54 protein-coding genes (1 of these 54 only partly in view) are annotated in these 57140 nt (G+C 60.8%); 29 read left to right on the plus strand and 25 right to left on the minus strand.

Translation table 11 applies throughout. The features are described 5' to 3' along the window. Window positions 1–83: 83 nt before the first annotated feature. The 3 genes from BT199_RS21160 to BT199_RS21170 all read right to left on the minus strand — a co-directional run bounded on the left by BT199_RS21160 (window position 84) and on the right by BT199_RS21170 (window position 2183). Window positions 84–617, minus strand: coding sequence for an REP-associated tyrosine transposase (locus tag BT199_RS21160; protein ID WP_072435407.1), 534 nt, complete (start codon window positions 615–617; stop codon window positions 84–86). Window positions 618–748: 131 nt separating this feature from the next. After that, entirely contained in the window at window positions 749–949 is a 201-nt protein-coding gene (locus BT199_RS21165; RefSeq protein ID WP_014720236.1) for a hypothetical protein, read from the minus strand. 193 nt (window positions 950–1142) lie between these two features. Next, window positions 1143–2183 (minus strand): threonine aldolase family protein, encoded by a 1041-nt coding sequence (locus BT199_RS21170; RefSeq protein WP_072435408.1) that lies wholly within the window; start codon window positions 2181–2183, stop codon window positions 1143–1145. Between the two features lie 90 nt (window positions 2184–2273). On the opposite strand from BT199_RS21170, the gene BT199_RS21175 reads away from it, so the two are divergent. From BT199_RS21175 to fdhA, 8 genes are all read left to right on the plus strand, one after another. After that, window positions 2274–3002, plus strand: a complete 729-nt coding sequence (locus BT199_RS21175; protein WP_014720234.1) for a TraX family protein — start codon at window positions 2274–2276, stop codon at window positions 3000–3002. Window positions 3003–3238: 236 nt separating this feature from the next. Next, window positions 3239–4492: a serine hydroxymethyltransferase gene (gene glyA / locus BT199_RS21180; RefSeq protein ID WP_003194857.1), complete on the plus strand. Its 1254-nt coding sequence runs from the start codon at window positions 3239–3241 to the stop codon at window positions 4490–4492. Between the two features lie 22 nt (window positions 4493–4514). Next, window positions 4515–5765 carry a sarcosine oxidase subunit beta gene (locus BT199_RS21185; RefSeq protein ID WP_003176546.1) on the plus strand — a complete coding sequence of 417 codons (1251 nt, stop codon included), beginning with the start codon at window positions 4515–4517 and terminating at the stop codon, window positions 5763–5765. Between the two features lie 15 nt (window positions 5766–5780). After that, a complete protein-coding gene (locus BT199_RS21190; protein WP_072435409.1) occupies window positions 5781–6083 on the plus strand; it encodes a sarcosine oxidase subunit delta in 303 nt (100 codons plus the stop codon). After that, a complete protein-coding gene (locus BT199_RS21195) occupies window positions 6080–9097 on the plus strand; it encodes a sarcosine oxidase subunit alpha (RefSeq protein WP_072435410.1) in 3018 nt (1005 codons plus the stop codon). The genes BT199_RS21190 and BT199_RS21195 overlap by 4 nt, the downstream gene beginning before the upstream one ends. 136 nt (window positions 9098–9233) lie before the next feature. After that, a complete protein-coding gene (locus BT199_RS21200) occupies window positions 9234–9866 on the plus strand; it encodes a sarcosine oxidase subunit gamma (protein ID WP_003194852.1) in 633 nt (210 codons plus the stop codon). Window positions 9867–9876: 10 nt separating this feature from the next. Further along, the gene (gene purU / locus BT199_RS21205) at window positions 9877–10734 is read left to right on the plus strand and encodes a formyltetrahydrofolate deformylase (RefSeq protein ID WP_014720231.1); all 858 of its coding nucleotides are present in this window, start codon (window positions 9877–9879) and stop codon (window positions 10732–10734) included. Window positions 10735–10917: 183 nt separating this feature from the next. Then, entirely contained in the window at window positions 10918–12117 is a 1200-nt protein-coding gene (gene fdhA, locus BT199_RS21210; RefSeq protein ID WP_014720230.1) for a formaldehyde dehydrogenase, glutathione-independent, read from the plus strand. A 44-nt stretch (window positions 12118–12161) separates the two neighbouring features. On the opposite strand, the gene BT199_RS21215 is transcribed toward fdhA, so the two are convergent. Both BT199_RS21215 and BT199_RS21220 read right to left on the minus strand, forming a co-directional pair. Continuing rightward, window positions 12162–12527: a hypothetical protein gene (locus BT199_RS21215; RefSeq protein WP_072435411.1), complete on the minus strand. Its 366-nt coding sequence runs from the start codon at window positions 12525–12527 to the stop codon at window positions 12162–12164. A 196-nt stretch (window positions 12528–12723) separates the two neighbouring features. Beyond that, window positions 12724–13182, minus strand: a complete 459-nt coding sequence (locus BT199_RS21220; protein ID WP_032894959.1) for an anti-sigma factor domain-containing protein — start codon at window positions 13180–13182, stop codon at window positions 12724–12726. Window positions 13183–13318: 136 nt separating this feature from the next. Here BT199_RS21220 and BT199_RS21225 point away from each other — a divergent pair, with 136 nt between their 5' ends. After that, complete coding sequence (locus BT199_RS21225) at window positions 13319–13891, plus strand: DUF2780 domain-containing protein (protein WP_020302147.1); 573 nt, start codon at window positions 13319–13321, stop codon at window positions 13889–13891. 485 nt (window positions 13892–14376) lie between these two features. On the opposite strand, the gene BT199_RS21230 is transcribed toward BT199_RS21225, so the two are convergent. Continuing rightward, window positions 14377–15273 (minus strand): acyltransferase, encoded by an 897-nt coding sequence (locus BT199_RS21230; RefSeq protein ID WP_072435412.1) that lies wholly within the window; start codon window positions 15271–15273, stop codon window positions 14377–14379. 171 nt (window positions 15274–15444) lie between these two features. Between BT199_RS21230 and BT199_RS21235 the strand changes: the two genes are divergently transcribed. The 4 genes from BT199_RS21235 to creD are packed head-to-tail and all read left to right on the plus strand — an operon-like array spanning window position 15445 to window position 19462. Next, window positions 15445–15945, plus strand: coding sequence for a retropepsin-like aspartic peptidase RloA2 (locus tag BT199_RS21235; protein ID WP_072435413.1), 501 nt, complete (start codon window positions 15445–15447; stop codon window positions 15943–15945). Between the two features lie 8 nt (window positions 15946–15953). Next, window positions 15954–16622: a two-component system response regulator CreB gene (creB, locus tag BT199_RS21240; protein WP_072435414.1), complete on the plus strand. Its 669-nt coding sequence runs from the start codon at window positions 15954–15956 to the stop codon at window positions 16620–16622. Continuing rightward, on the plus strand, window positions 16622–18061 hold the full coding sequence (gene creC, locus BT199_RS21245; RefSeq protein WP_072435415.1) for a two-component system sensor histidine kinase CreC: 1440 nt from the start codon (window positions 16622–16624) through the stop codon (window positions 18059–18061). Before creB ends, creC begins: the two co-directional genes overlap by 1 nt. A 51-nt stretch (window positions 18062–18112) precedes the next feature. After that, complete coding sequence (gene creD, locus BT199_RS21250) at window positions 18113–19462, plus strand: cell envelope integrity protein CreD (protein WP_072435416.1); 1350 nt, start codon at window positions 18113–18115, stop codon at window positions 19460–19462. Window positions 19463–19669: 207 nt separating this feature from the next. Here creD and BT199_RS21255 read toward each other — a convergent pair whose 3' ends face one another. From BT199_RS21255 to BT199_RS21290, 8 genes are all read right to left on the minus strand, one after another. Next, the gene (locus tag BT199_RS21255; protein ID WP_069868812.1) at window positions 19670–20299 is read right to left on the minus strand and encodes a glutathione S-transferase; all 630 of its coding nucleotides are present in this window, start codon (window positions 20297–20299) and stop codon (window positions 19670–19672) included. 161 nt (window positions 20300–20460) lie between these two features. After that, entirely contained in the window at window positions 20461–20643 is a 183-nt protein-coding gene (locus tag BT199_RS21260; protein ID WP_014720221.1) for a hypothetical protein, read from the minus strand. After that, window positions 20640–21743, minus strand: a complete 1104-nt coding sequence (locus BT199_RS21265; protein ID WP_072435417.1) for a PepSY-associated TM helix domain-containing protein — start codon at window positions 21741–21743, stop codon at window positions 20640–20642. Before BT199_RS21265 ends, BT199_RS21260 begins: the two co-directional genes overlap by 4 nt. A 62-nt stretch (window positions 21744–21805) precedes the next feature. Further along, complete coding sequence (locus BT199_RS21270) at window positions 21806–24235, minus strand: TonB-dependent siderophore receptor (RefSeq protein ID WP_072435418.1); 2430 nt, start codon at window positions 24233–24235, stop codon at window positions 21806–21808. A gap of 211 nt (window positions 24236–24446) precedes the next feature. Further along, entirely contained in the window at window positions 24447–25415 is a 969-nt protein-coding gene (locus tag BT199_RS21275) for a FecR domain-containing protein (protein WP_072435419.1), read from the minus strand. Further along, on the minus strand, window positions 25412–25930 hold the full coding sequence (locus BT199_RS21280) for an RNA polymerase sigma factor (RefSeq protein ID WP_020302155.1): 519 nt from the start codon (window positions 25928–25930) through the stop codon (window positions 25412–25414). The genes BT199_RS21275 and BT199_RS21280 overlap by 4 nt, the downstream gene beginning before the upstream one ends. A 154-nt stretch (window positions 25931–26084) precedes the next feature. Continuing rightward, on the minus strand, window positions 26085–26792 hold the full coding sequence (locus BT199_RS21285; protein WP_072435420.1) for a 3'-5' exonuclease: 708 nt from the start codon (window positions 26790–26792) through the stop codon (window positions 26085–26087). Further along, window positions 26789–28711: a putative nucleotidyltransferase substrate binding domain-containing protein gene (locus tag BT199_RS21290; RefSeq protein ID WP_072435443.1), complete on the minus strand. Its 1923-nt coding sequence runs from the start codon at window positions 28709–28711 to the stop codon at window positions 26789–26791. The genes BT199_RS21285 and BT199_RS21290 overlap by 4 nt, the downstream gene beginning before the upstream one ends. A gap of 246 nt (window positions 28712–28957) precedes the next feature. On the opposite strand from BT199_RS21290, the gene BT199_RS21295 reads away from it, so the two are divergent. Further along, window positions 28958–29404: a response regulator gene (locus BT199_RS21295; RefSeq protein WP_019817416.1), complete on the plus strand. Its 447-nt coding sequence runs from the start codon at window positions 28958–28960 to the stop codon at window positions 29402–29404. Window positions 29405–29563: 159 nt separating this feature from the next. Here BT199_RS21295 and BT199_RS21300 read toward each other — a convergent pair whose 3' ends face one another. Beyond that, complete coding sequence (locus BT199_RS21300) at window positions 29564–31741, minus strand: malate synthase G (protein ID WP_019817415.1); 2178 nt, start codon at window positions 31739–31741, stop codon at window positions 29564–29566. Between the two features lie 320 nt (window positions 31742–32061). Between BT199_RS21300 and BT199_RS21305 the strand changes: the two genes are divergently transcribed. Further along, window positions 32062–32574, plus strand: coding sequence for a glycine cleavage system transcriptional repressor (locus tag BT199_RS21305; RefSeq protein WP_003194815.1), 513 nt, complete (start codon window positions 32062–32064; stop codon window positions 32572–32574). 222 nt (window positions 32575–32796) lie between these two features. On the opposite strand, the gene rarD is transcribed toward BT199_RS21305, so the two are convergent. From rarD to BT199_RS21330, 5 genes are all read right to left on the minus strand, one after another. Then, window positions 32797–33681, minus strand: a complete 885-nt coding sequence (gene rarD, locus BT199_RS21310; RefSeq protein WP_020302157.1) for an EamA family transporter RarD — start codon at window positions 33679–33681, stop codon at window positions 32797–32799. Between the two features lie 207 nt (window positions 33682–33888). Beyond that, window positions 33889–34863 carry a serine/threonine protein kinase gene (locus BT199_RS21315; RefSeq protein ID WP_003194811.1) on the minus strand — a complete coding sequence of 325 codons (975 nt, stop codon included), beginning with the start codon at window positions 34861–34863 and terminating at the stop codon, window positions 33889–33891. Between the two features lie 161 nt (window positions 34864–35024). Then, window positions 35025–36923, minus strand: coding sequence for a PhoX family protein (locus tag BT199_RS21320; RefSeq protein ID WP_072435421.1), 1899 nt, complete (start codon window positions 36921–36923; stop codon window positions 35025–35027). A gap of 79 nt (window positions 36924–37002) precedes the next feature. Continuing rightward, window positions 37003–37767, minus strand: coding sequence for a TOBE domain-containing protein (locus tag BT199_RS21325; protein ID WP_072435422.1), 765 nt, complete (start codon window positions 37765–37767; stop codon window positions 37003–37005). Between the two features lie 58 nt (window positions 37768–37825). Continuing rightward, entirely contained in the window at window positions 37826–38563 is a 738-nt protein-coding gene (locus tag BT199_RS21330; protein ID WP_072435423.1) for a ComF family protein, read from the minus strand. A 92-nt stretch (window positions 38564–38655) separates the two neighbouring features. Between BT199_RS21330 and bioB the strand changes: the two genes are divergently transcribed. The 10 genes from bioB (at window position 38656) to BT199_RS21380 (ending at window position 51021) form a co-directional block, all read left to right on the plus strand. Then, window positions 38656–39711 (plus strand): biotin synthase BioB, encoded by a 1056-nt coding sequence (gene bioB, locus BT199_RS21335; RefSeq protein WP_003194802.1) that lies wholly within the window; start codon window positions 38656–38658, stop codon window positions 39709–39711. A 65-nt stretch (window positions 39712–39776) separates the two neighbouring features. After that, window positions 39777–40958 (plus strand): 8-amino-7-oxononanoate synthase, encoded by a 1182-nt coding sequence (gene bioF / locus BT199_RS21340; protein ID WP_072435424.1) that lies wholly within the window; start codon window positions 39777–39779, stop codon window positions 40956–40958. Beyond that, window positions 40951–41682: an alpha/beta fold hydrolase gene (locus BT199_RS21345; RefSeq protein ID WP_054896778.1), complete on the plus strand. Its 732-nt coding sequence runs from the start codon at window positions 40951–40953 to the stop codon at window positions 41680–41682. The genes bioF and BT199_RS21345 overlap by 8 nt, the downstream gene beginning before the upstream one ends. Beyond that, on the plus strand, window positions 41675–42487 hold the full coding sequence (bioC, locus tag BT199_RS21350) for a malonyl-ACP O-methyltransferase BioC (RefSeq protein ID WP_072435425.1): 813 nt from the start codon (window positions 41675–41677) through the stop codon (window positions 42485–42487). The genes BT199_RS21345 and bioC overlap by 8 nt, the downstream gene beginning before the upstream one ends. Then, complete coding sequence (gene bioD / locus BT199_RS21355) at window positions 42484–43164, plus strand: dethiobiotin synthase (protein ID WP_014720205.1); 681 nt, start codon at window positions 42484–42486, stop codon at window positions 43162–43164. Before bioC ends, bioD begins: the two co-directional genes overlap by 4 nt. A gap of 106 nt (window positions 43165–43270) precedes the next feature. Beyond that, on the plus strand, window positions 43271–43552 hold the full coding sequence (locus BT199_RS21360; RefSeq protein WP_003194792.1) for a hypothetical protein: 282 nt from the start codon (window positions 43271–43273) through the stop codon (window positions 43550–43552). A 326-nt stretch (window positions 43553–43878) separates the two neighbouring features. Beyond that, window positions 43879–45684, plus strand: a complete 1806-nt coding sequence (locus tag BT199_RS21365) for a phenylacyl-CoA dehydrogenase (protein ID WP_014720204.1) — start codon at window positions 43879–43881, stop codon at window positions 45682–45684. A gap of 220 nt (window positions 45685–45904) precedes the next feature. Beyond that, window positions 45905–47194: a GGDEF domain-containing protein gene (locus BT199_RS21370; RefSeq protein WP_014720203.1), complete on the plus strand. Its 1290-nt coding sequence runs from the start codon at window positions 45905–45907 to the stop codon at window positions 47192–47194. A 90-nt stretch (window positions 47195–47284) separates the two neighbouring features. Then, the gene (locus BT199_RS21375; RefSeq protein WP_072435426.1) at window positions 47285–49054 is read left to right on the plus strand and encodes an acyl-CoA dehydrogenase C-terminal domain-containing protein; all 1770 of its coding nucleotides are present in this window, start codon (window positions 47285–47287) and stop codon (window positions 49052–49054) included. A 188-nt stretch (window positions 49055–49242) separates the two neighbouring features. Continuing rightward, on the plus strand, window positions 49243–51021 hold the full coding sequence (locus BT199_RS21380; RefSeq protein WP_072435427.1) for an acyl-CoA dehydrogenase C-terminal domain-containing protein: 1779 nt from the start codon (window positions 49243–49245) through the stop codon (window positions 51019–51021). A gap of 226 nt (window positions 51022–51247) precedes the next feature. On the opposite strand, the gene BT199_RS21385 is transcribed toward BT199_RS21380, so the two are convergent. Beyond that, a complete protein-coding gene (locus BT199_RS21385; protein ID WP_019817406.1) occupies window positions 51248–52147 on the minus strand; it encodes a LysR family transcriptional regulator in 900 nt (299 codons plus the stop codon). A 209-nt stretch (window positions 52148–52356) separates the two neighbouring features. Between BT199_RS21385 and BT199_RS21390 the strand changes: the two genes are divergently transcribed. The 4 genes from BT199_RS21390 to BT199_RS21405 all read left to right on the plus strand — a co-directional run bounded on the left by BT199_RS21390 (window position 52357) and on the right by BT199_RS21405 (window position 54763). After that, the gene (locus BT199_RS21390; RefSeq protein WP_072435428.1) at window positions 52357–53619 is read left to right on the plus strand and encodes an aspartate aminotransferase family protein; all 1263 of its coding nucleotides are present in this window, start codon (window positions 52357–52359) and stop codon (window positions 53617–53619) included. Window positions 53620–53844: 225 nt separating this feature from the next. Next, a complete protein-coding gene (locus BT199_RS21395) occupies window positions 53845–54210 on the plus strand; it encodes a type II toxin-antitoxin system RelE/ParE family toxin (protein ID WP_014720198.1) in 366 nt (121 codons plus the stop codon). Then, window positions 54194–54511: a helix-turn-helix domain-containing protein gene (locus tag BT199_RS21400; protein WP_014720197.1), complete on the plus strand. Its 318-nt coding sequence runs from the start codon at window positions 54194–54196 to the stop codon at window positions 54509–54511. The genes BT199_RS21395 and BT199_RS21400 overlap by 17 nt, the downstream gene beginning before the upstream one ends. Before the next feature lie 93 nt (window positions 54512–54604). Continuing rightward, window positions 54605–54763, plus strand: a complete 159-nt coding sequence (locus tag BT199_RS21405; RefSeq protein WP_003194776.1) for a YqaE/Pmp3 family membrane protein — start codon at window positions 54605–54607, stop codon at window positions 54761–54763. A 5-nt stretch (window positions 54764–54768) separates the two neighbouring features. On the opposite strand, the gene pqqE is transcribed toward BT199_RS21405, so the two are convergent. The 4 genes in view from pqqE to pqqB are tightly spaced (at most 11 nt apart) and all read right to left on the minus strand, a layout consistent with a single transcriptional unit that may run on beyond the window. After that, the gene (gene pqqE, locus BT199_RS21410; protein WP_175556220.1) at window positions 54769–55899 is read right to left on the minus strand and encodes a pyrroloquinoline quinone biosynthesis protein PqqE; all 1131 of its coding nucleotides are present in this window, start codon (window positions 55897–55899) and stop codon (window positions 54769–54771) included. Beyond that, window positions 55892–56167: a pyrroloquinoline quinone biosynthesis peptide chaperone PqqD gene (pqqD, locus tag BT199_RS21415; RefSeq protein ID WP_003194772.1), complete on the minus strand. Its 276-nt coding sequence runs from the start codon at window positions 56165–56167 to the stop codon at window positions 55892–55894. Before pqqD ends, pqqE begins: the two co-directional genes overlap by 8 nt. Then, window positions 56164–56916 carry a pyrroloquinoline-quinone synthase PqqC gene (gene pqqC, locus BT199_RS21420; protein ID WP_003194770.1) on the minus strand — a complete coding sequence of 251 codons (753 nt, stop codon included), beginning with the start codon at window positions 56914–56916 and terminating at the stop codon, window positions 56164–56166. The genes pqqD and pqqC overlap by 4 nt, the downstream gene beginning before the upstream one ends. A gap of 11 nt (window positions 56917–56927) precedes the next feature. Further along, window positions 56928–57140, minus strand: partial view of a pyrroloquinoline quinone biosynthesis protein PqqB gene (pqqB, locus tag BT199_RS21425; protein ID WP_014720194.1) — the final stretch only. Its footprint extends 699 nt past the window's final position; only the last 213 of its 912 coding nucleotides appear in the window; the start codon falls outside the window, past its right edge — the gene reads right to left on this strand; the stop codon is at window positions 56928–56930.

The following is a 57140-nucleotide window of genomic DNA, read 5'->3' on the forward strand; positions in this document are numbered from 1 at the left end:
CACATGCTCGTTCCCACGCTCTGCGTGGTAACGCCTCCCAGGACGCTCCGCGTCCCGTCGCAAATGAAGGGGCACGCGGATCTTCAGAGCCAAGGTTGGATGTCGATCAGGCCTGGCATACCTGCATAGTTGCGCGCGCTGGAGTAACGCCAGTGTTCAGCCAGGTCCACATAGCCTCGCTTTATGGGGTTGTGATGGATGTAATCAAGCTTCTGGCGCATGACTGCCTCGCTGTAAACCAATTGCGCATGTGAGCCTTCCTGCCACAGTTGATAAACACGATCTGTCTTGTGTGCACGCTTGCAGAAACGCAGGCGCTGCAATACCCGCTCCGCGCCTTTGCTTTGCAGGTCGTCAATGATGGTTCGGGCGGTGAAGGATTTGAATTGGCTGACGCACTTTCCCAGATCTGGCGCTTGAGCAATAAAGTGCAAGTGATTTTCCAGGATGACGTAACCAAACAAGTTTAAAGCGTGGTTGCTTTGTTGATATCGCCAGCAATCCAGAAGATGGTCCACCAGGTAGTTGCAGGTGAAGAGGGGGAGCCATTCCATGACAGTGCAGGTGAGGAAGTGGGGTTTTTCGGGTTCGGTGATGACATAGCGGCTTCTGCCCACGTGTTCATCCTTGATTTCGGGTGGACGCGGAGCGTCCGAGGAGGCATTCCCACGCGGAGCGCGGGAACGATCATGATTCAGCGTCGCGTCGCAGGCCATGAATCTGCGACGCGGCGCTTAGGCGTTAACAGTTATTGGGCATAGATATGAACAACGAAGTGCTGGCCTGAGTTTGTCAATTCGTAGGCTTTGTCGTAGATGGTCAACGTCCTTGAGGGCTCCTGAATGGTGTCCCCGATCTTGGCGTGTTTCCTGAACTCGTCCCAGTCTATGACCGTGGTGCTAGTGCCGCCGCCGCTTTGCAGTGTGTTGCCATTACTTTGATATTCCATGATAAAACTCTCCATTGATGGGCCTTTGCGGCCGATTATTCGGCTGGCGATGAAACCCGAAAGGCGGCAGTTATCGCTGCGTTTTCCTTGCGGGTAACAAGAGGCTAGACAATGAAAGCGAGCTACGTAGCGGTCGGAAATATCAAAAAACAGTCTCGGCAATCGGCCAGTACCAACTGGCCGAATTCGTACGTTAAGCGTTCATTACTTCCCGAATATCGGCAGCCAATTCCCTCACACGCTCTTCCTCGGTATCCCACGCACACATGAAGCGCGCACCGCCTTTGCCGATGAAGGTGTAGAAGCGCCAACCCTTGGCGGTCAGCGCTGCAATCGCGGGTTCCGAGAGTTGCAGGAACACGCCGTTGGCCTGTACCGGGAACATCAATTCCACGCCGGGAATATCCGACACCAGGCTGCTCAGCAATTGCGCGCAATGGTTGGCGTGGCGTGCATGCTTGAACCAGGCGTCATTTTCCAGCAGGCCCACCCATGGCGCAGAAAGAAAGCGCATTTTCGACGCCAGCTGACCGGCCTGTTTGCAGCGGTAGTCAAAGTCTTCAGCCAGTTTGTGATTGAAGAACAGGATGGCTTCACCTACCGCCATGCCGTTTTTGGTACCACCAAAGCAAAGCACGTCGACGCCGGCTTTCCAGGTCAGGTCGGCCGGTGAGCAGCCCAGGAATGCACAGGCATTGGCGAAGCGTGCGCCGTCCATGTGCAGGTTCAGTCCCAGTTCCTTGCAGGTGGCGCTGATGGCGCGGATTTCTTCCGGGGTGTACACGCTGCCGACTTCGGTGGCCTGGGTCAGGGTCACGACGCGCGGCTTGGGATAATGGATATCCTGGCGCTTGAGGGCGATTTCGCGGATCGACTCCGGGGTCAGCTTGCCGTTCTCGGTACGGGCAACCAGCAGTTTGGAGCCGTTGGAGAAAAACTCCGGCGCGCCGCATTCGTCGGTTTCGACGTGGGCGGTTTCCGAGCAAATCACGCTATGGTAGCTCTGGCACAACGAGGACAGCGCCAGGGAGTTGGCAGCCGTACCGTTGAAGGCGAAGAACACCTCGCAGTCGGTCTCGAACAGATTGCGGAAACCGTCGGCGGCGCGGTGGGTCCATTCATCATCGCCGTAGGCGCGTTGATGGCCCTGGTTGGCTTGTTCCATGGCGGCCCAGGCTTCCGGGCAGATGCCGGAATAGTTGTCGCTGGCAAATTGTTGGCTCTTGTCGGTCATGGCCCGTTCCTGTGGTCGATGTTGGTGCGCACTTTACCCAAGATTGCCGGGGGCACGCACGCACTGTAAATGCAAAGTCGTTGGGGAATTATGCACGGTACTCACACCTTGCCTGTCGGACCTGTCCGAGATGGCGCTTTGGATCTGCTCAAGTGGCTGGCGCTGTTGAGTATGGTGCTCGATCATCTGCGCTATGTGGGGCTGAGCCTGGATGGGCTATACGTGCCGGGGCGTCTGGCGTTTCCATGGTTTTGCCTGGCGATTGCGGCCAATGTGCATCGTGTCCGTTACGTCCCAGTGACCGGCCATTGGCGCTACCTGGGTTGGTTGCTGTTGTTCAGCGTGATCAGCGAAGTGCCATATCGGCTATTTATCGAGGACGCCGATACGTTGAATGTGCTGCCGACTTTGGTGTTAGGTTTGCTGGTTGCCCGAGGTTGGCAGCAAAAGGCGCTTTTTGATCGAGGATTAGCGCTGTTAGCGCTCAGTATCGCGGGGGCGTTTGCGACACATTTGATGTTCGGTTTTTTCGGTGTGTTGCTGCCTGTGGCGATGTTGCTGGTGTTCAGTCGCCCTTGGTATTTCAGTGTGCTTCCAGGCTTGGTTTGTGTTGCCGCCAACCAATGGCAGATTTTGCTGAATAGCGGCACACCGGTGGCGCTGTTGGGGTTGGCAACATGCCTGATTGCGCCATGGGTGGGTTTGGTCTTGTTGCGACATGCCAAAAATGTCTCGCCACCAGCGATGCGGCGTTGGGCCTATGCCTTATATCCACTGCATTTCTTGCTGCTGCTACTCATCCGCCAGATCATCGCCTAACCCCTGTGGGAGCTGGCTTGCCTGCGATGCACACACCTTGGTCTGCCAGTTGCACCGCAGCGATGCCATCGCAGGCAAGCCAGCTCCCACACAAGCTTTTGCACATTCTTGAGTCCATGTCGTAAACGCACCTTTGCGTGGCGTGCGCAGGCATTTGGCCCGCACGCGCCAGCCCTACCATCGCATCAAAGGGCCCTGCGAGGGCCTCAACAATACGAAAGGCTGGGAGAGACGCGATGTTCAGCAAACAAGACCAGATCCAGGGATATGACGACGCACTGCTGGCGGCGATGAATGCCGAGGAGCAGCGCCAGGAAGATCATATCGAGCTGATCGCGTCGGAGAACTACACCAGCAAGCGCGTGATGGAAGCTCAAGGCAGTGGCCTTACCAACAAATACGCCGAAGGCTACCCGGGCAAGCGCTACTACGGCGGCTGCGAGCATGTGGACAAGGTCGAAGCCCTGGCTATCGAGCGCGCCAAGCAACTGTTCGGTGCCGATTACGCCAACGTGCAACCGCACTCCGGTTCCTCCGCCAACAGCGCCGTGTACCTGGCGCTGATCAATGCCGGCGACACCATTCTGGGCATGAGCCTGGCCCACGGCGGTCACCTGACCCACGGCGCCAAAGTGTCATCCTCGGGCAAGCTGTATAACGCGGTGCAGTACGGCATCAACACCGACACCGGCCTGATCGACTACGACGAAGTCGAGCGCCTGGCGGTCGAGCACAAGCCGAAGATGGTCGTGGCAGGGTTCTCGGCCTACTCCAAGACCCTGGATTTCCCACGCTTCCGTCAGATCGCCGACAAGGTAGGCGCGCTGCTGTTCGTCGACATGGCCCACGTTGCCGGCCTGGTTGCCGCTGGCCTGTACCCGAACCCGCTGCCTTACGCCGACGTGGTCACCACCACCACCCACAAAACCCTGCGCGGTCCACGGGGCGGCCTGATCCTGGCCAAGGCCAACGAAGAAATCGAAAAGAAACTCAACGCTGCGGTATTCCCCGGCGCCCAGGGCGGCCCGCTGATGCACGTGATCGCCGGCAAGGCCGTGTGCTTCAAGGAAGCGCTCGAGCCCGGCTTCAAGGCGTACCAGCAGCAGGTGATCGATAACGCTCAGGCCATGGCCGAAGTGTTCATCAAGCGTGGCTACGATGTGGTCTCCGGCGGCACCGACAACCACCTGTTCCTGGTCAGCCTGATCCGCCAAGGCCTCACCGGCAAAGAGGCGGATGCCGCTCTGGGTCGCGCCCACATCACCGTCAACAAAAACGCGGTGCCCAATGACCCGCAGTCGCCGTTCGTGACCTCGGGCCTGCGCATCGGCACCCCGGCGGTGACCACTCGTGGCTTCAAAGTGCCGCAGTGCGTAGAGCTGGCCGGCTGGATCTGCGACATCCTCGACAACCTCGGCGACGCCGATGTCGAGGCCAACGTGGCCAAGCACGTGTCTGCCCTGTGCGCTGATTTCCCGGTTTATCGCTGAGCGCGGTTTTGGAGTAATGACTATGCAACGCTACTCAGGCTTCGGCCTCTTCAAGCACTCCCTCAGCCATCACGAAAACTGGCAGAAGATGTGGCGCACGCCGACCCCGAAAAAGGTCTACGACGTAGTGATCGTCGGCGGCGGCGGGCATGGTCTGGCGACCGCCTACTACCTGGCCAAGGAACACGGCATCACCAACGTGGCGGTGGTCGAGAAAGGCTGGCTGGGCGGCGGTAACACCGCGCGCAACACCACCATCGTGCGTTCCAACTACCTGTGGGACGAGTCGGCGCACCTGTACGAACACGCCATGAAACTCTGGGAAGGTTTGTCCCAGGACCTGAACTACAACGTGATGTTCTCCCAGCGTGGCGTGTACAACCTGTGCCACACCCTGCAGGACATCCGTGATTCCGAACGCCGCGTGAGCGCCAACCGCCTCAACGGTGTGGACGGCGAGCTGCTGAATGCCCAGCAAGTAGCCGACGAAATCCCGTATCTGGATTGCTCCAAGAACACCCGTTACCCCGTGCTCGGCGCCACCGTGCAACGTCGCGGCGGCGTGGCCCGTCACGATGCCGTGGCCTGGGGCTTTGCCCGTGCTGCCGATGCCTTGGGCGTGGACCTGATCCAGCAGACCGAAGTGATCGGGTTCCGCAAGGAAAACGGCGTGTGCATCGGCGTGGAAACCAACAAGGGCTTTATCGGCGCCAAGCGTGTCGGTGTGGTGACTGCCGGTAATTCCGGGCACATGGCTTCGCTGGCGGGCTTCCGCCTGCCGATCGAATCCCACCCGCTGCAAGCCCTGGTGTCGGAGCCGATCAAGCCGATTATCGACAGCGTGATCATGTCCAACGCCGTGCACGGTTATATCAGCCAGTCCGACAAGGGCGACCTGGTGATCGGCGCTGGTATCGACGGCTACAACGGTTACGGCCAGCGCGGTTCGTACCCGGTGATCGAGCACACCATCCAGGCCATCGTCGAGATGTTCCCGGTGCTGTCACGGGTGCGCATGAACCGCCAGTGGGGCGGCATCGTCGACACCACGCCGGATGCCTGCCCGATCATCTCCAAGACCCCGGTACCGAACATGTTCTTCAACTGCGGTTGGGGTACGGGCGGCTTCAAGGCCACCCCAGGCTCAGGCAACGTGTTTGCCGCCAGCCTGGCCAAGGGTGAAATGCACCCACTGGCCGCACCTTTTTCCATCGACCGTTTCCACAACGGTGCGTTGATCGACGAACACGGCGCTGCGGCCGTCGCCCACTAACAGGAGAAATTCCCTATGTTGCATATCTTCTGTCCTCACTGTGGCGAACTGCGCTCCGAAGAGGAATTCCACGCGTCCGGCCAAGCGCACATCCCGCGCCCGCCAGACCCGAATGCCTGCACCGACGAGCAGTGGGGCGACTACATGTTCTTCCGCGATAACCCGCGTGGGCTGCACCACGAACTGTGGATCCATGCCGCCGGTTGCCGCCAGTATTTCAACGCCACCCGCGACACTGTGACCTACGAAATTCTTGAAACCTACAAGATCGGTGAGAAGCCTCAGTTCACCGCCAAGGCCTCTGGAGAGAAGGTATGAGCCAGATCAATCGCCTGTCCAACGGTGGCCGCATCGACCGTAATAAAGTCCTGACGTTTACGTTCAACGGTCAGAGCTACAAGGGCTTTGAAGGCGACACCCTGGCCGCAGCCCTGCTGGCCAACGGTGTCGACATCATTGGCCGCAGCTTCAAGTATTCGCGCCCACGGGGCATCTTTGCCGCCGGCGCCGAAGAGCCGAACGCGGTGCTGCAGATCGGCGCCACCGAAGCCACTCAGATCCCCAACGTGCGCGCCACCCAACAGGCGCTGTACCAGGGCTTGGTCGCCACCAGCACCAACGGCTGGCCGAGCGTGAACAACGACATGATGGGGATTCTCGGCAAGGTCGGCGGTAAGCTGATGCCGCCGGGTTTCTACTACAAAACCTTCATGTACCCGCAATCGTTCTGGATGACCTACGAGAAGTACATCCGCAAGGCGGCGGGCCTTGGTCGCTCGCCCACCGAGAACGACCCGGACACCTACGACAACTTCAACCGTCATTGCGACGTGCTGGTCGTGGGCGCAGGCCCTGCGGGCCTTGCGGCTGCGCTGGCCGCTGCGCGCAGCGGTGCTCGGGTGATCATCGCCGACGAGCAGGAAGAGTTCGGTGGTTCGCTGCTCGATTCCCGCGAAAGCCTCGACGGCAAGCCCGCCACTGAATGGGTTGCCGGCGTCATTGCCGAATTGAAAGCCCTGCCGGACGTGGTGCTGCTGCCCCGCGCCACCGTCAACGGCTACCACGACCATAACTTCCTGACCATTCACGAGCGTCTCACCGACCATCTCGGTGACCGTGCGCCGATTGGCGTGGTGCGTCAGCGTATTCACCGCGTACGCGCCAAGCGTGTGGTGCTGGCCACCGGTGCGTGCGAGCGTCCGCTGGTGTACGGCAACAACGATGTGCCGGGCAATATGCTCGCGGGTGCGGTGTCTACCTACGTGCGTCGCTACGGCGTGGCACCGGGTAAAAAGCTGCTGCTGTCGACCAACAACGATCATGCCTACCGCGTTGCGCTGGATTGGTTCGATGCGGGCCTCACCGTTGTCGCGGTGGCCGATGCGCGCCACAACCCACGCGGGGCACTGGTTGAAGAAGCTCGCGCCAAAGGCATTCGCATCCTCACCGGCAGCGCCGTGATCGAGGCCCGTGGCAGTAAGCACGTGACCGGTGCCCGCGTGGCAGCCATCGACGTCAAGGCGCATAAAGTCACCAGCCCCGGCGAGTGGCTGGACTGCGACCTGGTCGCCAGCTCCGGCGGTTACAGCCCGGTGGTGCACCTGGCCTCGCACCTGGGCGGCAAACCGACCTGGCGTGAAGATATCCTCGGGTTTGTACCGGGCGAAGCACCGCAAAAACGCGTGTGCGTGGGCGGCATCAACGGTGTCTACGGCCTTGGCGATTCCCTCGCCGATGGCTTTGAAGGCGGCGTGCGTGCAGCCAGCGAAGCCGGTTTTGCCCCGGTTGAAGGCACGCTGCCAAAAGCCTTGAGCCGTCTGGAAGAACCGACCCTGGCGCTGTTCCAGGTGCCCCACGAAAAAGCCACTGCACGGGCGCCGAAGCAATTTGTCGACCTTCAGAATGACGTCACCGCGGCCGCCATCGAACTCGCGACCCGCGAAGGTTTCGAGTCGGTGGAGCACGTCAAACGCTACACCGCGCTGGGCTTCGGCACTGACCAGGGCAAGCTGGGTAACGTCAACGGCCTGGCCATCGCCGCCCGTTCGTTGAACGTGACTATCCCGCAGATGGGCACCACCATGTTCCGTCCCAACTACACGCCGGTGACGTTCGGCGCCGTAGCGGGCCGTCACTGTGGGCATATCTTCGAGCCGGTACGCTACACCGCCCTGCAGGCCTGGCACGTGAAGAACGGCGCCGAGTTTGAGGACGTCGGCCAGTGGAAACGCCCATGGTATTTCCCACGCAACGGTGAAGACCTGCACGCCGCGGTGAAGCGCGAATGCCTGGCGGTGCGTGACAGCGTCGGCCTGCTGGACGCGTCCACCCTCGGCAAGATTGACATTCAGGGCCCGGATGCCCGCGAGTTCCTCAACCGTATCTACACCAACGCCTGGACCAAGCTCGACGTGGGCAAGGCGCGCTACGGCCTGATGTGCAAGGAAGACGGCATGGTGTTCGATGACGGCGTCACTGCCTGTCTGGCCGACAACCACTTCCTGATGACCACCACCACTGGCGGCGCCGCCCGCGTATTGCAGTGGCTGGAAATCTACCAACAGACCGAATGGCCAGACCTCAAGGTGTACTTCACCTCGGTCACCGACCATTGGGCAACCATGACCCTGTCGGGCCCCAACAGCCGCAAGCTGCTCAGTGAAATCACCGATATCGACCTGGACAAGGACGGTTTCCCGTTCATGACCTGGAAGGAAGGCCTGGTGGGTGGCGTGCCGGCACGGGTGTTCCGTATCTCGTTTACCGGTGAGTTGTCGTATGAGGTCAACGTGCAGGCCGACTACGCCATGGGCGTGCTGGAAAAAATCGTCGAGGCCGGCAAACAGTACAACCTGACCCCGTACGGCACCGAGACCATGCACGTACTGCGCGCCGAGAAGGGCTTCATCATCGTCGGGCAAGACACCGACGGCTCGATGACCCCGGACGACCTGAACATGGGCTGGTGCGTTGGCCGGACCAAGCCGTTCTCGTGGATCGGCTGGCGCGGGATGAACCGTGAAGACTGCGTGCGTGAAGAGCGCAAGCAGTTGGTGGGGCTCAAGCCGATCGACCCGAACGTGTGGCTGCCGGAAGGCGCGCAGTTGGTGTTCGATCCGAAGCAGACGATTCCGATGAAGATGGTGGGTCACGTTACCTCAAGTTATGCGCATAACTCCCTGGGCTATTCGTTTGCCATGGGTGTGGTGAAGGGCGGCTTGAAGCGCATCGGTGAGCGGGTGTTCTCGCCGCAAGCGGATGGCAGCGTGATCGAAGCCGAGATTGTGTCTTCGGTGTTCTTTGACCCCAAAGGTGATCGGCAGAACGTCTGACACCTGATCGTTCCCACGCTCTGCGTGGGAATGCATTCCGGGGCGCTCTGCGCCCCAAGGGCGGACGCAGAGCGTCCATGGCGGCATTCCCACGCGGAGCGTGGCAACGATCAACAGAATTCAGAACAGGTGCTTTATGACAGCAGCCAATGTTTACCAACAACGCCCCACCACCGGCGCCAAGGCCGAGTCGTCGCTGCACCATGCCGACCTCGCCAGCCTGGTCGGCAAGGGCCGCAAGAATGCCGGCGTGACCGTGCGTGAAAAGAAACTCCTCGGCCATCTGACTATCCGTGGCGATGGCCACGACGCCGCCTTCGCCGCTGGCGTACACAAGGCCGTCGGCATTGAACTGCCCGGCCCGCTGAGTGTGGTCTTCAAAGGTGAAACCAGCCTTCAGTGGCTCGGCCCGGACGAGTGGCTGTTGATCGTGCCGAGCGGTGAAGAATTCGCCGCCGAACAGAACCTGCGTGCCGCCCTGGGCGACCTGCATATCCAGATCGTCAACGTCAGCGGCGGCCAGCAGATTCTTGAACTGAGCGGCCCGAATGTGCGCGATGTGCTGATGAAGTCCACCAGCTACGACGTACACCCCAACAACTTCCCGGTCGGCAAAGCCGTGGGTACGGTGTTCGCCAAGTCGCAACTGGTGATCCGTCATACGGCTGAAGACACCTGGGAACTGCTGATCCGTCGCAGCTTCTCGGATTACTGGTGGTTGTGGTTGCAGGATGCCTCGGCCGAATTCGGTTTGAGCGTTCAAGCCTGAGGAATCGCCCATGAGCCGCGCACCCGATACATGGATTTTGACCGCCGACTGCCCCAGCGTGCTCGGCACGGTGGACGCGGTCACCCGCTACCTGTTCGAGCAGGGCTGTTACGTCACCGAGCACCATTCGTTCGATGACCGCCTTTCTGGCCGGTTTTTCATTCGTGTGGAGTTCCGCCAGCCCGACGGTTTCGACGAGCAAGCCTTTCGCGCAGGTCTGGCGACCCGTGGTGAAGCGTTTGGCATGATCTTCGAACTGACGGCGCCGAACTACCGGCCCAAAGTGGTGATCATGGTCTCCAAGGCCGATCACTGCCTGAACGACCTGCTGTACCGCCAGCGCATCGGCCAATTGTCGATGGACGTGGTCGCGGTGGTGTCCAACCACCCTGATCTCAAACCGTTGGCCGACTGGCATCAGATTCCCTACTACCATTTCCCACTGGACCCCAACGATAAACCGTCCCAGGAACGTCAGGTTTGGCAGGTGATTGAAGACACCGGCGCCGAACTGGTGATCCTTGCGCGCTACATGCAAGTGCTGTCACCAGAGCTGTGCCGCAAGCTGGACGGCAAGGCCATCAACATTCACCACTCGTTGCTGCCGGGCTTCAAGGGCGCCAAGCCCTATCACCAGGCGTACAACAAGGGCGTCAAACTGGTGGGCGCAACGGCGCATTACATCAACAACGATCTGGATGAAGGGCCGATCATCGCCCAAGGCGTGGAGGTGGTGGATCACAGCCACTATCCCGAAGATTTGATTGCCAAGGGGCGGGATATCGAAGGGCTCACATTGGCGCGAGCGGTGGGGTATCACATCGAGCGGCGGGTGTTCCTGAATGCCAATCGCACCGTCGTTCTTTAGATCGCTGTCGCAGGCAAGCCAGCTCCCACATTCCTGGATGTGTGAACCCGATCCACGGTGGGAGCTGGCTTGCCTGCGATGAGGCCCTTACAAGCAACACAAGAAACAGCATCTGTACCCGAGCACTTAACGCGCTGCCCCAAGGGCAACGCAGTTCCATAAAAACAACAGCGAGGTGAAAGCATGTCTGGTAATCGTGGTGTCGTGTATCTCGGCAACGGCAAGGTCGAAGTACAGAAAATCGACTATCCCAAAATGCAGGACCCGCGCGGCAGGAAGATTGAGCACGGCGTCATCCTGCGCGTGGTCTCCACCAACATCTGCGGCTCCGACCAACACATGGTGCGCGGCCGCACCACGGCCCAGACCGGCCTGGTGCTGGGGCATGAAATCACCGGTGAAGTGATCGAGAAGGGCAGCGACGTAGAGAACCTGAAAATCGGTGACCTGGTCTCCGTGCCGTTCAACGTTGCTTGCGGGCGCTGCCGCTCGTGCAAGGAACAACACACCGGCGTGTGCCTGACCGTCAACCCGGCCCGTGCCGGTGGTGCCTATGGCTACGTCGACATGGGCGACTGGACCGGTGGCCAGGCCGAGTACGTGCTGGTGCCGTACGCCGACTTCAACCTGCTGAAACTGCCGGATCGCGACAAGGCCATGGAGAAAATCCGTGACCTGACCTGCCTCTCCGACATCCTGCCCACCGGCTACCACGGCGCTGTTACTGCCGGCGTCGGCCCAGGCAGTACTGTCTATATCGCCGGTGCCGGCCCGGTGGGTCTGGCGGCTGCCGCCTCCGCTCGCTTGCTGGGTGCAGCGGTGGTGATCATCGGCGACGTCAACTCGATCCGTCTGGCCCACGCCAAGGCCCAGGGTTTTGAAGTGGTCGACCTGTCCACTGACACCCCGCTGCACGAACAGATCGCCGCGTTGCTCGGCGAGCCGGAGGTGGACTGCGCCGTGGACTGCGTGGGCTTTGAAGCACGCGGCCACGGCCACGACGGCGTCAAGGCCGAAGCCCCTGCCACGGTGCTCAACTCGCTGATGGGCGTGGTGCGCGTGGCGGGCAAGATCGGTATCCCAGGTCTGTACGTGACTGAAGATCCAGGTGCGGTCGATGCCGCCGCGAAAATGGGCAGCCTGAGCATTCGCTTCGGCTTGGGTTGGGCCAAATCCCACAGCTTCCACACCGGGCAGACGCCAGTGATGAAGTACAACCGCCAACTGATGCAGGCGATCATGTGGGACCGTATCAACATTGCCGAGATCGTCGGCGTGCAGGTGATCAGCCTGGATGACGCGCCACGCGGGTATGGCGAGTTCGATGCGGGCGTGCCGAAGAAGTTTGTGATTGATCCGCATAAGTTGTTCAGTGCGGCGTAACGCGTTGGGCAAATGAAAAAGGGCGACCCGTGGGTCGCCCTTTCTTATTTGTGTAGAGTCAGCCTCAAATTCGGAATAGCGGTTTCACCATTTTCAACAATGGTTTTTCCGCCGTAGTTGCACCGAGGTACTCCATCAACCACCTTGTAGGACTCGGGTGCAAGTTCGTACTTGTCCGCCAGGTAGTCATCCGTTGTTCCGGCAGTTTCTCCTGTCCACAAGCCTTCAGCATTAGATGAAGTGTATTTGAAACCGTCTTCGAATTTCTTTTCCTTGCCCACAAAATACTCTTGCTTTGTGGGCTCTGACTTTATGTCGTTGACTTTTGGGCATTTATCTATGTCGGCAGCATAAGCATTGCCAGCTAATAAACAGGCGGTCATCAACCCTAAAACTAACGTCTTATCCATTTTTCCGTTCCTTGAAGCGTGGTATGGAACTAGATCGTAATAAGCGGGATAAGCGAAGGCTACTGTGAGAAATGACAGTTATTCATATCGATAAGAAATAAGAAGGGGCAGGTATATTTCGTCTGTTTCATTGTGAGCGGCAGCAGGGGCTTTAAAATGTCGGGCAACTGACCGCTCATATCACACGCTGTGAGGGTTAACGCATTGCCAGTGCCCCTTGATACACCGTAGGGCCGGTTGGCTGCTTACTCACTGAACCACCTTTGGTTTCAGAACTTACCATCAACTCCACCGGTTGTTTGATCGTCTCCTGCTGGCGGGGATTCAGGCCAATGATACCTTTGCCATCCTCCGGCAGCAGGCCAAGGGACACCGGTGTGCCGTCTTTGGGAATCGCCCAGAGTTCAAGGCTCTGGTCCGGTGCTGGCGCCGTGGAGGCAATCGGTTCTACTTCCAGGTAATCCTTGTGGGCCATGATCTGTGCGGCTGGCTGCTGGGTCGTGGTCACCAATGTCGCCGCGGATTTGACGCTGTCCTGGGTGTAGAGCGCGCCGCCGATACCGGCAACCACCACCACGCAGGCGCCGATGAACAGGCGAGGGCGGCTCCAGAACGCAGGCTTGTGCTCAATCACTGGGGGTTGGATCGCAGTCATAAGTCTCTTCTCGACAAATTCTATAGTCAGTTCATGGACCCGCTTATCCTCGATGGGTTCCTGAGGGGCTCCGGAACAACCGACGGGTTACCCAGTCCAACGCCTGCTTTTACCCCTATACCCAGAGGTTGTTTCGATGAAGATTTCACGCGGTTTTGCCCTGTCCTGCCTGTTGACCGTGGCCGCTGGCCCGGTGTTCGCAGCAGGTTTCAGCCTTGGCGATGCAGCCAATGCCATTTCCGGCATGCAGGGTGGCAACAACAAGGCTGCCGCCGCCGCGCCCACCTCGGAGACGGCCGACCTGCTGACGGCCTTGACCTCGCAACTGAACATCACCCCCGAGCAAGCAGTGGGCGGCACGGGCGCCATGCTGGGCCTGGCCAAGAACAAACTCAGCGGCAACGACTTCTCGCAGTTGAGCAGCACTGTGCCGGGTCTCGACAAGTTGTCAGGTAATAACGCATTGGGCAGCCTCGGTGCCCTGAGCGGGATGCTCGGCCAAACCGGCGGCAGCAAGACCAGCGGCCTGGACGGCCTATTGGGCAATGTGAAAAGCACCAATGACTTGAACACCGCCTTCAGCGCCTTGGGCATGGACAGCGGCATGATCGGCCAGTTTGCCCCGGTAATCCTGAAATACCTCGGCGGCGAGGGCGCCAGCAGCTCCGTATTGGGCAAATTGGCTCAAGCCTGGGGAACCGGTAGCTAGTTACCTGCGCAAAGGTCGTTTTTATAACGAGCAAGACTGAAATGTCATACCGGTAAATATCACAAGGTTGTAGGGAACCGTAAGAAGCAAGACACCACAATAAAGGTACCTTCCAAGGTCTCGTTTACGACGACCTTGGAAGGTTTCATTAATGACCTATGAGTGGTGGCGTTTTGAATATCAACGGGACACAAACTCCAGACATCAAAAACTATTTCAGTCCGCCTCCTCTTTCACGCAGTGGCGCTGATGATCAAGCGTTGCGCTCGCGCCTGGAAGAGATGGGGATTCACTCTGACAGCTACACAGCATCGGCGAGTCGCTTCAAAAAAAATGTCGAAGATCTGTCGCCTGGGCTTCGTTCTATTGTGCTGGGTGGAATTGATAATGCTTGGTCAGCGACAGCTCTGTTCAACGGCCTTGCCCGAAAGCACCCTTTCCGCTGTCTATAGTCAGGTTTCGTAGCATCTTGCGGGGCCAGGCGGTCATCGTTGCTCCCCACTGTTTTCCAGCAGTTCGTGAATTCGACGGTCCTTTTCCCTCCAGAGCTGGTTGACCCAGTTCTGGAGGGTCTGGCGAAACGCCGGATCGTTCTCGTAATCCCCTTGCCACAACGCCGGGTCCAGCTCGCGGGTGCGGATATCCACGATCACCTTCGGCACCGCGCCGCTGATCAGGTCCCAGAACCCTGGAATCTTTTGTTGTGGGTAGGCCACGGTCACGTCGAGTACCGCGTCCAGCTGTTCACCCATTGCTGCCAGCACAAACGCCACGCCGCCTGCCTTGGGCTTGAGTAGTCGAGTAAAGGGTGAACTTTGCTGCGCACGCTTGGCCTCGCTGAACCGCGTGCCTTCCAGGTAATTGACCACCGTCACCGGCTGACGCTTGAAAAGCTCGCAGGCCTCTTTGGTGATTTTCAGATCCTGCCCCGCCAGCTCCGGGTGCTTGGCCAGGAATGCCTTGGTGTAGCGCTTCATGAAGGGGTAATCCAGCGCCCACCAGGCCAGGCCGAGGAAGGGCACCCAGATCAGTTCTTTTTTCAGGAAGAACTTGAAGAACGGCGTGCGCCGGTTCAGCGCCTGGATCAGCGCCGGGATATCCACCCAGGATTGATGGTTGCTGATGACGAGGTAGGAGGTGTCACTGCGCAGGTCCTCACCGCCGCGAATATCCCATTGGGTTGGAATGCACAGCGAGAAAATCAGCTTGTCGATCTCGGCCCAGGTTTCGGCGATCCACATCACCGCCCATGAGGCATAGTCACGCGAGCGCCCTGGCGCCACCAGCTTGAGCAGGGCGAAGACCATCAAGGGGCCGATCAGGATCAGCGTGTTGACTAACAGCAGCAGTGTAACCAGACAGCCGGTGAGCAGGCGGCGCATAAGCAACTCTTGGAATTCTGTGGGCGGGCCATGATAAGCAAGGTGAGTCTAGAGGCCAAATCGCAAAATGCCGCACGAATGTTTCACACTGTGCGCGATATGCTCGCTCAGCCAACTAAGTGCCGTGTTTGCGGTCTAGACTCCGCCCACTTCTTTCGAGGAAATCCTGCCGTGAAATTACTCCTTGCTGCGTTCGCTCTGGTTGCCGTCCCTGTCATGGCGGCCGAGCCCACGCTCTACGGTCGCTACGAATACATCCAGTTGCCGGAGATCGGCGAAACCTTCAAGGCCAAGATGGACACCGGCGCGCTGACCGCCTCGCTGTCGGCCCGTGACATCGAAACCTTCACCCGTGATGGCGACGACTGGGTGCGCTTTCGCCTCGGCGGCAAGGACGCTGGCAACAAGGTCTACGAGCACAAGGTATCGCGCATCAGCAAGATCAAGAGCCGCGCCGACGAAGACGATGACAAGGACGAAGCCAGCGTGGCCAAGCGCCCGGTGATCGACCTTGAGATGTGCCTGGGCAACGTCAAGCGCACCGTCGAGGTCAACCTCACCGACCGCAGCAGCTTCAACTACCCGCTGCTGATCGGCGCCAAGGCCCTGCGTGAATTTGGCGCTGCGGTAAACCCGGCACGTCGCTACACTGCCGACAAACCGGACTGCTGATCGAACCCATGCCGCACATCCTGATTGTCGAAGACGAAGCGGCGATAGCCGACACGCTGATCTTTGCCCTGCAAGGCGAGGGCTTCACCACCACTTGGCTGACGCTCGGCCAGGCGGCGCTGGACCATCAGCGCCAGACGCCGGCCGACCTGATCATTCTCGACATCGGCCTGCCGGACATCACCGGCTTTGAAACCTGCAAGCAATTGCGCCGCTTCAGTGAAGTGCCGGTGATGTTCCTCAGTGCGCGGGATGCCGAGATCGACCGGGTGGTGGGGTTGGAGATCGGTGCCGACGATTATGTGGTCAAGCCTTTCAGCCCGCGGGAAGTGGCGGCGCGGGTCAGGGCGATTCTCAAGCGGGTCGGCCCGGGTGTGGCGCCAACCCTGTTCCAAGTGGATCTGGAACGCATGCAGATTCTCTATCGCGGCCAACCCTTGAGCCTCACGCGGCATGAGTTCCGCCTGCTGCAAAGTCTGCTGGACCAACCCGAGCGCGTGTTCAGCCGCGAACAACTGCTGGATGCGGTGGGCGTACCCTTTGATGCCGGTTATGAGCGCAATATCGATAGCCATATCAAGAGCCTGCGCAGCAAGCTCAGGAGTGTGGCGGCGAATGCCGAGCCGATCCAGACCCATCGCGGCCTCGGCTACAGCTACAGCCCGAGCCACAGCTGATGCGTCTTGGGCTGCGGATTTTCCTGGTGTATGCGCTGTTTATCGGCCTGACCGGCTACTTCGTGCTCAACACCGTGATGAAGGAAATCCGCCCCGGCGTGCGCCAGTCCACCGAAGAAACATTGGTGGACACCGCCAACCTGCTGGCTGAAATCCTGCGTGCAGACGTTAAAAACGGCACCCTCGGCCAGAGCCATTGGCCCGAATTGCTCAAGGCTTATGGCAGTCGCCAGCCGGGAGCGACGATCTGGGGCCTGCCGAAAAACCAGGTCAACCATCGCATCTACGTGACCGACGCCACAGGCAGGGTATTGCTCGACTCCAGCGGTGAAGCAGTCGGCCAGGACTATTCGAAATGGAACGACGTGTACCTGACCCTGCGCGGCGAATACGGTGCGCGCTCCACCCGCAGCGACGCAGACGACCCCACCTCATCGGTGATGCACGTGGGGGCGCCGATTCGTGACAACGGGCAGATCATCGGCGTGGTCACCGTAGCCAAGCCCAACAGCTCGTTGCAACCTTACGTGGATCGCACCGAGCGGCGCCTGCTGTGGTACGGCGCCGGGCTGGTCACCCTCGGGCTGCTGCTGGGCGCGCTATTGTCGTGGTGGCTGACTGCGGCCCTCAGACGCCTTACCGCCTATGCCGAAGCCGTGAGCGAGGGCCGCCGCGCCGAGTTGCCGCATTATCGCGGCGGCGAGCTCAAGCAGTTATCCAGCGCCGTGGAACACATGCGCACGCAGCTGGAAGGCAAGGCTTACGTAGAGCGCTACGTGCATACGCTGACCCATGAACTGAAGAGCCCGTTGGCGGCGATTCGAGGTGCGGCGGAGCTGTTGCAGGGCGACATGAGCCGTGAGCAGCAGCAGCGGTTTGTCGGCAATATCGACAGCGAAAGTGCGCGCCTGCAACAGCTGATCGAGCGCCTGTTGAACCTGGCCCAGGTGGAACAGCGCCAAGGTCTGGACGAGCAGTCGAGCATTTCTTTGGCAGCCCTGGTTGAGGATGTGTTGAAGGCTCAATGTGCGCGGGTCGAAGGCGCCGGCTTGCACGTCGAGCAGGCCATCGCTCCCGATGTGCGGGTATTTGGCGAACCTTTCCTGCTGCGCCAGGCCCTGGGCAACCTGCTCGACAACGCTCTGGATTTCACCCCACCCGGCGGCACGCTGAGGTTCAGCGCGCTGGTGCGGCATCACGAGGTGCAGGTCAGCCTGTTCAACCAGGCGCAGGCGATTCCCGACTACGCCTTGCCGCGCCTGAGCGAGCGTTTCTACTCGCTGCCGCGCCCGGCCAGCGGCCGCAAAAGTACGGGCCTGGGGCTCAACTTTGTCGAGGAGGTGATGAAGCTGCACGGCGGCTCGTTGCAGATCGGCAATGTACCGGGCGGCGTGCAAGCGGTGCTGCATCTCCACACAGTCTCCACATTGCCCACATAAACCTCCCATACCCACTGGGCAGACTCTCCCCATCAAAACAGGGAGAGACCCATGAACCGCAACCTGCTTTTCAAATTGGGCGCGATTGCGCTGCTGATCTTGCTGTTGCTGATTCCGTTGCTGATGATCAACGGCATCATCAGCGACCGCCAGCAACTGCGCGACGGCGTATTGATGGACATCGCCCGCAGCTCAAGCTTTGCCCAGCGCCTCACCGGGCCGGTGATGGTGGTGCCGTATCGCAAGACCGTGCGTGAGTGGAAGCTCAATGAAAAGCTCAACAAGCGCTACGAAGAAACCCGTGAAGAACGCGGCCGTCTGTATTTCCTGCCGGACCGTTTTGAGCTCGACGGCAAAGTGCAAACCGAACTGCGTGCGCGCGGCATTTACCAGGCGCGGCTGTTCCATGCCGACAACCGTATCAGCGGGCGTTTCGAGTTGCCGGCGCAGTTGGGGATCACCGAAGACTTTGCCGACTACCGCTTTGAGCCGGCGTTTCTGGCGGTGGGGATCAGCGATATTCGTGGTATTGAAAACGCGTTGAAGCTGGAACTGGGCGATCAGCGCCTGGAGTTCTCGCCGGGTTCGCAAGTGGACTGGCTGGGTGAGGGCGTACATGTGACGTTGCCTGCGCAAGACGGCAAGAAAGCGGCCGTGCTGGACTTCGCCTTCGACCTGCGCCTGCAAGGCACCGAACAACTGCAAGTGGTGCCCGTGGGCAAGACCAGCCAGGTATCACTGGCGTCCAACTGGCCGCACCCGAGTTTTATCGGCAACTTCCTGCCGGCTCAGCGTGAAGTTACCGACCAAGGCTTCAGCGCCAACTGGCAGACGTCCTTCTTCTCCACCAACCTGGAACAAGCCCTGCAGAACTGCCTGGACGGGCAGGGTTGTGACGACTTCAACAACCGCAGCTTCGGGGTGAATTTCATCGACCCGGTAGACCAATACCTCAAGAGCGACCGGGCGATCAAATACGCGCTGTTGTTTATCGCGCTGACCTTCGCTGGTTTCTTTCTGTTCGAAGTGCTCAAGAGTCTGGCGGTGCACCCAATTCAGTACGCCTTGGTGGGCGTGGCGCTGGCGTTCTTCTATCTGTTGCTGTTGTCGTTGTCCGAGCATCTGGGCTTTGCCCTGGCCTATCTGATATCGGCCAGCGCCTGTGTGGTGTTGATCGGCTTCTACGTGTGCCATGTGCTGCGCAGCGTCGCCCACGGCCTGGGGTTTTCGGCAGGGTTGGCGGCGTTGTATGGCTTGCTGTACGGCTTGCTCAGTGCCGAGGATTACGCACTGTTGATGGGCTCGCTGCTGCTGTTTGGCCTGTTGGGTACGGTGATGGTGCTGACGCGCAAACTGGATTGGTATGGGGTGGGCAAGCGTAAGGTGGGGGAAGTGCAATGATCGGGCTGCGCGAAGATCAGCGGATGAAAGCGAGGATGGTCAACTTCCTCAATCACACCGCCTCTCACTGTAGGAGCGAGCTTGTGGTGGCGAGCAAGCTTGCTTGCGCTGGGGTGCGAAGCGCCCCTGATAAAGCCGGCTCCAGCTGCGCTGTCGAGCGGGAGCAAGCTCCCTCGCCACAACAAACTCGCTCCTGCAGGGGACTGGTCAAACCGGGGGTTGGGTCTGCTGCATCGAAGCCCGCTGGCTGACTTCGGCGTACCAGGCGGCGAGCTTGGGAGTGTCCGAGCGCCACTGAATATCCGGGTGGCGAAAGTCGATATAGCCCAGGGCACAGGCCACGCTGATGGCGGCGACGTCGAAGTGGCTGGCCAGTTCGGCAATGGCGTCCCGCTCCAGCTCGGCGAGGGCGCGGCGGATCTTGTTGCGCTGTTCATCCAGCCAGGGAGCCCAGTGTTTTTCTGGCGGGCGCATGGCGGTCTCGTAACGTAGCAGCACGGCGGCATCCATGATGCCGTCAGCCATCGAGGCCAGGGTCAGGCGCCGCCAGCGGGCCGAGCCGTCGCGGGGGATCAGCGGGTTGCCGACATGCTGGTGGTCGAGGTAATCGAGAATCACCCGGCTGTCGTGCAATACCGAGCCGTCGGCCAGGCGCAGGGCCGGGATCTTGCCCACGGGGTTGCCTTGCAGCACTTCGGCATCCGGGTTGACCGGAGTGGGCAGGCACGCGTGCAGGGCCACACGATCCTGCTGGCCGGTCTCGATCAGCAGCACGCGCACTTTACGCACGAAGGGCGAAGCGGGGTTGTGGAACAAGGTCATGCTGGGGGCGGACATGGGCATTCCTCGAGGTGAAGTGTGGCTAGCCTAGAGGGTTGTGCGGTGCCTGGCGAGGGGCCGCGTTGTTTTTGCGGGCCTCATCGCAGGCAAGCCAGCTCCCACAGTGGACTGTGTTCACAGGTCAAAATGTGGGAGCTGGCCTGCCTGCGATAGCGACCTCAGGCGCGCCGCTTAACCAACCCCCATACCCCCATCATTGCCGGTATCCCGAGCCCGATCCAACTCAACGAATCCCACCACCCATCGCCCAGCAACGCCGCAAACAACCCGGCGGCACTGAGCAGGCCGATCCCCAGCGGGATGGCAAAGACCTTCCAGACATTCGACTGCCGCGGCTTCATACCTTGGCCGCCTTGCGCCGTACGATCCATAAGTAAATGCCGCTCACCAGCACGATGATGGTCAGCACATCCAGCACCGCCCACAGGACCTTCATTGGCATGCCGCCGTAATCACCGAAATGCAGGGGTTGGGACATGCCCATGGCATCCATGTACCACGGCCGTTCGGCGATGGCGGTGACGGCCAGGGTGCTGGCGTCGATCAGGACCGGGGTCAGCAAATGGGAGGTCAGGTGGGTGCTGCCCTTCATGAACACGGCGTAGTGATGTTCGCTGGAAAAACGCGTGCCGGGGAAGGCGATAAAGTCTGGCTCCATACCCGGAGCGGCCTTGGCGGCAATGCTCAACAACTCGGTGGCGGGCGCGCGTTGGGTCAGCGGCGGGGCGTTCTTGTAAGGTTCGATCATGGCGCTGAGGCTGTCCTGGCGCCAGGCGGCGATGATCAGGTCGGCGCAGGCGCTGATCACGCCGGTTACCCCCACCACCAACGCCCAGGTCAAAGTGACCACGCCGATCAGGTTGTGCAGGTCGAGCCAGCGCAGGCGAGTGGACTTGTCCTGGCGCACCGTGGCGAACTTCAAGCGACGCATGAACGGCAGGTACAACACCGTGCCCGAGATAATCGCCAGCACAAACAGAAGGCCCATGAACGCCAGCAACAACTTGCCCGGCAACCCGGCAAACATATCCACATGCAGACGCAGCAGGAACAGGGTCAGCCCGCCATTGGCTGCGGGGGTTTCCACTGCTTGGCCAGTGCGGGCGTCGAGCATGAAGGTGTGCGACGAGTTCGGCTCAGTGCCGGCTGTGGCCGCCATGATCGCGATCACGCCGTTGTTGTCGTCTTCGTCCCAGGCAAGGTACTGCATGGCCTCGCCGGGGCGATGGGCCTGGGCTTTGGCCACAAGCTGCTCAAGGTTGAGCCGGGGCGTATCGGCAGGCATCTGCGCCAGTTCGGGCTCATTGCCCAGCAGGTGGTCGATCTCGTGGTGAAACACCAACGGCAGGCCGGTGAGGGCGAGCAGCAGCAGGAATACGGTGCAGATCAGGCTGGTCCAGGTGTGGATGAAGGACCAGCGGCGGATGGTTTTGCTTTTCATTGTCTAGCCTTCAGATGCACCAAAGCCGCCCTGTTGGGCGGCCTGGTGGTTAGCTCAGCTGATTACCACTGGTAGGTGGCGCTGGCGACGACGCTGCGTTGGTCGCCGAAGTAGCAATAGGAGCCATCACAGGTGGAAATGTAGTCTTTGTTGAACAGGTTGGTCGCGTTCACTTTCACCGATGCGCCCTTGAGGCTGTTGTCCAGGCGGCCGAGGTCGTAGTGCACCGCGCCGTCGAACACGGTGTAGGCGTTGGCCTTGCCGGCCCAGGTATTGGCCTGGTCGCCGTAGGTGTTGCCGGTGTAGCGGGCGCCGAAGCCGATACCGAAACCGTCGAGGGCGCCGGTGTGCCAGGTGTAGTCGGTCCACAACGACGCTTGCTGGTTAGGCATCAGTTGCAAGCGGTTGCCTTTGTACTGACCTTTTTGCACCTCGGACTTGGCCAGGGTGTAGGCCGCGATGACCTTGAGGTTTTCGGTCACATCAGACACGGCTTCCAACTCCAGTCCCTTGACCTTTACTTCTCCGGTCTGGTCGGTCACGGAGGCGCCACCGGACTGGAAGCTGGTGACTTGCACGTTCTTTTGGGTCAGGTCGTAGACCGCCGCACTCAGCAGGGTGTTGGAGCCGGGTGGCTGGTATTTGATCCCCAACTCCCACTGCTTGCCTTCCGTCGGCTTGAACGACTGGAGGGGGTCGACGCTGGCGTTGCTCGCGGGCTGGAACGACTCGGCGTACGAGAGGTAGGGGACAAAGCCCGAGTCGAACACATAGCTCAGCGCCGCGTTGCCACTGAAATTCTTGCTGCGGTCGGTATTGGTCGCGTCGTTCTTGTTGAAGTAGGTGGTGCCCTGGTGCACCCAGTCTTCACGACCACCAAGAGTCAGGCGCCAGTTATCCAGGGCCATCTGGTCCTGCACGTAAAGGCCGGTCTGCACGGTTTTCTGGTTGTAATCGTAGAACGCGGTGGAGCGCGCCGGGCGCACGATCGGCTGGCCATAGACCGGGTTAAAGATGTTCGTGGTGCCACCGTCGCCGAAAATCGCCAGGTACGAGGTGTCGGTGCGTTGATGATCCAGGCCCAGCAGCACGGTGTGGGAGATGTCGCCAGTGGCGAAGTCAGCCTGGAAGTTGTTGTCCACCGCGAACTGGCTGATGTCCTCGTCCACATTGGTCGAAGAGCGGCTGATGTCGCCATTGGCATCGGCGGGGGAGAAGGCAAACGAGCCTACCGTCAGTTGCTGGAACGCCAATTCGGATTTGGTGTAGCGCAGGTTCTGCTTGAATTGCCAGGTATCGTTGAAGCGGTGCTCGAACGCGTAGCCCAAGGCGTAGTAGGTGCGGTCGTAGAAGTCGTAGTCCGGGTCGCCGAGGTTCTTGTGGTGGGAAACCTCGCCTAGCGGTGATTTGATTTTGGTGCCCTGGATCGGCAGGAACTGGCTGGTCGCCCCGGTATCGTCACGGGTGAACTGTGACAGCAAGGTCAGCTTGGTATCGGTGTCGATATTCCAGGTCAAGCTCGGTGCGATGTTGTACCGCTTGTTGTCGATGTGATCGACCTGGGTACCGGCATCGCGTACCACGCCGCCAACGCTGTAGAGAAACTGGCCCTCATCATCGATCTTGCCAGTGCTTTCGAAATTGATCTGGCGGTAGTTGTCACTGCCGTATTGCATCTGGATGGCGTGGCTCGATTCAGCGCTGGGGCGGCGGCTGACCATATCCAGCAGGCCGCCCGGAGGGGTCTGGCCATAGACTGACGAGGCCGGACCGCGCAGCAGGGCGAGGCGGTCGAGGTTCCAGGTTTCGGCTTTCGGGTTGGCGTACACGCCACGGGGCAGTGGCAGGCCATCGAGGAATTGCGTCGGCTCGAAGCCGCGTACCCGCATCCAGTCGTAACGGGTGTCGCTGCCGTAGCTGGCAGACACAATACCGGGCATGTATTTGACCGCATCGTCGAGGTTCTGCACGTTACGGTCCTGCATTTGCTCGCGGGTGGCTACCGAGATCGAGCGTGGTGCCTCGACCAGCGCAGTATCGGTTTTGGTGCCGGCGGCGGTGCGCTTTGCAACATATCCCTCCACCGGCCCCCAAGCGCTTTCATAGCTGCCTTGGCCGGTGATGTTGGTGGTCGGCAAGGCAACGACGCCCTCCGGGACCGGCATCAGGGTGTAAGTGCCCGCACTGCTCTGCTCCAACTGCAACCCCGTCCCCCGCAAGGCTTCCCGCAACGCGCCCTGCGCATCGAACTGGCCTTTGACCGGTGCCGAGGTCTTGCCGGCGGCGAGTGCGGGGTTGAGGGTCAGCGCCAGGCCGGCCTGGCTGGCGATCTGGTTCAGGGTGGTGGCCAGGGGCGCAGCGGGCAGGTTATAGGCGCGCACGCTGGAGGCTTGTTCGGCGGCGATCAGCGGGGTGCTGGCGAGCGGGGCGCTGAGGGCGATCGCCATGGCTAACAGGCTGGGGCGCAACAAGGTGTCTAGCGTGCGGGACATAAGGGCGGCTCCTGAATGGAAATATTTCTCAATTGCCTAGGTGCCGAGCGAGAATCGAAAAGTGATAGGGATGAGTGAAAATATTTTTTGCGGTGTGCTGTGATCGTTCCCAAGCTCCGCGTGGGAACGCCTCGTGTGACGCTCTGCGTCACGGCCTGGGACGCAGAGCGTCCGGGCTGCATTACCACGCGGAGCGTGGGAACGATCAAGCCTAAGGCTTACCCTTGACGGTCACCCACCACGGCGTGTGCTGCTCGATCTGCACCGGCAAAGTCGGCAACAGCGCATTCAATGCCAACGTGGTGTCATGCAGCGGGAAACTGCCGGTGATGCGCAGGTCGGCCACGTTGTTATCCACCCCCAGGTAGCCGGTGCGATAGCGCGCCAACTCCTCGATCACATCCCCCAGCCGAGCGTTGTCCACTACCAGCATGCCGCGCGTCCAGGCATCGGTGGCCGGGGTGACGGCCAGCAACGGGCCAAGGCCGTCGCTGCGCATCAGCACCTGCTGGCCCGCCTTGAACACCTGTTCGTGGTGCAACGCCTCGGGCTGGGCGGCCACGGCTGACTGCAACACACTCAGGCGCGTAGCGTCGTCTTCGCGCTTGACGATAAACCGAGTACCCAGCGCCCGCAGGCTGCCGTCGCGGGTTTGCACGTAGAAAGGGCGTGAATCGTCGTGGCCGGTTTCGACGAGAATTTCGCCTGCCTGCAACACGATCAAGCGGCGTGTTTCGTCGAAGCGCACATCAATGGCGCTGTGGGTGTTGAGGTTGATCCGCGTGCCATCCGCCAGCTTCAGCGTGCGCTGTTCACCGGTGGCGGTGCGCTGGTCGGCCAGCCAATAGTGAATAGGCACGTAACGCTCACCGGCAAACAGCGCCAGGCCGCACACCAGCACGATACTGGCCAGGCCCCGGCCCAGTTTGCGCACGCGCTGGCGAATGCCGTGGCGCGACTGCAGCAGCGCCGCCCGAGCCGGGCCCGAGGCCACGCTGAAACGCTGGTCGAGCATGCCCAACTGGCGCCAGGCGCGGGCGTGTTCCTCATCACTGGCCAGCCACTTGCTGAACTCTTCCTGTTCCACCGCGCTGCCGTCGCCCGAGTCGAGGGACAGTTGCCAGGCAATCGCGGCATCCAGCACGCGCGACGACACCGGTTTGGAGCCGATCGCGGTCACGACGGCTCGCCATACAGTGCGATGTAGCACTGGCGAATGCCCTGGGCCAGGTATTGGCGCACGCGGGGCACCGACACGCCCAGGCGCTGGGCGATTTCGGCATGGCCCAGGCCGTCGAGGCGGTTATAGAGGAACGCGGCGCGGGCCTTGCTCGACAGTTTGCCGAGCAGGCGGTCGATGGCCTTGAGGTCTTCGAGGATCAGTTGCTGGGCTTCCGGCGAAGGCTGTTCGCTTTCCGGGATCAGCATCAATTCGGTGAGGTAGGCCTGTTCCAGGGCCGCACGTCGGAAATAGTCGAACAGCAAACCCTTGGCGATGGCCACCAGGAACGCCCGCGGTTCGCGGGGCTCGCGCAACTCGTCACGGCCCAGCAGGCGCATGAAGGTGTCCTGGCTCAGGTCTTCGGCGCGGCTTGGGCACGCCACGTTGCGTCGCAGCCACGCCAACAGCCAGCCACGGTGGTCGCGATACAACGCACCAACAAGCTCACTGCGTGGGGTCTGGGCCGACGACAAGGCATCACCGAATAAACAAGAGGTTTAAACTAACGAGAATTATTCGCGATTGTCGCAGAGGCGTGGGGTGGGCGCAATTGGCGTCTGTCGGGTGATCGTTCCCACGCTCGGCGTGGGAATGCATCCCGCGATGCTCCGCGTCGGGCGCGAAGCGTTAAAGGGAAGGGGACTGTTTGCGCCGTTTCCATTGGGCCAAACGCTCTTGCAGCGTCTGGGGCGTGTCTATCTGTTGCTGCCGCGCACGGCTGAACAGGATCAGCATCAGCTCTGCCGTCGCCAGTGCATCGGCGCTGGCATGGTGGCGTTCGCCAGCCTGTAGCCTGAAGTGGTTGAGCCAATCATCCAGCCCGGCCTCGCGGATATGCGCCTCAGGGCACAACAGCGGAGCCAGGTCTGCCACATCCAGGAATGGATGGGCCAGGCGATACCCCAGGCTGTCCTTGAGCGCCCGGCACAGCATGTGTAGATCAAACGGCGCATGAAAAGCCAGCAGAGGGCTGTCGCCCACGAACGCCATGAAATCCAGCAACGCCTCGGCCGGGTCGCTGCCGGCGGCAATTGCACTGGGCCCCAGCCCGTGGATCAGCACACTGGGGCTGAGCTTGGTGTCGGTGCGCTGCAGGGTGCGTTCGAACAGTTGGGAGAAATCCACCGCACCGTCTTCGATGACTACGGCGCCGATGGACAGCACCTGGTCGCGGTGAAGGTTCAGGCCGCTGGTTTCCAGGTCCACCACTACCCAGCGCTGGCTGCGCAATGGGCCGTTGCCCAGTTCGGCGGGCTTGGGTAAATGCTCCAGGCGCTGCTGTTGCGCAGCGTTGAGCCCGGGCTTTTTCGCGCGCAGCCAGCCAAACAAACTCATAGCTGATACCGCAAGCTCAGGCTGCTTTGCAGGCGTTGGGCCTGGCGCAGGGACTCACGCAGGATGCGCCGGTCCAGGTGGTTGAGGCTGTCGGGGTCGACGCGGTTGGAATAGGGCAAGTTCTCGCGGGTCTGCAATTGGTGCTGCTGCATGCGGGTCTGCTGGATAAAGTGGTAGGCCTCTTCATAGGCGGCGCCATCCAGGGGTTCGATCACGGCCTTATCCACCAACTGGCGCAGGCGTTCCAGGGTGTTGTTGGCGTGGATGCCATTGGCCAGGGCCAACAGGCGCGCGCCATCTACAAAAGGCGTAAGGCCCTGCACCTTGAGGTCGAGGGTGGCTTTTTCGCCATTTTTGCGGGTCAGCACGAACTCGCGGAAGCGCCCTACCGGCGGGCGTCGTAGTAGCGCGTTTTCGGCCAGCATGCGTTGGAACAAGCGGTTATCCGCCACCTGATCGAGAATGCCCTGGCGCAGTTGCTCGCAACCGCGCTCTTCGCCCCACACCACGCGCAAGTCAAAATAGATGCTTGAGCCCAGCAGGTTTTCCGGCGTCGCCTCACGAATGAACGCGCCGAAGCGCCGCGCCCACTCCACGCGGGACAAGCACAGCTCGGGGTTGCCGGCCATGATATTGCCCTTGCACAGGCTGAAGCCGCACAGCGCCAGGCTTTGGTTGATGTGCTGCGCCAGCGGTAGCAAGCGCTCACGCCTTTCGGCGGCTTCGACGGCGTCCTTGGCCTCGAACAGGATGCCGTTGTCCTGGTCGGTGTACAGCGTTTGTTCGCGGCGGCCTTCGCTGCCAAAACACAGCCAACTGAAGGGCACGCCGGGGTCGCCTTTTTCCGCGAGGGTCAGCTCGATCACCCGGCACACGGTGTGGTCGTTGAGCAGCGTAATGATATGGGTGATCTGGGTGGATGAGGCGCCATGGGCGAGCATGCGCTCTACCAACTGGCCGATTTCACCGCGAATCGCCACCAGGTTTTCCACCCGGGGCGCGTTGCGGATGGTGCGGGCCAGGTGCACCAGGTCCACACGCTGCAAGGAAAACAAGTCACGCTCGGAGACCACGCCACACAGGCGCTGGTCTTGCACCAGGCACACATGGGCGATATGCCGTTCGGTCATGGCGATGGCCGCGTCGAACGCGCTGTGCTCCGGGCTCAAGTAAAACGGCGCCTGGGTCATGTGCCCGGCAATGCTCTGGCTGAAGTCGCTGGTGCCATCGGCGACCACCTGGCGCAGATCGCGCAGGGTGAAGATGCCCAGGGGCGCCTTGTGTTCGTTGACGATCACAATGCTGCCGACTTGCTGTTCGTGCATCAAGGTCACCGCTTCGCGCAACGGTGTGTGCGGGCTGCAGGTGACCGGGTGGCGCATGGCCAATTCACCCAGGCGGGTATTCAAGGAATATTGGGTGCCGAGGGTTTCCACGGCTTTTTGCTGTACCTGCTGGTTGACCTGGTCGAGCAGGCTGCTGACCCCGCGCAAGGCGAAATCACGAAACGGGCTGGACAGGGCGAACAGCTTGATAAAGGCCGGTTTGTTCAATTGCAGGCAAAAGGTGTCTTCAGCGGCTTTGTGTTCTGTACGGGTCGCGCGCTCACCCAGCAAGGCGGCGAGGGGGAAGCATTCGCCGGTGGCGATTTCAAAGGTGGTGTCTGCCGAGTCTGGCCGCTCACCCACGACCCGCCCCTGCTTGACGATATAAAAGTGCTCGACCGGGCCGCCCGACGGTTTGAGGATGCTGTCGCCGGGGCCGTAGAAACGCAGTTGGCACTGTTCCACCAGGAAAGCCAGGTGCGCCTGTTCCATCTGGTTGAACGGCGGGAAGCGTTGCAGGAATTGCAGGGTGCCGTGGATGTTCTGCAACACAGCGGTTTTACCCGCCTGTGCGAATGCATCAGCTTTACTCATAACAGTGACCGCAGTGTTTTTGTCGTTATCGTGCTGCATGGTCGACTCCTGCGCAGTGGGTGCCCATTGGACGTAAGTCTAGGTCGAGGAATACCGCGCAAAACTAGGGAAAAACCTTACATGACAATCGTCCAAAACCCGTAGAAAGCCCACTAGGCAAACTTTCCGACGAAGTGCACATTGTTCGCCCTTCCGCAGATGTCTGACGAGTGTGCTGGGAGATTGATGAGAACTGCTGAGAAACGTATGTCCGACCACGATATTTTGAGTGATGCCGAGCGCGAGGCGCTGAGCGCCGTGATGCTGGAGCCCGATTTACCCCCCCAACGCGTTTTGATCGTGGACGACGACAAGGACGCGCGTGAATTGCTGGCGGAAATCCTTGGGCTCGATGGTATTCGCTGCATGACTGCCGAAAGTGGCGAGGCTGCGTGGGATTTGTTGAAGACGAGCAGTTCCATCGGTTTGCTGATCACCGACCTGCGCATGGCGCCCAGCAATGGCCTGGAATTGATCCGCCAGGTGCGTGAGTCCACCCGTGCGGCGTTGCCGATCATCATCATGTCTGGAGACGCGGAAGCGCCGGATGTGATTGATGCGATGCATTTGAGCGTGGTGGATTTCTTGCTCAAGCCGATTGATAGCGTGAAGTTGGCGAAGTTGGTAAAGCGGGAGTTGGGGATGGTGCCCTGAGTGTGGGGTGACTGGCCTGGCCTCTTCGCGGGCAAGCCCGGCTCCCACATTTGAAATGCATCCCCCTGTGGGAGCTGGCTTGCCTGCGATTCAGGCAACGCGGTCTAACTGACACACCTGATAAAAAAGCCCCGATCTTTCGATCAGGGCTTTTTTCCATTACAGGCCGTTCTTGGCCTTGAACTCCCGACGCCTGCGATGCAACACCGGCTCGGTATAGCCATTGGGCTGCTTGGTCCCTTCAATCACCAACTCCACCGCTGCCTGGAACGCGATGTTGCTGTCGAAGTCCGGAGCCAGTGGGCGGTACAACGCATCCCCGGCATTCTGGCGGTCCACCACCGGCGCCATGCGCTTGAGGCTGTCCATCACTTGAGCTTCGTTGACGATGCCGTGGCGCAGCCAGTTGGCGATGTGCTGGCTGGAAATGCGCAGGGTGGCGCGGTCTTCCATCAGGCCGACATCGTTGATGTCCGGCACCTTGGAGCAGCCCACACCCTGGTCGATCCAACGCACCACATAGCCGAGGATGCCCTGGGCGTTGTTGTCCAGTTCGTTGCGGATCTCTTCTTCGGACCAATCGGTGTTGCTGGCCAGAGGAATGGTGAGGATATCGTCCACCGAAGCGCGCTCGCGCTTGGCCAGTTCGGCCTGGCGGGCAAACACATCAACCTTGTGGTAGTGCAACGCATGCAGGGCCGCAGCGGTCGGCGACGGTACCCAGGCGGTGTTGGCACCGGCCAACGGGTGGGCGATTTTCTGCTCAAGCATCAAAGCCATCAGGTCGGGCATGGCCCACATGCCTTTACCGATTTGTGCACGCCCTTGCAGGCCGGTGCTCAGGCCGATATCGACGTTCCAGTTCTCATAGGCGCCGATCCATTTTTCCGCCTTCATGGCCGCCTTGCGCACCATCGCGCCGGCTTCCATGGAGGTGTGGATTTCATCACCGGTACGGTCGAGGAAACCGGTGTTGATAAACACCACGCGCTCGCTGGCCGCCTTGATGCAGGCCTTGAGGTTGACCGTGGTGCGGCGCTCCTCGTCCATGATCCCGACCTTGAGGGTGTTGCGCGCCAGGTTCAGCACCTCTTCGATGCGACCGAACAGTTCGTTGGTGAACGCGGCTTCTTCCGGGCCGTGCATCTTCGGTTTCACGATGTACACAGAACCGGTACGGCTGTTCTTGCGGGTGTTGTTGCCGTTGAGGCTGTGGATCGCCGCCAGGCTGGTGATCAGGCCGTCGAGGATGCCTTCGGGTACTTCGTTGCCGTCTTTATCGAGGATCGCGTCGATGGTCATCAAGTGGCCAACGTTGCGCACGAACAACAGCGAACGGCCGTGCAGGGTCACGTCGCTGCCATCCACGCCGGTGTAGACGCGGTCAGGGTTCATGGTGCGGGTGAAGGTCTGGCCGCCCTTGGCCACTTCTTCGGCCAGGTCGCCCTTCATCAGGCCGAGCCAGTTGCGGTAGATCACCACTTTGTCATCGGCGTCGACGGCGGCCACAGAGTCTTCGCAGTCCATGATGGTGGTCAGCGCGGCTTCCATCAGCACGTCTTTGACGCCTGCGGCGTCGGTTTGGCCGACTGGCGTGCTGGCGTCGATCTGGATTTCGAAGTGCAGGCCATTGTGCTTGAGCAGGATCGCAATCGGCTCGGCCGCAGGGCCCTGGAAACCGATCAACTGGGCATCGTCACGCAGGCCGCTGTTGCTGCCGCCTTTGAGGCTGACGATCAGCTTGCCATCGACGATTTTGTAGCCGGTGGAATCGACATGGCTGCCGGCGCTGAGCGGTGCGGCCTCGTCGAGGAAAGCGCGGGCGAAGGCAATGACCTTGTCGCCACGCACTTTGTTATAGCCCTTGCCCTTCTCGGCGCCGTTGGCTTCGCTGATGGCGTCGGTGCCATAGAGCGCGTCGTACAGCGAGCCCCAGCGCGCATTCGAGGCATTGAGGGCGAAGCGGGCGTTCATCACCGGCACGACCAGCTGTGGGCCGGCCATGCGTGCGATCTCATCATCGACGTTTTGGGTCGAGGCCTCAAAGTCTGCGGCTTCTGGCAACAGGTAGCCGATGTCTTGCAGGAAGGCTTTGTAGGCCACCGGGTCATGGGCCTGGCCGGCGTGGGTCTGGTGCCAGGTATCGATCCGCGCCTGGAAGTCGTCGCGTTTGGCGAGTAGGGCTTTGTTCTTCGGGGCCAGGTCATGGATGACCTTGTCGGCACCGGCCCAGAACTGGTCGGCAGTGATGCCGGTACCGGGAATGGCTTCGTTGTTCACGAAGTCGAACAGGACTTTGGCGACCTGCAGGCCACCGACTTGAACGTGTTCAGTCATTGCTTGCCTCACTCTGCGGAGCTTATGCGCTTTATCAGATTTTCATTATGTAGTGCACGGTTGGGCATACTACATGATGACTTGCGGTTGTGAAAATTAGACTAAATACGTCGTTTAGCGACCCACTTTGGTCGTACGGTCACAGCGGAGAACCAGATGTTCTCAAAAAACTATTGGATTGTTCCAGATAAATATAAAAATGGTACACGATTTGTCTGGGGGAGCTGGCTTGCCTGCGATGGACGTTGACGATCACGCGTCCCTTCTGGTTAAACGCGGCATGTCTATAATCGAGGATCAACCAACCGAGGGACTGCGCCATGGACCATCTTGTACTCACTATTATCGCCGCCGACAAACCCGGCCTGGTTGAACGCATCGCGCAGAACATTGCCAGTCATGGTGGTAACTGGCTGGAAAGCCGCATGGCGCACATGGCCGGGCAGTTTGCCGGGATCCTGCGGGTGAGCGTGCCGAGCGAGCAGCGCCAGGCATTGGTGGGGGCATTGGAGGATTTATCCACCCATGGCATTCGCGTGTTGGTGGGTGAGGGCAGCAGCGGCCAGGCATCGGCGTCCAAGCCGATCCTGATGACCCTGGTGGGCAATGACCGCTCGGGCATCGTGCGTGAGATCACCGCGCTGCTGAGCCAGCAGGGCGTCAACCTGGAACGCCTGAGCACCGATGTGCGCCCGGCGCCCATGAGCGGTGATCCGCTGTTCAACGCCGAGGCGTTGTTGCAAGTGCCGGCCACGCTATCGCTGGAAACCCTGCAAGAGGCTTTGGAAACCTTGGCCGATGACTTGATGGTGGAGTTGCGTCAGGAGGAATAACGATCCACAAGGTTATGCAGGGAAATCTTGCATGGGCCTGTGGATAACCTGTAGAGACCCGACGCCAGGCCACGTCCGCCGGCCTTCTGCGCAAGTTGAGCAAAAAACGAGCAGTTTCAAGGGCTTGTGCACAAATGGCGGGGATCAGGTTGTGGATAACCTTGGGGTCGAACGCTACAAGCCACGAAAGCCGTGGCTTGCAGAGGTTTGTACGTTATTTGATCAGCGTTTACGCACGGTCAGCCAGGCATCCAGGCTGTACACCACCAACCCGGCCCAGATAAAGGCGAAGGCGATCAGCGTGCTCGGCGCCAGGTGTTCACCGAACAACAGCACGGCTTCGAGCAACACCAGCGTCGGCGCCACATACTGCAAAAAGCCCAGGGCGGTGTAGGGCAAATGCCGTGCAGCGGCGTTGAAGCACACCAGGGGAATCAGCGTCACCGGGCCTGCGGCCACCAGCCACCAGGCCTCTGAGGTGCTCCAGAATGCCAGTTGCGCGCTGTGGGCGGTCGGGTTGAACAACAACCAGGCGACGGCAATGGGTACCAGCATCCACGTTTCCACCACCAGCCCTGGCAGCGCCTTGACCGGCGCCTGCTTGCGGATCAAACCGTAGAAGCCGAACGTCAGCGCCAGCGCCAGCGACACCCACGGCAGGCTACCGACTTGCCACACCTGCTGCGCCACACCTATCGCTGCCAACCCCACCGCTACCCATTGCAAACGGCGCAAGCGCTCGCCGAGGATCAGCATGCCCAGCAGCACATTCACCAGCGGGTTGATGTAGTAACCCAGGCTCGCTTCAAGCATGCGCCCGGTGTTCACCGACCACACATAGGTCAGCCAGTTAGCGGCGATCAACGAACCGCTGAGGGCCAGGATCGCCAGGCGCTTGGGGTTGTCGCGCAGTTCGCGAAACCAGCCGGGATGTTTCCACACCATCAGCAACAGCCCACCGAACAGTGCCGACCACAATACGCGGTGAACAATGATCTCGGCGGCGGGCACGCTGGCGATGGCTTTGAAGTAGAGCGGGAATAGACCCCAGATGACATAGGCGCTCAGGCCCAGGATGTACCCCTTGCGGGGGTTGGCGGCTTGCATTGCAGAATCCTTGCTCAGGCAGCTAACAAAGCGCAATTGTAAGGATATTTGTCAGACAACGCTCGTTCCCACGCTCTGCGTGGTAACGCCGCCTTGGACGCTCTGCGTCTGCTCTTAAATCGTGACGCGGAGCGTCACAGGATGCGCGCCCACGCAGAGCGTGGGGGCGAGCATGGACAGCCAGCTCCCACAGGAGGCAGGGCCAGGTCAGAAGAGCTTCAGCGGTTCTTCATTGAGCGCCGACAGTTGCTCGCGCAACGCCAGCACCTGGTCACCCCAATACCGTTCGCTGCCAAACCACGGAAAGCTATGGGGAAACGCCGGGTCGTCCCAGCGTCGTGCGAGCCAGGCACTGTAGTGCATCAAGCGCAGGGCGCGCAGCGGCTCGATCAGCGCCAGTTCGCGCGGGTCGAAGTCGTGGAATTCCTGATAGCCGTCCATCAGCTCCGAGAGCTGGCCGAGGCATTCCTGGCGGTCACCAGCCAGCATCATCCACAGGTCTTGCACCGCTGGGCCCATGCGGCAGTCATCCAGGTCGACGATATGGAACATCTCGTCGCGGCACATCATGTTGCCGGGGTGGCAGTCACCGTGCATACGGATGTTCTTGTGCGGCGTGGCCTTGTAAACCTCTTCCACACGCTTGAGCAAGTCGCGGGCCACGGACTCGTAGGCCGGCAACAGGCTTTTGGGAATGAAGTTGCCTTCAAGCAAGGTGGTGAGGGAGTCGTGACCGAAATTCTTCACCCCCAGGGCTTCGCGGTGTTCGAACGGGCGGGTGGAGCCCACCGCGTGCAAACGCCCCAGCAGTTGCCCGAGCCGGTAAAGCTGATCGAGGTTGCCCGGCTCCGGCGCGCGGCCGCCACGGCGGGGGAACAGGGTGAAGCGGAAACCTGCATGTTCGAACAGGCTCTCGCCGTTGTGGACCAAGGGGGCGACCACCGGTACATCGCACTCGGCCAGTTCGAAGGTGAAGCGGTGTTCTTCCAGGATCGCCTCGTTGGTCCAGCGCTGGGGGCGATAGAACTTGGCGATCAGCGGTTCGGCGTCTTCGATGCCCACTTGGTACACGCGGTTTTCGTAGCTGTTGAGCGCCAGAACCCGCGCGTCGCTGAGGAAACCGATGCTTTCGACGGCGTCGAGCACCAGGTCTGGGGTGAGTGTTTCAAACGGGTGGGCCATGCGAACTCCTGCGCGCAGCAGGGCGCCGCGTCCGGCCGGGTATGGTAACAGCATAGATAGCCGGTGGCTGTGCGGACGCCTTCGCAGGCAAGCCAGCTCCCACACTGGCATGTATTTACACATCGAAATGTGGGTGCTGGCTTGCCTGCGATAGCGGTCTATCAGGCGCCTACAATCCCGCCATCATCCCGCCGAATCGCCATCACCGAAGACCGGGGTTTGCCATTGGGCAGGTGTTCCGGCCAGGTCGAACCACCGGTTTCCCCTGGGTGCTGAATGCCCACGAACAAGGTTTTCTGGTCCGGCGAAAAGCTGATCCCCGTCACTTCACACGCCACCGGCCCCACCATGAAGCGACGGATTTCACCCGTGCTCGGGTCGGCGCACAGCATCTGGTTATTGCCCATGCCCGCAAAGTCGCCGGCGTTGCTGTAGTCGCCATCGGTCAGGATCCACAGGCGCCCGGCTTTGTCGAAGCCCAGGCCGTCGGGGCTGTTGAACATGTTTTGCGGGTTGATGTTGGACGAGCCGCCCTTGGGGTTACCGGCATGCACGCCGGGGTTGCCGGCCACCACGAACAGGTCCCAGGTGAAGTCCGTGGCACCGTGGTTATCGGCGTCGGCTTTCCAGCGCAGGATCTGGCCGTAGACGTTTTTCTCCCGTGGGTTGGGGCCGCCCGCCGGCTGGCCCTCTTCGCCGCGCTTGGCGTTGTTGGTCAGGGTGCAATAGACCTGGCCATCGGTAGGGCTGACCACGATCCATTCCGGGCGGTCCATGCGTGTGGCTTTCACCACGCTGGCGGCCAGGCGCGTATGAATCAGCACCTCGGCCTGGTTAGCGAAACCGCTGCTGGCGTCAATGCCGTTTTTGCCATGGGTGAGTTCGACCCACTGGCCTTTGCCCTTGGGATGGTCGGCGTTGCCGTCGCCCGCGTCGAAGATCGCCACGTACAAGGTGCCGTGGTCGAGCAGGTCTTTGTTGGCCTTCGGGTTGTTGTGGTTGATCTGATCGCGGCTGATGAACTTGTAGATGAATTCACCGCGTTCATCGTCGCCCATGTACACCACGGCGCGGCCGTCACGGGTTTCGGCGAGGGCCGCGTTCTCGTGCTTGAAGCGGCCCAAGGCCGTGCGTTTTACCGGGGTGGATTGCGGATCGAACGGGTCGATTTCCACCACCCAACCATGGCGATTGAGTTCGTTGGGGTTCTTGGCCATATCAAAGCGCGGGTCGTGCTGATGCCAGTTAATGTCCTTGCTGGCGGCCACCACGCCGTAGCGCTTCTGCCCTGCGTCGAAGGTTTGCTGCGGGTTGCTGCTGCCGAAGCAGTCGGTGAAGTTTTCTTCGCAGGTCAGGTAGGTGCCCCACGGGGTCCTGCCGTTGGCGCAGTTCTGGAACGTGCCGAGGACTTTTTTGCCGGTCTTGTCGGCGGTGGTTTTCAGCCAGTCATGGCCGGCGGCAGGGCCACTCAAACGGATCGGTGAATTGCCGTGGATGCGCCGGTTGTAGCGTGAATCCTGGACGAATTGCCAGGTGTCGCCTTTGCGGCGTACTTCGATCACCGACACGCCTTCGCTGGCCAGCGCCTTGCGCACGTCTTCGGCCGATTGTGGCGCGCCGCCGTGGGCGTAGAGGTAGCGATAGTTGGTGTATTCGTTGTTGATCGCCATCAGCGCGCGGTTGTCGTCACCGGGGAATGGAAACAGGCTCATGCCGTCGTTGTTGTCGCCGAACTGTTGTTCCTGAGCCTTGGCGGTGCCATGGCCGGACGGGTCGAAAGCCGGGGCGTTCTTGTACAGGGGCTGGCCCCAACTGATCAACACCGAAGCACTGTAGCCCGGTGGCAGGGTGATGGTGTCGCTGGTGGCGGCGGCGATGCTGGTGAACCCCAGCAACGGGCTGGCGGTAGCGGCATTCACGGCCAGGGCGCTGCGGCTCAGCAGGTTGCCGCCGAGGAACATCGCGGCGCCGCACAGGGCGCCTGCGCCGATAAAGCGACGGCGGGTCAGGCCCACCATCTGTTCAAGGTCGGTGGCTTGGTTTTCTTCTAATAGGCTCATCACAGGCTCCTTAAGGTTTTTGCAGACACCTTAAGCAGCGCTTGTGACCGAATTGTTGCAGCTTGAAGACGCGCGCCCGTTACACCGGGGTGCCAAGCAATACATGGCTGGGTGCAAACTGCACGCGGATCGGCTGGCCCTGCGCTGCATCAATGGCCTTGAGTGCGACGGGCTGCGCCAGCGCGCACAACACTTGGCCGTTGGGCAGGGCGATACGCACCTCGCTGGGGCCGTCTTCGGCGGCGAGAATGGTCTCGATCACCCCGCTCAGGCAATTGTGTCCAAGTGTTTCGGTTTGCCCGTCCGCCAGTAATTCAAGCCATCCGGCCTTGATCAGGGCCACTACTTCCACGCCGGTCTGCAGTTCCAGGCGCAGGGTGCTGTCGTGGGTGATCTGTGCGTCGAGGTGCAGGCCGCCGGCCAATTGCAGGCGGATCATGTCGTTGTGGCCATGGCTCTCTATGGTACTGACCTGGCCGTGCAATTGGTTGCGCGCGCTGGTGCGCAGCATCAAGCGGCCCAGCAGGTTGAAGTCGCTGGCCGCTTCGTCCGAGCCAAGGATCTCGGCCTGAAGCAGTTGCAGGCGCTGATAAAGGCGCAGGACCCGTTCCCCTTCCTGCGTCAGTTTGGCGCCGCCACCGCCCTTGCCACCGACGCTGCGTTGCACCAGCGGTTTTTGCGCCAGGTTGTTCAGCTCATCAATGGCGTCCCAGGCGGCCTTGTAACTCAACCCGGCACTCTTGGCCGCACGGGTGATGGAGCCCTGCTCGGCGATATGCCCCAGCAAGGCAATACGCTGGGGGCGGCGGATGATGTGTTGGCTGAGAGGGCTGGGCACAGACATGGCAGATACGCTTGGGTGAGATGTGCCGACGTTGCCGCGCTGGCGCAGGGGAGTCAAGTCAGCTGCCGGGTTTGGGCGTACGGGCCAGGCAATACACGTCCACCTGGCGCGCGCCGGCGTTTATCAACAAGCGCGCCAGGCTGTGGGCGGTGGCGCCGGTGGTGAGGACGTCGTCTACCAGCGCCACATGTTGCCCGGCAACTCCGATGCCGGGGGCCAGTGCGAAGGCGTTGAGCAGGTTGCGTTTGCGGGTCTTGGCATCGAGGTCTTGCTGCGCCACGGTTTCATGGGGGCGCAACAGCGCATGCTCATCAAAGGGAATGTCGAGGGCGTGACTGAGCCAGCGGGCCAGCATCAACGCTTGATTAAAGCCGCGTTCGCGCAGGCGTTTACGCGCCATGGGCACGGGCAGCAGGCAGTCGGGGCGCTCCAGTTCGGCGTTATCGAAGCGATGCTGCAAGTGCTGTCCCAGCAGACGCGCCAGCAAGTGCCCCAGCGGCCAACGCGCCTGATGCTTGAAGCGGCTGATCAGGGTGTCCACGGGAAAACTGTAGGTCCATGGCGCGACCACCTGATGAAAGGCCGGGGGCTGTTTTTGGCACTGGCCGCAGAGCAGTCCGTCCATGGGTAAAGGCAGTGCGCAGCGTTCGCACTGTTCCATCAGCCATGGCAATTCTGTTTCGCAGGCGCTGCACAGGGACTCGTCTGATTCGATGCGCTCATCGCAGATCAAACAAGGCTGTATGCTTTTTAACCAGATGTAAACTTGGTGTTTGTGCTCAGGTTGACAGTGCATGAATCTTCCTTAAATATGCCGAGCATCCGTGTCGTGCCTGTGGGTATTGCCTTTCCCGCAGCGCTTGCCAAAGCATAATCAAGGAATCGCCCATGAGCGCCAGCACCTCTGCCACCCTGCGTCACGATTGGTCTTTGGCCGAAGTCAAAGCCCTGTTCGTGCAGCCCTTCAACGACCTGTTGTTCCAGGCGCAGACCGTGCACCGCGCGCATTTCGACGCCAACCGCGTGCAGGTCTCGACCCTGCTGTCGATCAAGACCGGCGCCTGCCCGGAAGATTGCAAATATTGTCCGCAGTCGGGCCACTACAACACTGGCCTGGAAAAAGAGAAGCTGATGGAGGTGCAGAAGGTCCTCGAGGAGGCCGCTCGTGCCAAGGCCATCGGTTCGACGCGTTTCTGCATGGGCGCGGCATGGAAACATCCGTCGGCCAAAGACATGCCCTATGTGCTGGAAATGGTCAAAGGCGTGAAGGCCATGGGCCTGGAAACCTGCATGACTCTCGGTCGCCTTGACCAGGACCAGACCGAAGCCCTGGCCCAGGCCGGCCTTGACTACTACAACCACAACCTCGACACCTCGCCGGAATTCTACGGCTCGATCATCACCACCCGCACCTACAGCGAGCGCCTGCAAACCCTGGCCTATGTGCGTGATTCGGGGATGAAGATCTGCTCGGGCGGTATCCTCGGAATGGGCGAGTCCCTCGACGACCGTGCCAACTTGCTGATCCAACTGGCCAACCTGCCGGAGCATCCGGAGTCGGTGCCGATCAACATGCTGGTGAAGGTAGCGGGCACGCCGTTGGAAAACGCCGATGACATCGACCCCTTCGATTTCATCCGTATGCTGGCGGTGGCGCGCATTCTGATGCCGCAGTCCCACGTGCGCCTGTCGGCCGGCCGCGAAGCCATGAACGAGCAGATGCAGGCCCTGGCGTTTTTTGCCGGCGCCAACTCGATCTTCTACGGCGACAAACTGCTGACCACCGCCAACCCCCAGGCTGACAAGGACATGCAATTGTTCGCACGCCTGGGCATCCTGCCCGAAGCCGGTGAAGAGCATGCCGATGAAGTGCACCAGGCGGCGATCGAGCAGGCGTTGGTGGAGCAAAAGAGCAGCGAGCAGTTCTACAACGCTGTGGTGTAACCACCTTTGGAATGCATTCCAGCTCCTCCAGTGGATTGAGTTGAACCTGTTAAATCGAGGCCAGCATGTCTTTCGATCTCGCCGCGCGCCTCGCTGTTCGCCGTGCCGACCATCTTTACCGCCAGCGCCCCTTGCTGCAGAGCCCCCAAGGCCCGCATGTGGTGGTGGACGGGCAACCGTTGTTGGCCTTCTGCAATAACGATTACCTGGGCCTTGCCAATCACCCGCAAGTGATCGAAGCCTGGCGCGCCGGTGCGTCCCGCTGGGGCGTGGGCGGTGGCGCTTCGCATTTGGTGGTGGGCCACGCCACACCGCACCATGAGCTGGAAGAAGCTCTGGCTGACTTGACCGGTCGCCCGCGTGCCTTGCTGTTCACCACCGGCTACATGGCCAACCTCGGCGCGGTCACGGCGCTGGTGGGGCAGGGCGATACGGTATTGGAAGACCGGCTTAACCACGCGTCCTTGCTGGATGCTGGTTTGCTGTCCGGTGCGCGTTTCAACCGCTACCTGCATAACGACGCAGGCAGCCTGGCCAAGCGCCTGGAGAAAGCCACCGGCAATACCTTGGTGGTCACCGACGGTGTGTTCAGCATGGATGGCGACCTCGCCGACCTGCCCGCGCTGGCCCGTGAAACCCGGGCCAAAGGGGCCTGGCTGATGGTGGATGACGCCCATGGCTTCGGCCCGCTGGGCGCCAATGGCGGCGGTATCGTCGAGCATTTCGGCTTGAGCCAGGACGACGTGCCCGTGCTGGTTGGCACCTTGGGCAAAGCGTTCGGCACCGCCGGGGCCTTCGTGGCCGGCAGTGAGGACTTGATCGAGAGCCTGATCCAATTCGCACGCCCGTATATCTACACCACCAGCCAACCCCCGGCACTGGCCTGCGCCACCCTCAAAAGCCTGGAATTGCTGCGCAGCGAACATTGGCGACGCGAGCACCTCAACGCGTTGATCCGCCAGTTCCGTCATGGCGCCGAGCAGATCGGCCTGGCGTTGATGGACAGCTTTACGCCGATCCAACCGATCCTGATTGGCGACAGCGCCCGGGCACTGCGCCTCTCGCAGATGCTGCGCGAGCGCGGCCTGATGGTGACTGCCATTCGCCCACCGACCGTGCCCGCCGGCAGTGCCCGTCTACGGGTGACATTGACGGCGGCCCACAGCGAAGCGCAGGTGCAGCTATTGTTAGACGGGTTGCAAGCGTGTTTTCGCTTGTTAGACGCCTCGGAGCCCGGCTATGCGTAATCGACTGATCCTGCTACCGGGCTGGGGCCTGGGTGTGTCACCGCTGGAACCGTTGGCCGCTGCGCTGCACGGCCTGAACGAGCATTTACAGGTACAGATCGAACCCTTGCCGGCGCTGCAGGCCAGCGAACTCGGTGAATGGCTCGATGAGCTCGATGCGACGCTGCCGGACAATGCCTGGCTCGGGGGCTGGTCGCTGGGCGGCATGCTCGCGTCCGAGTTGGCGGCACGCCGTGGCGAGCGGTGCTGTGGCTTGCTGACCCTGGCGAGCAACCCGTGTTTCGTCGCCCATGACGGCTGGCCCCATGGGATGCCTACGGAAACCTTCGACGCATTTCTGGCCGGCTGCCATGCCGATTCCCAGGTCACGCTCAAGCGCTTTGGGCTGTTGTGCGCCAAGGGTGCCGAAGACCCGCGCGGCTTGTCGCGGTTGTTGGTCAGCGGTGCGCCGAATACCTCCCCCAGCGTCTTGATGCCCGGCCTGGAGCTGTTGGCCCAACTGGATACGCGGGCGGCCTTGCAGGCCTTTCGTGGGCCGCAGTTGCACCTGTTTGCCGGCCTGGACGGGCTGGTGCCTGCCGAAGCCGCCAGTGACCTGCTGGCCTTGCTCCCCGATGTAGAAATCGGCCTGATTGAACAGGCCGGTCACGCGTTTCTTCTGGAAGACCCTCACGGAGTAGCCGGGGCCATCCAGGCTTTTTTGCATGAGTGTGTCGATGACTGACCTATCCCACCCGCCCTTGCCTGGGGGCTTGCCGGACAAGCGCCAGGTCGCGGCCTCGTTCTCCCGTGCGGCGGCCAGTTACGACAGCGTGGCCGAGTTGCAGCGTGCGGTCGGGCATGAACTGCTCAGCCGCTTGCCGCACGGCCTGGTGCCCCAGCGTTGGCTGGACATGGGCTGTGGCACGGGTTACTTCAGCCGCGTATTGGGCGAGCGTTTGCCCGGTAGCCAAGGTGTGGCGCTGGACATTGCCGAGGGCATGCTCAACCACGCGCGTCCGCTGGGCGGCGCCGCGCACTTTATAGCCGGTGATGCAGAACGCTTGCCGCTTGCAGCTGACAGCGTTGAGTTGCTCTTCTCCAGCCTCGCGGTACAGTGGTGTGCCCATTTTGATGCGGTGCTCAGCGAAGCCCGGCGCGTGCTGCGACCAGGTGGCGTGCTGGCCTTTGCCAGCCTGTGCGTAGGCACCCTGGATGAGTTGCGCGAGAGTTGGCGGGCGGCGGATGGCCTGGTCCACGTCAATCGCTTCCGCACCTTCGAGGCTTATCAGCAACTGTGTGCGGCCAGTGGTTTGCGCGTGATCAGCCTGGAGCGAAAGCCCCATGTGTTGCATTACCCGGATGTGCGCAGCCTGACCCATGAACTCAAGGCACTGGGCGCCCATAACCTCAACCCAGGCCGCCCGGGAGGGTTGACGGGCCGTGCGCGGATTGTCGCGCTGGTAGAGGCCTACGAGCAGTTCCGCCAGGCCCAGGGCCTGCCCGCCACGTACCAGGTGGTGTATGCCGTACTGGAGAAACCGTTATGAGCGCCGCTTACTTCATCACCGGTACAGACACCGATGTTGGCAAGACCACCATCGCCGCCGGCCTGTTGCATGCGGCCAGGCTTTGCGGCAAAAGCACGGCCGCCGGAAAGCCGGTGGCGTCGGGCTGCCAACTGACGGCCCAGGGCCTGCGCAATGCCGATGCGTTGGCGTTGCTGGCCGAGTGTTCCGTGCCGCTCAGTTATGCCGAGGTCAACCCGGTGGCCTTCGAGCCAGCTATCGCGCCGCATCTGGCAGCGCGCGAGGCGGGCGTCGGGCTCACGGTGCAATCGCTGCTCAAGCCGATGCAGCAGATCCTGGCACGGGGCGCGGACTTCACCTTGATCGAAGGGGCAGGCGGTTGGCGCGTGCCCTTGGCCGACCAGGCCAACCTGTCGGACCTGGCCATGGCGCTCAAGCTGCCGGTGATCTTGGTGGTAGGCGTGCGCCTTGGGTGCATCAGCCACGCGTTGCTCACCGCCGAAGCCATCGCACGGGATGGCTTGCCGCTGGCGGGCTGGGTGGCAAATATCATCGACCCCAAGACCTCTCGTCTGGAAGAAAACCTCGCCACCCTGGCTGAGCGCCTGCCCGCGCCTTGCCTGGGGCGAGTGCCTAAACTCAAGCATGCCGGGGCTGCCGCGGTGGCCGAGTACTTGGAGCTGGACCTGCTTGACTGATTTTGGCTATCGCTAAGGCAATATGCCATTAGTGTTTTTGACGGGCCTTTTGCCAGGATGTCTGGTTCAATCGGGCTTCACGATTCTCTAAAGGCAGGCTTACGCCATGGACATCTCTGGAAGCAGCGCGTTTTATTCGGGCCTGAGCACTATTCAGACCGGGCAGAACCGTGTCGACCAGGCGGCCGGCAAGATTGCCAGCGCCGGAACCACCCAGCCATCGGCCGCGCAAAGCGACCGTCTGCAAGCCAATGACCGCGCCCAAGCGTCCAATTCGGCGAGCAACATGGTGGAAATGGCCCAGGGCAAGTTTCAAGTCGAGCTGGGGGCGAAAGTCGCCAAGGCTTCGGACGAAATGCTCGGTACCTTGATCGATACCTACGCTTAACTTCTCTATCGCTTGCCCGCTCCTCTCTGTGGGAGCTGGCTTGCCTGCGATAGCATCAACGCATACTGCCTGATAGATACACCCTGGCGTCTGCATCGCAGGCAAGCCAGCTCCCACAGTCGTTCCGCGACATTCTGCTTTCCTTAAATCATGAGGCATCCCGCCGCAGGCCTCGCCGTGCCTGGCTGACCCGCGTCAAGACAAACGGCATCTGGCCGACGCTTGACAACCCTGGGTGGTAAACGTATGTTTCAAACACCTGTTTGACCGCCATAACAAATCCACGCGGTTGTTCATCCCAGTTACATCAGCAGAGGTTTATCGCTATGCCTGACTACAAGGCCCCCTTGCGTGATATTCGCTTCGTTCGTGACGAACTGCTCGGTTATGAAGCGCACTATCAGAGCCTGCCGGCTTGCCAGGACGCTACCCCGGACATGGTCGACGCCATCCTCGAAGAAGGCGCCAAGTTCTGTGAGCAAGTACTGGCACCGTTGAACCGCGTGGGCGACATCGAAGGGTGTACCTGGAGTGAGTCAGGCGTTAAGACCCCTGCGGGTTTCAAAGAGGCCTACAAACAATTCGTCGAAGGCGGCTGGCCAAGCCTGGCCCACGACGTGGAGCACGGTGGCCAAGGCCTGCCGGAATCCCTGGGCCTGGCTGTGAGTGAAATGGTCGGCGAAGCCAACTGGTCGTGGGGCATGTACCCTGGCCTGTCCCATGGCGCGATGAATACCATTTCCGAGCACGGCACTCCCGAGCAGCAAGACGCTTACCTGACCAAGCTGGTGTCGGGCGAATGGACCGGCACCATGTGCCTGACCGAGCCACACTGCGGCACCGACCTGGGCATGCTGCGCACCAAGGCCGAGCCTCAGGCTGACGGTTCCTACAAAGTCTCCGGTACCAAGATCTTCATCTCGGCCGGTGAACACGACATGGCCGACAACATCGTCCACATCGTACTGGCCCGCCTGCCGGATGCACCGGCTGGCACCAAAGGCATCTCGCTGTTTATCGTGCCCAAGTTCCTGCCCAACGCCGATGGCTCGGTGGGCGAGCGCAACGCGGTCACCTGTGGTTCCCTGGAACACAAGATGGGCATCCACGGCAACGCCACCTGCGTGATGAACTTCGACGCGGCCACCGGTTTCCTGATCGGCCCGGCGAACAAAGGCCTGAACTGCATGTTCACCTTTATGAACACCGCTCGGCTGGGCACCGCGCTGCAAGGCCTGGCTCACGCCGAGATCGGCTTCCAGGGCGGCTTGAAATATGCGCGTGATCGCCTGCAAATGCGCTCCCTGACCGGCCCGAAAGCGCCAGATAAAGCTGCTGACCCGATCATCGTGCACCCTGACGTACGCCGCATGCTGCTGACCATGAAAGCCTTCGCCGAAGGTAACCGTGCGATGGTGTACTTCACTGCCAAGCAAGTGGACATCGTCAAGTACGGTACCGACGACGAAGCCAAGAAACAGGCAGATGCCCTGCTGGCCTTCATGACCCCGATCGCCAAGGCATTCATGACCGAAGTCGGTTTTGAATCGGCCAACCACGGCGTGCAGATCTACGGTGGCCACGGCTTTATCGCTGAGTGGGGCATGGAGCAGAACGTTCGCGACAGCCGCATTTCTATGCTGTACGAAGGCACCACCGGCATCCAGGCGCTGGACCTGCTCGGCCGTAAAGTGCTGATGACCCAAGGCGAAGCGCTCAAGGGCTTCACCAAGATCGTGCACAAGTTCTGCCAGGCCAACGAAGGTAACGACGCGGTTAAAGAATTCGTTGCACCGCTGGCGGCACTGAATAAAGAGTGGGGCGAGTTGACCATGAAGGTCGGCATGGCCGCGATGAAAGACCGTGAAGAAGTCGGTGCTGCCTCGGTGGACTACCTGATGTACTCCGGCTACGCGTGCCTGGCGTACTTCTGGGCCGACATGGCACGCCTGGCCGCCGAGAAACTGGCCGCTGGCACCAGCGAAGAGGCGTTCTACACCGCCAAGTTGCAGACTGCGCGCTTCTACTTCCAGCGCATCCTGCCGCGTACCCGCACCCACGTGGCAACCATGCTGTCGGGCGCCAACAACCTGATGGACATGAAAGAAGAAGACTTCGGCCTGGCTTACTAAGCCTTACCGGGTTCTTCTGAAAACCGCCGCCTCCTTCGGGACGCGGCGGTTTTTTTGTACGTGTGTAGGCGCGAGTCTAAAAAACCACAGCAATGCACTCAGGGATTGCGATGAGCTGCCGTTACAGTGATGGCAATGTGATACATGTCCGGTCGGTTGTGCTTAACTGACCGCCTAGAAACACAGTGCCATTATTTGTTTGCGGGTCGGAGTTTTACCCTTGTCACGCGTGTCCGCTGTACGTTTCAGCCATTTCTTACCGTCGCTGCTGCTGTTGCTGGCCGGGCTCTCGGCTGCGTACGTCAAGGACCTCAGCGTCTTCTTCACCTCGCTGTTCAACGTACTGCCCACCCTGGTTCTGCTGCTCGGTGGCGCTTACTGCGCGGTGTATCGACGCCAACGTGAACTGTTCCTGATGGTCACGGTGTACGTCGCCTATTTCCTGCTGGACACCCAGACCGACTTCTACCGCGACAATGGCCGCGTGCGTGAAGACGCTGCGGTGGTGTTCCACCTGTGCTGCCTGCTATTGCCCTTGCTGTTCAGCATTTATGCGCTGTGGCAGGAAAAGACCCATCTGTTCCGCGACTTCGTCGCCCGCTGTGCGGTGCTGCTGGCGGTGGGCAGTGTGGCGCTGGCCCTGGAGCAAAGTTTTCCCCAGGCCTTGCTGGGCTGGTTGGCGGAGATCCGTTGGCCGATGCTGCATGGCGCCTGGATGAGCCTGATCCAACTCTCGTACCCAATGTTCCTGATCGGCTTTCTCACCCTGGCCGCTCAATACTGGTACCAGCCGCGCCCGCTGCACGCCGCACAACTGGTGGGGCTGCTGGGCATGTTCTGGATGTTGCCGCAAACTTTCATCCTGCCGTTCACCCTCAACATCATGTGCAGCCAAGTGATGCTGATGATCGCTGCGGGCGTGGCGCACGAGGCGTATCAAATGGCGTTCCGTGATGAACTCACCGGCTTGCCGGGGCGCCGTGCCCTCAACGAGCGCATGCAGCGGCTAGGTCGCAACTATGTGCTGGCGATGAGCGACGTCGATCACTTCAAGCGTTTCAATGACACCCACGGCCACGACGTGGGCGACCAGGTGCTGCGCCTGGTGGCGAGTAAGTTGTCCAAGGTCAATGGAGGCGGGCGGGCCTACCGTTACGGCGGTGAAGAGTTTGCCGTGGTGTTTGCCGGCAAGACTCTGGATGAGTGCATGCCGCACCTGGAGGAGATCCGCGAGATCATCGCCAGCTACGACATCAAGTTGCGCAACCCGGACCGCCCCCAGGACGATCATCAAGGCCGCCAGCGCCGTGCGGGCAGCGGCGCGTCCAGTGTGTCGGTGACGGTAAGCATCGGCGTGGCCGAGCGCCAGGCCGAGCAACGCAGCCCCGACGAGGTGCTCAAATCCGCCGACCAGGCGCTTTACACCGCCAAGGGCGCGGGGCGTAACTGTGTGGTCGCAGCCGGGCAAACCCGCCGTGGCGCGGTGCGCATGGAGAGCGCTGCCGGTTGAGTAATGGCGCTGTATTCAGCAGCGCTACAGTGATTGTCCACGGCCATGGCCGGCAGTAGGTTAACCCTATCTGCTGCCGGAGACATTGCCATGCCTGAGTACAAAGCTCCCCTGCGCGACATGCGCTTTCTGATCGACAACGTATTCGATTTCCACGGCCACTACGCGGCCCTGGGCGCCACGGATGCCAGCCCGGACATGGTCAGTGCGATCCTCGAAGAAGGCGCCAGGTTCTGCGAAAACGTACTCGCGCCGCTCAATCGCAGCGGCGATGAAGAGGGCTGCCATTTCGATAATGGCGTGGTGACCACGCCCAAAGGCTTCAAGCAAGCCTTTGCCCAGTATGTGGAAGGCGGCTGGCACGGCGTGGCGGCAGACCCAGCCTACGGTGGCCAGGGCCTGCCCCATTCCCTGGGCCTGGTGCTGAGCGAGATGATCGGTTCCAGCAACACCTCCTGGGGCATGTACCCTGGCCTGACCCACGGTGCGATGTCTGCCATCCACGCCCACGGCACCGACGAACAGAAAGCCACTTACCTGAGCAAACTCACCGCCGGCGAATGGACCGGTACCATGTGCCTGACCGAAGCCCACTGCGGCACCGACCTGGGCTTGATCAAGACCCGCGCCGTACCGCAGGCAGACGGCAGTTACGCGGTCACCGGCAGCAAGATCTTCATCTCGGCCGGCGAGCACGACATGAGCGCCAATATCATCCACCTGGTGCTGGCCAAACTGCCGGATGCGCCGGCGGGCACCAAGGGCATTTCGTTGTTTATCGTGCCCAAGTTCCATGCCGACTCCGGCGAGCGCAATGCGGTGCACTGCGGCTCCATCGAACACAAGATGGGCATCAAGGCCTCGGCCACCTGCGTGTTGAATTTCGATGGCGCCAAAGGCTATTTGATTGGCGAGGCGAACAAGGGCCTCAACTGCATGTTCACCATGATGAACCACGCACGCCTGGGCACCGGCATGCAGGGCCTGTGCAACGGCGAGGCGAGCTTCCAGGGCGCGATCAAATATGCCAACGACCGCCTGCAAATGCGTTCGCTCACCGGCGCCAAGGCTCCGCAGAAAGCTGCCGACCCGATCATCGTGCACGCCGATGTACGCCGCATGCTGCTGACCATGAAAGCATTCAACGAGGGCAACCGCGCGTTGACCTATTTCACCGCGCAACTGCTCGATACCGCGCACCTGGGCCGCGACGCTGGCCAACGCCAGGAAGCCGAGGACCTGTTAGCCTTCCTCACGCCGATCTGTAAAGCCTTCATGACCGAAACCGGCCTGGAGGTGACCAACCACGGCATGCAGGTATTCGGTGGCCATGGCTATATTCGAGAGTGGGGCATGGAGCAACTGGCCCGTGACGCACGGATTGCGCCGATCTATGAAGGCACCAACGGCATCCAGGCCCTCGACCTGCTTGGGCGCAAGGTCCTGGGCAGCCAGGGCAAGTTGCTGCGTGGGTTTACCAAGATTGTGCATAAGTTCTGCGCGGTCAATGCCGAGCATGCGCAACTCAAGGCCCATGTGGCGCAACTCAATGAACTGAACCAGCAATGGGGCGAACTGACCCTGAAGGTCGGCACGGCTGCGATGAAAAACCCTGACGAAGTGGGCGCGGCGGCGATGGATTACCTGATGTACAGCGGTTACATCATCCTTGCCTACCTGTGGCTGCGCATGGCGATCGCGGCGCACGCGCAGGATGACGAAGGGTTTGCCCAGGCGAAGCTTGCGACCTGCGACTTTTATTTCAAGCGCTTGTTGCCGCGTACGTCCATGCACCGTGCTGCGGTGGAGGCGGGGAGCGAATGCCTGATGAGCTTACCGGCGCAGGCCTTTGCACTTTAGAGGTCACTGATTGCTCGGGGTCAAAATGTGGGAGCGAGCAAGCCCGTTCCCACAATGGTTTGTATGTGACTTATAAATACTTAATGGTCACGAATGGACCCTATGTGTCTGAAAAGTTGTTCGGGTACACTCGGGGTCTGTAAAACCGATCCTATCGAATTACTTTTCACGTTCTCACGAGGTTTGCCATGGCTGATTACAAAGCGCCGTTGCGTGATATGCGCTTCGTCCTCAACGAAGTGTTTGAGGTCGCTGATACTTGGGCCCAGTTACCGGCATTGGCAGACAGCGTTGACGCCGAAATCGTCGAGGCGATTTTGGAAGAGGCGGGCAAGGTCACCGCCAAATCCATTGCCCCGCTCAGCCGCGGCGGCGATGAGCAAGGCTGCCACTGGGCGGACGGCGCCGTGACGACTCCCGACGGTTTCCCCCAGGCCTACAGCACCTACGCCGAAGGCGGCTGGGTCGGTGTGGGCGGCGACCCGACCTACGGCGGTATGGGCATGCCCAAGGCCGTGTCGGCGCAGGTTGAAGAGATGATCAACTCGTCGAGCCTGGCTTTCGGCCTGTACCCGATGTTGACCTCCGGCGCCTGTGTATCGATCAACACCCACGCCAGTGAAGAACTCAAGGCCACCTACCTGCCGAAGATGTATTCCGGTGAGTGGGCCGGTTCCATGTGCCTGACGGAAGCCCATGCCGGTACCGACCTGGGGATGATCCGCACCAAGGCCGAGCCTCAGGCGGACGGCTCCTACAAGGTCAGCGGCACCAAGATCTTCATTACCGGTGGCGAGCACGACCTCACCGAAAACATCATCCACCTGGTGCTGGCCAAACTGCCGGACGCACCGGCCGGGCCCAAGGGCATCTCGCTGTTTCTGGTGCCGAAGTTCCTGGTAAATGCCGATGGCAGCCTGGGCGCGCGTAACCCGGTAAATTGCGGCTCCATTGAACACAAGATGGGCATCCAGGCCTCCGCTACCTGTGTGATGAACTTCGACGAAGCCGTGGGTTACCTGGTCGGTGAGCCCAACCGTGGCTTGGCGGCGATGTTCACCATGATGAACTATGAGCGCCTGGGTGTTGGCATTCAGGGCTTGGCGTCGGGTGAGCGGTCCTATCAGAACGCGATTGAATATGCCCGCGACCGTCTGCAGAGCCGTTCCCCGCTAGGCGCGCAGGCCAAGGACAAGCCGGCAGACCCGATCATCGTGCATCCGGATGTCCGTCGCATGTTGCTGACCATGAAGGCGGCGAACGAAGGCGGCCGGGCGTTCTCCACCTACGTGGCGACGCAGTTGGACATCGCCAAGTTCAGCGACGACGCGCAGGCGCGCGAGCGTGCCGATAACCTGGTAGCGTTGCTGACCCCAGTTGCCAAGGCGTTCCTCACCGACCTGGGCCTGGAAACCACCGTACTTGGCCAGCAGGTGTTTGGTGGCCACGGTTACATCCGCGAGTGGGGCCAGGAGCAATTGGTGCGTGACGTGCGCATCACTCAGATCTACGAAGGCACCAACGGCATTCAGGCCCTGGATCTGATGGGCCGCAAGATCGTTGGCAGCGGCGGTGCGTTCTATACCTTGTTCGCTGATGAGATCCGCCAGTTCATCGCCGCATCGGGCCCTGAGTTGGCCGAATTCACCAAACCGCTAAGTGCGGCAGTGGATAACCTGGATGAGTTGACGGCCTGGGTGCTGGACCGCGCCAAGAGCAATGCCAATGAAATCGGTGCGGCCTCGGTGGAATACCTGCATGCGTTCGGCTACATGGCCTATGCCTATATGTGGGCGCGCATGGCCAAGGCGGCGTGGGGCAAAGAAGGCGAAGAGGATTTCTACGCCAGCAAACTGGGAACTGCGCGTTTCTACTTTGCCCGACTGTTGCCGCGTATCCACTCGTTGAGTGCATCGGTAAAAGCCGGCAGCGAATCACTGTTCCTGATGGATGAAGCCCTGTTTTAAGGGCGAGGAGGGCGTGTAAGCATTCTCTTACATGACGTGCTGCTAATCGTCCTCTATCGCCACATTGGATCCACGGCTAATCTACTTCACATGGACGTCGCGCAGGAAGCGCAAAGCAACAACACGGACACGTAGGATTCTGCCAGGACGGCGGAGTGAAATGGATGTCAGGGAAACAGTCTGCAAAGCCCCGCTTCGGCGGGGTTTTCTTTTGCCCGCGAAAAAGTCAGGCGGTTGCCGATGGGGCATTCATCACGTCTTCCAGCAGGGTGCGCAGCAACGCCACCGTCGCCTGCTGGCGTTGCACATCGCGGCATACCAATCCTACTTTCAGCGGTACCCTGGGCTCGCTCAAGGGTTTCCACAGCAGCGCCTTGCTGTTGTGTTCATCCTGGGAGCGCCCAGGCAGCACGGTCGCCAAACGGGTGTGAGGCAGGCTGTCGAGAATGCCCACCATGGTATTGAGTTCCGCCTGCACTTGCGGACGCCGCCCGAGGTTGGACAGTTGGCCTTGCCAGATCTGCCGAACCTGAAACTCTTCCCCCAGCAGCAACATCGGTAATTCGGCGGCTTGTTTGAGCGAGACTTTCTTGAACTCGCGCAACGGATGATCTTCGGGTATCACCACCTTCAGCTCGTCTTCATACAGCAACACGCCGTGCAGGCCCGGCTGACGGGGTGGCAGATAGCTGATGCCGATATCGAGTGAGCCATTGAGCAACCGCCGCTCAATCTCAAGCCCGGTCAGCTCGTAGATCTGCACCACCAGATGGGGCTGGGCCTTGCGCACGCGCTCAAGCATCTGCGGTACCAGGCTGGTGTGCACGGTTTGCAGCACGCCGATGGCCAGGGTGCGCATGGCCTGGCCCTTGAAGTTGCGCAGTGCCTCCACGGCTTGCTGCATCCCATCAATGAGCGGCAACGCGTGGTTGTATAAAGTGTGCGCCGCCAGCGTTGGCAGCAGACGCTTGCTGCTACGTTCGAACAGACTTACATCAAGGTTCTGTTCCAGTTGGCGAATTTGTTGCGACAACGCTGGCTGGGAGATCGACAGACGCTCCGCGGCACGGCCTACATGGCCTTCCTCATACACCGCGACGAAATAACGCAGTTGCTTGAAATCCATAAGGTTTGCTTATCGAAAAAGCTGGAAAATCGAAATGGCCGCTGGCCCCCGAGGCGCCTAGTCTAGCGCCTATTCGCAGGGCTTACAGGGCCGGATCGGACAATGAACAGCGTTTTTGTTGATAGCGTTTACATAGGCAACGCAAAAAATCTGAAGGCCTTATTGGCAGGCGGCATCGACCAAGGTCAGGTTGCCAACGGAGGTGAAGTGTGAACTTGTTCCGTCGCTTCGCGCCGAGTCTGGATGACCTGCTTGTGCATGCCCCGCGTGCAGAGGTTTCCAGCCAGTGCCTGATGCCCACTGTGGCGCGCCCGCCCCAGGTGTTTGTGCAGGGGCAGGGCTCCTGGCTTTCGGACGCTGACGACCGCGCCTATCTGGATTTCAGTCAAGGCGGCGGCGCCAACAGCCTGGGCCACAGTCCTCAGGCCGTGCGCGACGCCATTGCCGAACAGATGCATACCGTGATCAACCCTGGCCTGGGTTTGCACAACCGCGCGCAACTGGACCTCGTCGACCGTCTGTGCCACCACACCGGCAGTGATCAGGCCTACTTGCTCAACACGGGTGCCGAAGCCTGTGAAGCGGCCATCAAGTTGGCACGCAAGTGGGGCCAGCTGCATCGTGGCGGCGCTTACCACATCCTCACGGTAAGCAATGGCTGCCACGGCCGGAGCCTTGGGGCGATGTCGGCGTCGGCCATGGCCTGCGAAAACCGGTTCGAACCGCAGCTGCCAGGTTTCAGCCAGGTGCCGTTTAACGATCTGCCGGCCCTGCATGCAGCGGTCGATGCGCAGACCGTCGCCATCATGCTGGAGCCGATACAAAGCGGCGGCGGTGTCGTCCCTGCGACAGAACATTACCTCAAAGGCGTCGAACGCCTGTGCCGTGAGCTCGGGATCCTGCTGATCTTCGACGAAGTGCAAACCGGTATCGGCCGCTGCGGCAGCCTGCTCGCCGAACAGCAATACGGCGTGCGCGCCGACATCATTGCCCTGGGCAAAGGCCTGGGCGGCGGTGTGCCCTTGGCGGCGCTGGTGGCGCGTGGTAATGCCTGTTGCTTCGAACCGGGCGAGCTGGACGGTACACATCACGGCAATGCACTGATGGCATCTGCGGGTATCGCCGTACTCGACGCTCTATTGGAGAACGGCTTTCTCGAGCACCTACGTGAATCTGGCTTGTACCTGGCAGAACGCCTTGCCCGGCTGGCCTACCGTTACGACCATGGACCCTTGCGCGGCAACGGGCTGCTTTGGGGCCTGACACTGTCGGACGATTGCGCCGCAGCAGTGGTCAAGGCCGCGCTGCACGAAGGCCTGATTCTCACTGCCTCACAACCTGACTGCCTGCGCTTTACCCCTGCGCTGAACATCAGCAAAACCCACATCGACGAAATGCTGCTGCGGCTTGCCCGCGCCTTTTCTCGGGTGCGCACCGCTCAAGTGCAATGCCGCAAGGGCATCGCCGTTTGACCCCAGTTTCCTGAACCGTCTCGCGGCATACGCGGCGCCTCCAGCCTGATTCTTTTGGCTGGGGGCGTTTTTTTGTCTGGGTAATTTCTGGTGTGAAAACGTTGATTGAGCCTCCCTGGGAACAGTGGTTTCTTAGCGGACGTCGGCAAGGACCGCCGATGGGGCACAGCCTGCTCGACTTTTAATCTATACCACTGGGTGGTATGTTTTTGGGAAGGGACCTCCATGAAGCTCAGGTTGTTTAAAACACGGCGATTTGCCGAGGCGGCCAACAAAGCCTGGATCTGCGATTCGGAGTTGAGGGAGGCGTTTGGCGAAATGCTGAGGGGGCAGGCAGATAATCTGGGCGGTGGTGTCTGGAAAAAACGCCTCAATCAAAATCGACATCGTTCAATCATATTGGCCAAGGGTAGGCACTATTGGGTTTATCAGTTGCTGTTCGCGAAGAAGGATCAAGGCAACATTACGCAGAGCGAACTTGTTTGGTTTCGATCACTGGCCAAAACTTATGAAAGGTTAAACGAAGCACAGATTCAGCAAATGCTGGATCTCAAGGAGTTTGTGGAGATACATCATGACCAAGAAGTATAAAAGCGAGGCGTTTGAGTCCATTCACCAGTCAGCCAAGGCACTTCATGCTGTCGGCGCCATCAGCAAAACCACTCTGCGAGAATATGATGAGGCGTGCTTATCCATGCCAGACCAAATACCTGCCGAACAGATCAAGCAACTACGTGAAAGCAGCCATGTCAGCCAACCTGTGTTCGCCCGCTACCTGAACACCAGCGCGTCCACCGTCAAAAAATGGGAGTCGGGAGAGAAACGGCCTAGCGGCATGGCGCTCAAATTATTGAGCATCGTGCAAAAGCATGGCCTGCAGATTCTGGCCTGAGATGGCCCAATGCCAGAATCCACTGAACCCTCACGAACCGCCAAGGTCGATTAGCTACACGGCTCACACGAGCCGATTTTCTGGAGCTGACCCATGGACATCATTCGTATCATCATCGCCATTCTGCTGCCGCCATTGGGTGTGTTCCTACAAGTAGGTTTCGGCGGTGCCTTCTGGCTGAATATCCTGCTGACCCTGTGCGGTTACTTCCCGGGCATCATCCACGCGGTGTACATCATCGCCAAGCGTTGAGGCGCTCAGCCTTTTGCAATGAGCCTTGAGTTGCGCTCATTGCGAAAGGCCAGTTGCTCGATGGTCTGGGTGGCTTGTTCGGCTTCTTCCCGCGCCTGAAGGATGATGCCGTGCTGCTCGGATTTGCTGCATACCGGGTCGGCGTTGCTGGCGTCACCGGTGAGCATGAAGGCCTGGCAACGGCAGCCGCCGAAATCCTTTTCTTTTTCGTCGCATGATCGGCACGGCTCGGGCATCCAGTCGTAGCCACGAAAGCGATTGAAGCCAAACGAGTCGTACCAGATGTGCTGCATGCTGTGGTCGCGCACATTGGGAAACTGCACGGGCATTTGCCTTGCGCCGTGACAAGGCAGGGCGGTGCCGTCGGGTGTGACTGTCAGGAAGATGCTGCCCCAGCCGTTCATGCACGCTTTGGGGCGCTCCTCGTAATAATCCGGTGTCACGAAGATCAGCTTGCACGGGTGGCCTTCGGCTTCCAGTTTGGCGCGGTACTCATTGGTGATGCGTTCGGCGCGCACCAGTTGCTCGCGGGTGGGCAGCAAACCCACGCGATTGAGCTGTGCCCAGCCGTAGAACTGGCAAGTGGCGAGCTCGACGAAATCTGCTTCCAGCGCAATGCACAGCTCGATGATGCGGTCGATCTTGTCGATATTGTGCCGATGGGTGACGAAGTTCAGCACCATCGGGTAGCCGTGGGCTTTCACGGCTCGGGCCATTTCCAGTTTTTGCGCGAAGGCTTTTTTGGAGCCGGCCAGCAGGTTGTTCACCTGTTCGTCACTGGCCTGGAAGCTGATCTGGATATGGTCCAGGCCGGCTTTCTTGAAGTCGCTGATTTTTTGTTCGGTGAGGCCGATGCCAGAGGTGATCAGGTTGGTGTAGAAACCCAGCTTGCGAGCCTCGCCGATCAGTTCGGCCAAGTCCTGGCGCACCAGCGGCTCACCGCCGGAAAACCCCAGCTGCGCAGCACCCATTTCACGGGCTTCGCGAAATACCTTGATCCATTGTTCGGTGCTCAACTCCTTGCCCTGCTCGGCGAAATCCAGCGGGTTGGAGCAATACGGGCACTGCAACGGGCAGCGATAGGTCAGCTCGGCCAGCAGCCACAGCGGTAGGCCGATGCCGGGTTTTTCAGGCAAGGGTGATCCAGTGCTCAGCACGGGCGACCTCCATGAATTGCTCGATGTCGTCACCCAGCTCCGGTACGCCGGGGAACTGCTTGTCCAGCTCGGCAATGATGGCCGCCACGTCGCGCTCGCCGTCGATTAGGCCGCCGATCAATGCGGCGCTGTCGTTGAGCTTGATCATGCCTTCGGGGTAGAGCAACACGTGGCCTTTCTGTGCAGGCTCGTACTGGTAGCGATAGCCCTGGCGCCAGGTCGGTTTTTTGCTGCGATCAAAGCTCATAGGGTAATCCCTTTATGCCATACCCGCTGTTCGGTCACGCTGTGATACGGCGGGCGTTTGAGTTCGTAGGCCATGCTCATGGCGTCCAGCATGCTCCAGAGGATGTCCAGTTTGAACTGGAGAATTTCCAGCATGCGCTCCTGCCCCTCGCGGGTGGTGTAGTGCTGCAGGGTGATCGCCAAGCCGTGTTCCACATCGCGCCGGGCCTGGCCCAGGCGGGTGCGGAAGTACTCGTAACCGGCCGGGTCGATCCACGGGTAGTGCTGCGGCCAACTATCGAGGCGCGACTGGTGGATTTGCGGCGCGAACAGCTCGGTCAGCGAGCTGCTGGCGGCTTCCTGCCAGCTGGCGCGGCGGGCGAAGTTGACATAGGCGTCCACGGCGAAGCGTACGCCGGGCAGCACCAACTCTTGGGAGCGCAGTTGGTCGGGGTCCAGGCCCACAGCCTGGCCCAGGCGCAGCCAGGCTTCGATACCGCCGTCTTCACCGGGCGCGCCGTCGTGGTCGAGCAGGCGCTGGATCCATTCGCGACGGATTTCACGGTCTGGGCAGTTGGCCAGGATCGCCGCGTCTTTCAGCGGGATATTCACTTGATAGTAGAAGCGATTGGCGACCCAGCCCTGGATCTGCTCACGGCTGGCGCGGCCTTCGTACATCGCCACATGGTAGGGGTGATGGATATGGTAGAAGGCGCCCTTGGCGCGCAGGGCGGCTTCGAACTCAGCCTTGCTCAACGGTGTGTCGGTCATTTCGATCGCTCCTACAATTCAATGCTCATGCCGTCGTAAGCCACTTCGACATTGCGCCGCACCAGCTCCGCTCGCTCGGGGGAGTCTTCATCGAGGATCGGGTTGGTGTTGTTGATGTGGATAAGCACTTTGCGCTGTTTGGGCAGTTGCTCGAGCACTTCAAGCATGCCGCCGGGGCCGTTCTGTGCCAGGTGGCCCATCTCACGCCCGGTGCGGGTGCCGAC

Origin of the sequence: Pseudomonas sp. NFR02, from assembly GCF_900119375.1 — a bacterium.
Classification (GTDB): domain Bacteria; phylum Pseudomonadota; class Gammaproteobacteria; order Pseudomonadales; family Pseudomonadaceae; genus Aquipseudomonas; species Aquipseudomonas paracarnis.

Excerpts from the sequence above, each read along its gene's own strand:
- BT199_RS21360 (WP_003194792.1), top strand. The coding sequence starts at position 43,271 with ATGGACATCTCTGGAAGCAGCGCGTTTTATTCGGGCCTGAGCACTATT.
- BT199_RS21220 (WP_032894959.1), bottom strand. The coding sequence starts at position 13,182 with ATGACTGCGATCCAACCCCCAGTGATTGAGCACAAGCCTGCGTTCTGG.
- BT199_RS21300 (WP_019817415.1), bottom strand. The coding sequence starts at position 31,741 with ATGACTGAACACGTTCAAGTCGGTGGCCTGCAGGTCGCCAAAGTCCTG.
- BT199_RS21195 (WP_072435410.1), top strand. The coding sequence starts at position 6,080 with ATGAGCCAGATCAATCGCCTGTCCAACGGTGGCCGCATCGACCGTAAT.
- fdhA (WP_014720230.1), top strand. The coding sequence starts at position 10,918 with ATGTCTGGTAATCGTGGTGTCGTGTATCTCGGCAACGGCAAGGTCGAA.
- BT199_RS21165 (WP_014720236.1), bottom strand. The coding sequence starts at position 949 with ATGGAATATCAAAGTAATGGCAACACACTGCAAAGCGGCGGCGGCACT.
- creC (WP_072435415.1), top strand. The coding sequence starts at position 16,622 with ATGCGTCTTGGGCTGCGGATTTTCCTGGTGTATGCGCTGTTTATCGGC.
- bioD (WP_014720205.1), top strand. The coding sequence starts at position 42,484 with ATGAGCGCCGCTTACTTCATCACCGGTACAGACACCGATGTTGGCAAG.
- BT199_RS21200 (WP_003194852.1), top strand. The coding sequence starts at position 9,234 with ATGACAGCAGCCAATGTTTACCAACAACGCCCCACCACCGGCGCCAAG.
- BT199_RS21385 (WP_019817406.1), bottom strand. The coding sequence starts at position 52,147 with ATGGATTTCAAGCAACTGCGTTATTTCGTCGCGGTGTATGAGGAAGGC.
- bioC (WP_072435425.1), top strand. The coding sequence starts at position 41,675 with ATGACTGACCTATCCCACCCGCCCTTGCCTGGGGGCTTGCCGGACAAG.
- BT199_RS21380 (WP_072435427.1), top strand. The coding sequence starts at position 49,243 with ATGGCTGATTACAAAGCGCCGTTGCGTGATATGCGCTTCGTCCTCAAC.
- purU (WP_014720231.1), top strand. The coding sequence starts at position 9,877 with ATGAGCCGCGCACCCGATACATGGATTTTGACCGCCGACTGCCCCAGC.
- BT199_RS21285 (WP_072435420.1), bottom strand. The coding sequence starts at position 26,792 with ATGAGTTTGTTTGGCTGGCTGCGCGCGAAAAAGCCCGGGCTCAACGCT.
- BT199_RS21185 (WP_003176546.1), top strand. The coding sequence starts at position 4,515 with ATGCAACGCTACTCAGGCTTCGGCCTCTTCAAGCACTCCCTCAGCCAT.
- BT199_RS21365 (WP_014720204.1), top strand. The coding sequence starts at position 43,879 with ATGCCTGACTACAAGGCCCCCTTGCGTGATATTCGCTTCGTTCGTGAC.
- pqqC (WP_003194770.1), bottom strand. The coding sequence starts at position 56,916 with ATGACCGACACACCGTTGAGCAAGGCTGAGTTCGAAGCCGCCCTGCGC.
- BT199_RS21260 (WP_014720221.1), bottom strand. The coding sequence starts at position 20,643 with ATGAAGCCGCGGCAGTCGAATGTCTGGAAGGTCTTTGCCATCCCGCTG.
- BT199_RS21290 (WP_072435443.1), bottom strand. The coding sequence starts at position 28,711 with ATGAGTAAAGCTGATGCATTCGCACAGGCGGGTAAAACCGCTGTGTTG.
- BT199_RS21345 (WP_054896778.1), top strand. The coding sequence starts at position 40,951 with ATGCGTAATCGACTGATCCTGCTACCGGGCTGGGGCCTGGGTGTGTCA.
- bioB (WP_003194802.1), top strand. The coding sequence starts at position 38,656 with ATGAGCGCCAGCACCTCTGCCACCCTGCGTCACGATTGGTCTTTGGCC.
- BT199_RS21265 (WP_072435417.1), bottom strand. The coding sequence starts at position 21,743 with ATGAAAAGCAAAACCATCCGCCGCTGGTCCTTCATCCACACCTGGACC.
- BT199_RS21230 (WP_072435412.1), bottom strand. The coding sequence starts at position 15,273 with ATGCGCCGCCTGCTCACCGGCTGTCTGGTTACACTGCTGCTGTTAGTC.
- bioF (WP_072435424.1), top strand. The coding sequence starts at position 39,777 with ATGTCTTTCGATCTCGCCGCGCGCCTCGCTGTTCGCCGTGCCGACCAT.
- BT199_RS21405 (WP_003194776.1), top strand. The coding sequence starts at position 54,605 with ATGGACATCATTCGTATCATCATCGCCATTCTGCTGCCGCCATTGGGT.
- creD (WP_072435416.1), top strand. The coding sequence starts at position 18,113 with ATGAACCGCAACCTGCTTTTCAAATTGGGCGCGATTGCGCTGCTGATC.
- BT199_RS21175 (WP_014720234.1), top strand. The coding sequence starts at position 2,274 with ATGCACGGTACTCACACCTTGCCTGTCGGACCTGTCCGAGATGGCGCT.
- BT199_RS21400 (WP_014720197.1), top strand. The coding sequence starts at position 54,194 with ATGACCAAGAAGTATAAAAGCGAGGCGTTTGAGTCCATTCACCAGTCA.
- creB (WP_072435414.1), top strand. The coding sequence starts at position 15,954 with ATGCCGCACATCCTGATTGTCGAAGACGAAGCGGCGATAGCCGACACG.
- BT199_RS21375 (WP_072435426.1), top strand. The coding sequence starts at position 47,285 with ATGCCTGAGTACAAAGCTCCCCTGCGCGACATGCGCTTTCTGATCGAC.
- BT199_RS21315 (WP_003194811.1), bottom strand. The coding sequence starts at position 34,863 with ATGGCCCACCCGTTTGAAACACTCACCCCAGACCTGGTGCTCGACGCC.
- BT199_RS21330 (WP_072435423.1), bottom strand. The coding sequence starts at position 38,563 with ATGCACTGTCAACCTGAGCACAAACACCAAGTTTACATCTGGTTAAAA.
- BT199_RS21190 (WP_072435409.1), top strand. The coding sequence starts at position 5,781 with ATGTTGCATATCTTCTGTCCTCACTGTGGCGAACTGCGCTCCGAAGAG.
- BT199_RS21225 (WP_020302147.1), top strand. The coding sequence starts at position 13,319 with ATGAAGATTTCACGCGGTTTTGCCCTGTCCTGCCTGTTGACCGTGGCC.
- BT199_RS21270 (WP_072435418.1), bottom strand. The coding sequence starts at position 24,235 with ATGTCCCGCACGCTAGACACCTTGTTGCGCCCCAGCCTGTTAGCCATG.
- BT199_RS21295 (WP_019817416.1), top strand. The coding sequence starts at position 28,958 with ATGTCCGACCACGATATTTTGAGTGATGCCGAGCGCGAGGCGCTGAGC.
- BT199_RS21320 (WP_072435421.1), bottom strand. The coding sequence starts at position 36,923 with ATGAGCCTATTAGAAGAAAACCAAGCCACCGACCTTGAACAGATGGTG.
- glyA (WP_003194857.1), top strand. The coding sequence starts at position 3,239 with ATGTTCAGCAAACAAGACCAGATCCAGGGATATGACGACGCACTGCTG.
- BT199_RS21255 (WP_069868812.1), bottom strand. The coding sequence starts at position 20,299 with ATGTCCGCCCCCAGCATGACCTTGTTCCACAACCCCGCTTCGCCCTTC.
- BT199_RS21305 (WP_003194815.1), top strand. The coding sequence starts at position 32,062 with ATGGACCATCTTGTACTCACTATTATCGCCGCCGACAAACCCGGCCTG.
- BT199_RS21215 (WP_072435411.1), bottom strand. The coding sequence starts at position 12,527 with ATGGATAAGACGTTAGTTTTAGGGTTGATGACCGCCTGTTTATTAGCT.
- BT199_RS21325 (WP_072435422.1), bottom strand. The coding sequence starts at position 37,767 with ATGTCTGTGCCCAGCCCTCTCAGCCAACACATCATCCGCCGCCCCCAG.
- BT199_RS21395 (WP_014720198.1), top strand. The coding sequence starts at position 53,845 with ATGAAGCTCAGGTTGTTTAAAACACGGCGATTTGCCGAGGCGGCCAAC.
- pqqD (WP_003194772.1), bottom strand. The coding sequence starts at position 56,167 with ATGAGCTTTGATCGCAGCAAAAAACCGACCTGGCGCCAGGGCTATCGC.
- BT199_RS21170 (WP_072435408.1), bottom strand. The coding sequence starts at position 2,183 with ATGACCGACAAGAGCCAACAATTTGCCAGCGACAACTATTCCGGCATC.
- rarD (WP_020302157.1), bottom strand. The coding sequence starts at position 33,681 with ATGCAAGCCGCCAACCCCCGCAAGGGGTACATCCTGGGCCTGAGCGCC.